Raw genomic sequence first — 51945 nt, 5'->3', positions numbered from 1 at the left:
GCTGGGTCAGGGAGGCGCGAGGCCCCCCTCTCTGCCCTGCCGGCCATCTCCCCCTCAAGGGGGGAGATTGGCAGTTGGGGCGCTGGCTCTTTTCTTTCGGCGTCGGTGGTTGGCGAAGGTCCGCGTGACGATCGATCTCCCCCCTTGAGGGGGAGATGGCCGGCAGGCCAGAGAGGGGGGCCTCGCGCCTCCCTTACCCAGCAACCCTCACTGCGCCGGCACCTTGTCGAGGAAGCCCGTGACGCTCTTCAGGCGGCCATCCTCGATAACGCCGATGTCGGTGCCCTCGATGACGGACTCGACACCTTCGGGTCCGAGGTTCCACGAGAAACGGATCTTGTCGGCGAAGCCGTCCGGCTCACCCTTCAGCGAGAAGCGGAAGCCGGCGAAACGCTGCTGGACGCCTTCGATAAGTGCTGCGACGCCGGCATGGCCGTCGCCCTGCATGACCGGGTCGCGATAGCTGACGTCGCTGGTAAAGGCCGCTTCGAGCAGGGACTTGCGGCGAGCCGCATCGCTCTCGTTCCAGGCGGCGATGTAGTTGCGGGCGATGGTGTTGAGGTCGGTCATTGTCATGTTCCTTCGTTGGATCGTTTCGACATGACTGTTTTGATCGCGCAAAAGAGCGAAACCAATTACGCCTGAGGTAATCGGGCGAATGCACTCGGAGAGGAAGAAAACCATGAGCAGCGGATTTTTCGGCGACATCAAGACGATCAAATATGAGGGGCCGGATTCGACCAATCCGCTGGCCTACCGCTTCTACAATCCCGACGAGGTCGTGGCCGGCAAGCGGTTGGAAGACCATCTGCGCTTCGCCGTCGCCTATTGGCATTCCTTCGCATGGCCGGGCGGCGACCCGTTCGGCGGCCAGACCTTCGATCGGCCGTGGTTCGCCAAGCCGGGCGGCGTCGACACGATGGAACTGGCCAGGCTCAAGGCCGACGTCGCCTTCGAGATGTTCTCGCTGCTCGGCGCGCCCTATTTCTGCTTCCACGACGCCGATGTGCGTCCGGAGGGCAAGGATTTCTCGGAGAGCGCCGCGCGCCTCGACGAGATCACTGACTATTTCGCCGACAAGATGAAAAAGACCGGCGTCAAGCTGCTCTGGGGAACAGCGAACCTGTTCTCGCACCGCCGCTTCATGTCGGGCGCCGCAACCAACCCCGATCCGGACGTGTTCGCCTATGCGGCGGCGACAGTGAAGAAGTGCATCGACGTCACCAAGAAGCTGAAGGGCGAGAATTATGTGCTGTGGGGCGGGCGCGAGGGCTACGAGACGCTGCTCAACACCGACCTCGCCCGCGAGCAGGAGCAGGCCGGCCGCTTCCTCAACCTCGTCGTCGACTACAAGCACAGAATAGGCTTCAAGGGCACGATCCTGATCGAGCCGAAGCCACAGGAGCCGACCAAGCACCAGTACGACTACGACGTCGCCACGGTGTACGGCTTCCTCAAGCGCTTCGGGCTGGAGAACGAAGTAAAACTTAACATCGAGCAGGGCCACGCGATCCTGGCCGGCCATTCCTTCGAGCACGAGTTGGCCCTGGCCAACGCGCTGGGCGTCTTCGGCTCGATCGACATGAACCGCAACGACTACCAGTCCGGCTGGGACACCGACCAGTTCCCCAACAACGTGCCGGAAATGGCGCTGGCCTATTACCAGGTCCTGCAGGGCGGTGGCTTCAAGACCGGCGGCACCAATTTCGACGCCAAGCTCAGGCGCCAGTCACTCGACCCGGACGATCTCCTGATCGGCCATATCGGCGGCATGGACGCCTGCGCTCGCGGCCTGAAGGCCGCGGCCAAGATGATCGAGGACAAGGCGCTGTCCGGTCCGCTCGCCGAACGCTATGCCGGCTGGAACACGGCCGAAGGCAAGGCGATGCTGTCGGGCAAGCGCTCGCTGGAGGAGATCGCCGAGCGCGTGGTCAAGAAGAAGATCGAGCCGCAGCCGCGTTCCGGCCGCCAGGAGTTGCTGGAAAACATCGTAAACCGCTACGTTTAGAGCGGGTCCGGCCCTGCATTCGCCGCGCGTGGCCGCATAGCCACCGCGGCCCGCCTCTGCTGGTCGGCGTTGCGCAGGTGAGCCGAGACGATGATGGAAGCAAGCGAGAATCGGCTTGCCGCAGATCAACCTTGGCTGACAAAACTTTGCCCCGCGATGCCCCTCAATGACCTCGTTCTTGCCTTCAAACAGCCGTCACGGAACTCGTATAAACGAGGCTCCTGTGGCGGGTGAAGAAGAAGGAGGCGAACCGATATGCAGCACGAACGCGAAATCGACGCCCTGCTCTCGTCCGGCGAAGCCGGATCGATCATCGACCGGTTGATGGCGTTGCCGCGGCCGACCGACGACGTGAAGACCGAATGGGACCGCGCCGTCAGCAACCGCTTTGAAATCCGTCTGGCGAGACAGATGCGCTCGCAGATGGGCAGCGCCGGCGAGCGCAAGAGCGCAGCCTGACCCTACCCCCGGCGAAGCCTGACCGGCGCCTCGCCGAACGCTCTTGAAAATGCCCTGGAAAATGCCGCGGCGGACGAAAAGCCTGTCCGCCCGGCAATATCCGCCATGGCGATGCGCGTGTCGACCACCAGGCGGCGGGCGGCGCTGAGGCGCAGCCTTAGATAATAGGCGCCGGGCGTCTCGCCGATCGATTTGCGAAAAATGCTTTCCAGCGTCCTTGCCGTGACACCGGCGCGTTTTGCCACGGCGTCGATGGTGAGCGGCTGGTCGACATGCGCTTCCATCAGCCGGATCGCCTGGGCAAGCCTTGGATCGTAGCCGTCGAGGCGGCCGAGCGAGACCAGCGGCTGCGCGTCGGTCGCCGCACGGGCCTGGTCGTAGATGAAGACGCTCGCCACATCGAGCGCCGCCGCCATGCCGAGCCTGGTGCGGACGAGATGCAGCATCAAGTCGAAGGTCGGCGAGGCGCCGCCCGAGGTGAAGACCGGCCCGTCGATGACATAGCGGTCCGGCCGCACGTCGACGCCGGGAAAGGCGGTCGAGAAATCCTCCATGTCTTCCCAATGCGTTGTGGCGCTGCGGCCTTCGAGCAGGCCGGCGCGCGCCACCAGCCAGGTGCCAGCCTCGACCCCGCCGCAGGCGCGGGCCGCACGCGCCGCGCGGCGAAGGCCGGCAAGCAGCGCCGACGTGGCGTAGTTCTGCGTGCCGAAGCCGGCGACGACGACCAGCATGTCGGTCGGCTCACCGGCATCGAAGCGGCCGCTGACCGCCACCGGCAAGCCGCAGGTGGTGACCGGCGCCTCGCCGGTGACCGAGACCAGCTTGAAGTCGAACGATGTCTCGCCGGAAATGCGGTTGGCCGCGCGCAGAGGATCGACAGCGGAGGCGACGCACATGATCGACGAGCCCGAGAACACCAGGAACGTCACCTTGAGTGTTTCATGTTCGGATCGAAAGATCGTCGGTTTTTCGCTTTTGATCATGAGGTCTTCGTAAAACGCAAAACAGTTTCCGGCAAGTCGGGCATTCTTGATGAATTCCCCGTGCATGCCGTGCCGTTGTCGGCTCCCGCTTATGGGTGGCATGCGTGGCTGATCGAATCTGGGAGGATCAAGATGCCGCTTGCGATGAACCGCGAGGTTTTCATTACCTGTGCCGTGACCGGTTCCGGCGGCACGCAGGACCGCAGCCCGCATGTGCCGCGCTCGCCCAAGCAGATCGCCGATTCGGCGATCGACGCCGCCAAGGCGGGCGCGGCGATCGTCCACTGCCATGTGCGCGACCCCGAGACCGGCAAGCCGCGACGCGACGTGCACCTCTACCGCGAGGTGACCGAGCGCATCCGCGACGCGAACGTCGACGTCGTGCTCAACCTCACCGCCGGCATGGGCGGCGACATGGTGTTCGGCTCGACCGAGGCACCGCTGCCGCTCAATGAAAAAGGCACCGACATGGGCGGCGCGACCAACCGCATGGAGCATGTGCGCCAGTGCCTGCCGGAGATATGCACGCTGGACTGCGGCACGATGAACTTCAACGAGGCCGATTACGTGATGACCAACACGCCCGGCATGCTGCGCGCCATGGGCGGCATGATGACGGCGCTGGGCGTCAAGCCCGAGATCGAAGCCTTCGACACCGGTCATCTGTGGTTCGCCAAGCAACTCGTCGAGGAAAAGGTGCTCAACGCCGACGCGCTGGTGCAGCTCTGCATGGGCGTGCCGTGGGGCGCGCCGGACGACCTCAACACCTTCATGGCGATGGTCAACAACGTGCCCTCGACCTGGAACTGGTCGGCCTTCGCCATCGGCCGCAACCAGATGGCCTATGCCGCGGCGGCGGTGCTTGCCGGCGGCAATGTCCGCGTCGGCCTGGAAGACAATCTGTGGCTCGACAAGGGCGTGCTGGCGACCAATGCGCAGCTCGTCGAACGCGCTGCGAGCATCGTCACCAATCTCGGCGCCAGGATCCTCGGGCCGGAGGAAGTGCGCAAGAAGCTCAACCTCACCAAGCGGGCGCCGATCGCAGCGGCGGCGTAAGGCGGGCGTTGGTCATGGCTGATACCGTCAAGTTCACCGCGATGAAGGACGGCGACAGGGAAGACTACGAATTCCTGACCGCCCATGAGATCGACTATGCCGCCAAGACCGGCGACCGGCTGCTCGATGCGCTCGTGCAGCTTGACGAGGGTCTTTCCGGCTACAAGATCACCCGGCTCGGCCATTCGCTGCAGGCGGCGACGCGCGCCTGGCGCGATGGTGCCGACACCGATTGGATCGTCTGCGCCCTGCTGCACGACATCGGCGACATTTACGCGCCCTACAATCACGACGAATATGCGGCTGCGATCCTGAAGCCTTTCGTGCGCCAGCAATGCACCTGGGTGGTGGAAAAGCACGGCGACTTCCAGCGCCTCTATTACGCGCATCACGTTGGTGGCAACCGGCATGCGCGCGAGCGCTTTGCCGGCCACCTCTATTTCGACGATTGCGACCAGTTCTGCGAGCGCTGGGACCAGTCGAGCTTCGATCCCGACTACGAGACGCGGCCGGTCGAGTTCTTCCGGCCCTTCGTGCTCGAAGTCTTCGCCCGCAAGGCCTATGACCCGGCGGTGATCCGCGCCGGCGAGCGCGTGGCCCTCACCAACCCCGATACAGCCAAGACGAGAACCGGAGCCTGACAAGCATGAGCATCATCAACAAGGCGGCCGCCATCGGCGGCGGTGTCATCGGCGCCGGCTGGGTGGCGCGGCTGCTGCTCAACGGCATCGACGTCTCGATCTTCGATCCCGATCCCGAGGCCTCCCGCAAGGTCGGCGAAGTGATGAAGGGCGCGCGCCGCGCCTATAAGCAGATGCTGCCCGGCGGCCTGCCCAAGGAAGGCAAGCTCACCTTCGCCAAGACCATCGCCGAGGCGGTAGCGGACGCCGATTTCATCCAGGAAAGCGTGCCGGAGCGGCTCGACCTCAAGCACAAGGTGCTGGCCGAGATCGACGCGCATGCGCCGGCCAACGCCATCGTCGGCTCGTCGACCTCCGGCATCAAGCCGACCGACATGCAGGTGGCGATGAAGAAGCACCCGGAGCGGCTGGTGGTCGGCCATCCGTTCAACCCGGTCTACCTCCTGCCGCTGGTCGAGATCGTCGGCGGCCAGCAGACTTTCCCCGAGGCTATCGAGGTGGCCAAGGAGCTCTACGCCTCGATCGGCATGAAGCCGGTGGTGGTGCGCAAGGAGATCGAGGCCTTCGTCGGCGACCGCCTGCTCGAAGCCGCGTGGCGCGAGGCGCTGTGGCTGGTCAAGGACGGCATCTGCACCGTCGAGGAACTCGACGACATCATGCGCTATTCCTTCGGCCTGCGCTGGGCGCAGATGGGCATGTTCCAGGTCTACCGCGTCGCTGGCGGCGAGGCCGGCATGCGTCACTTCATGGCGCAGTTCGGGCCGTGCCTGAAATGGCCATGGACCAAGCTGATGGACGTGCCGGAGTTCAACGACGAGCTGGTCGATCTCATCGCCACCCAGTCGGACGAGCAGGCGCACGGCCTGTCGATCCGCGAGCTGGAGAAGATCCGCGACGACAATCTGGTCGCGATCATGGAAGCGCTGTCGAAGCAGAACAAGGGCAAGGGCTGGGGCGCCGGCGCGCTGCACAAGGATTATACCAAGCAGCTCGCCAAGCTGGCGGCGAAGCCGGCCGCCAAGGCAGACGGCAAGGCCAAGGCCGCCAAGCCGGCGAAGAAGGCCGCAACGCCGGCAAAGGTTGAAAAGCCAGTAAAAGCTGGCAAGGCCGACAAGGCGAAAAAGAGCAAGAAGAAGGGCTGAGGCGATGGATTTCGGGCTTTCGGAAGAGCAGAAGCTGATCGTCGAGACGACGCGCGCCTTCGTCGAGAACGAGCTTTATCCGCATGAGCGCGAGGTGGAGCGCACCGGCGAGCTGCGCCGCGAACTGATCGACGAATTGAAGGCCAAGGCGATCGGGGCAGGCCTCTACGCGGCCAACATGCCGGCCGATGTCGGCGGCGCGGGTCTCGATACGGTGAGCTGGCTGCTCTACGAGAAGGAGCTTGGCCGCGCCAATTACGCGCTGCACTGGACCTGCGTGGCGCGCCCGTCCAACATCCTGCTCGCCGGCACGCCGGAGCAGCGCGAGAAATACCTGTTCCCCTGCATCCGCGGCGAGAAGTGGGACTGCCTGGCGATGACCGAGCCGGGCGCCGGTTCCGACCTGCGCGGCATGAAGGCGACCGCCGTGCAGGACGGCTCGAACTGGGTGCTCAACGGCACCAAGCATTTCATCTCCCATGCCGACATCGCCGACTTCGCCATCGTCTTCATGGCCTCGGGCGAAGAGGATTCGCCGCGCGGCAAGCGCAAGAAGATCACCGCCTTCTTCGTCGACAAGGGCACCAAGGGTTTTTCGGTGCGCGATGGCTACCGCAACGTCTCGCATCGCGGCTACACCAATTCGATCCTGGAATTCGACGACTGCCGGCTGCCGGCCTCCCAGGTGCTCGGCGAAGTGCACAAGGGTTTTGATGTCGCCAATTCCTGGCTCGGCGCCACGCGGCTGCAGGTCGGCGCAACCTGCCTCGGCCGTGCCGAGCGCGCGTTGTCGCACGCCATCGAATATGCCGCGCAGCGCCAGCAGTTCGGCCAGCAGATCGGCAAGTTCCAGGGCGTCTCCTTCAAGCTCGCCGACATGGCGACGGAGCTGAAGGCCGCCGACCTGATGGTGTTCGAAGCCGGCTGGAAGTACGATCAGGGCACCGTCACCGACCAGGACATGGCGATGGCCAAGCTGAAGGCCACCGAGATGCTGGCCTTCGTCGCCGACGAAGCCATCCAGATCCATGGCGGCATGGGGCTGATGGACGACCTGCCGCTGGAGCGCATCTGGCGCGATGCCCGCGTCGAGCGCATCTGGGAAGGCACGTCGGAGATTCAGCGACATATTATTTCGCGGGCGCTGCTGCGTCCGTTCGGAGCTTAGAGCATGATGCGCCAAAGCCAGGATCCGGCTTTGGACAGGATCGTGCTCAAACGAAAAGATGGCCATGCATAAACTCGAACGTCTCCTGCGCCCGAAATCGATCGCCGTGTTCGGCGGGGCGCAGGCCGCCGCCGTCGTCGCGCAATCGATCAAGATGGGCTTTGCCGGCGAAATCTGGCCGGTGCATCCGACCAAGGACGAGGTCGCCGGCCGCAAGGCCTACCGCTCCGTCGCCGACCTGCCTGGCGCGCCGGACGCGGCCTTTGTCGGCGTCAACCGGCATCTCACCATCGAGGTGATCAAGGCGCTGGCCGAGCGCGGCGCTGGCGGCGCCGTCTGCTTTGCCGCGGGCTTCCTGGAAACCGAGGCCTATGACGAGGACGGCGAGCGGCTGCAGGCGGAGCTCGTCACTGCTGCCGGCCAGATGCCGATCATCGGGCCGAACTGCTACGGCCTGATCAACTATGCCGACGGCGCTCTTTTGTGGCCCGACCAGCATGGCGGCATCCGGCTGGCCGAGGGCGGCAGGGGCGTCGCCATCATCACCCAGTCGTCCAACATCGCCATCAACATGACGATGCAGAAGCGCGGCCTGCCGATCGCCTTCCTGATGACGGCGGGCAACCAGGCGCAGACCGGCCTTTCGGAAATGGCGCTCGGCCTGATCGAGGACGAGCGCGTCACCTCGCTTGGCCTGCATATCGAGGCCTTCGATTCGGTAGCCGGCTTCGAGCGACTCGCCGCGCGTGCGCGCGAATTGAAGAAGCCGATCATCGCCATGAAAGTCGGGCGGTCCGAGCAGGCGCGGCAGGCGACCGTGTCGCACACCGCCTCGCTCGCCGGCTCCGACGCCGCCTCCGGCGCGTTCCTGAAGCGGCTCGGCATTGCGCGCGTCGATTCCATTCCCGCCTTCATCGAGGCGCTGAAGCTCCTGCACATCACCGGACCCTTGCCCGGCTACAAGCTCTCGTCGATGAGCTGCTCGGGTGGCGAGGCTTCCGTGATGGCCGACAGCGCCGAAGGGCGCTGGGTGCATTTCCCGTCGCTTACCGATCAGCATCGCGCGCATGTCAAATCGACGCTCGGACCGCTGGTCGCGGTCGCCAACCCGCTCGACTACCACACCTTCATCTGGAACAACGAGCCGGCGATGACCGCCACCTTCACCGCCATGGTGTCGGGCGGCTTCGACCTCAACATGCTGGTGCTCGACTTCCCGCGTCCCGATCGTTGCTCCGACGTCGACTGGTGGGCGACGCTGCGCGCCTTCGAGGCGGCGCTGAAGACCAACAAGGCGCAAGGCGCGATCGTCTCCTCGCTGCCGGAGAACCTGCCGGAGGAATACACCGCCGGCCTGATGGCGCGCGGCATGGTGCCGTTGTTCGGCATCTCGGAGGCCATGGACGCCGCCCAGGCCGCCGCCTTCATCGGCTGGGCTTGGCGCGAGCCGCAGGCACAGCCGGTCGACACCACTGCGGCAGGCGCGTCCGAAGCCAAGCGCGTGACGCCGGACGAAGCCGAGGCCAAGGAAAGGTTGATCAAGGCCGGCCTGCCGGTGCCGAAGGGCGAGCGCGCCTCCAACGCGGTCGAGGCGGTGATCTCGTCGATGACGCTGGGCTTCCCGGTGGCGCTGAAGGCGCTCGGCGTGACGCACAAGTCGGAAGTCGGCGCGGTCAGGCTGAACCTCAAGGACGCCGAATCCGTCAGCGCCGCCGCGCATGATCTTCTGCCGCTCGGCACCGGGCTCTATGCCGAGCGCATGGTCCGCGACGGCGTCGCCGAGCTGATCGTCGGCTTCACCCGCGACCCGATGTTCGGCGTGGTGATGACGCTCGGCACCGGCGGCGTGCTGGTCGAGCTGTTGCGCGACAGCGTCACCCTGATGCTGCCGGCGACGCGCGACGACATCGAGGCGGCGCTGCGTGGATTGAAGCTCTATCCGCTGCTCGAAGGCTATCGCGGCCGGCCCAGGGCCGACGTCGACGCCGCCATCGACGCCATCGCCGGCATTGCCGGCTTCGTGCAGAAGAACGAAGGCGAGATCGAGGAGCTCGACATCAACCCGCTGATCGTCTGCGCCAAAGGCAAGGGCGCCTGGATCGCGGACGCCCTGCTCGTGCTTGGAGAAAAGAAGAATGGCTGACGTCATCACCACCCGCCGCGAAGGCGCTGTCCTCGAAGTCACGCTCGACCGGCCGAAGGCCAATGCCATCGACCTCAAGACATCGCGGCTGATGGGCGAGACCTTCAAGGCGTTCCGCGACGATCCCGAGTTGCGCGTCGCCATCGTCAAGACGGCCGGCGACAAGTTCTTTTCCGCCGGCTGGGACCTGAAGGCGGCGGCGGCCGGCGACGCGGTCGACGGTGACTATGGCGTCGGCGGTTTTGCCGGGCTGCAGGAGCTGCGCGACCTCAACAAGCCGGTGATCGCCTGCGTCAACGGCATGGCGGTGGGCGGCGGCTTCGAGCTGGCGCTGTCCTGCGACCTCATCTACGCGTCGGACCATTCCTCCTTCGCGCTGCCCGAGATCCGCGCCGGCACGCTGGCCGACGCCGCGACGATCAAGCTGCCGAAGCGCATCCCTTACCACATCGCCATGGACCTCCTGTTCACCGGCCGCTGGATGGACGTCGCCGAGGCACATCGCTGGGGCCTGGTCAACGAAGTGCTGCCCAAGGACAAGCTCGAGGAGCGCGTCTGGGAGATCGCAAGATTGCTCGCCAGCGGCCCGCCGCTGGTGTTTGCCTCGATCAAGGAAACGGCGCGGGTTGCCGAGGCGCTGACCTTCCAGGAGGCCATGAACAAGGTGACGCGTCGGCAGCTGCCGACAGTGGATGTTCTCTACGGGTCGGAGGACAATATGGAAGGGTTCCGGGCGTTTGCCGAAAAGCGCGATCCGGTGTGGAAGGGCAAGTGACTCTGCTGAGATGATGGCCACCCATCATGACCGACTACAAAACCCTCATCGACGCCGAAACCTGGGCCTTCATCGAGAAGACCAACTCCTATTATCCGCCCGATACGATCGACTATACGATCGAACAGCAGCGCGCGATCTACGACCGGATGTGCCGCGAGTTCTTTGCCGGCTATCCGGATGGCGTGACGGCAGAGACGACCGCCATAGCCACGCCAACCAACAGCATCCCGATCCGCATCTATCGCAACACCGTCCCGAACAAGGCAGCGATGGTGCTCTACATCCATGGCGGCGGCTTCATCCTGGGCGGGTTGGACAGTCATGACGATGTCTGCGCCGAGCTCTGCGCCCGTACCGGCTTCGAGGTGGTCTCGGTCAACTACCGGCTGGCGCCGGAGCATCTGCATCCGGCCGCCTTCGACGACGCCATGGGCGCCTTCGAGTGGGCCGCCAGGACCTACGACTGCCCAGTCGTTCTGTGCGGCGACAGCGCCGGCGGCAACCTTTGCGCGGCGACAGCGCATGCGACGCGCGGCCATGCCAAGAAGCCGGCCGGCCAGATGCTGATCTATCCCGGCCTCGGCGGCGACCACTCCAAGGGCTCCTACGTTACGCATGCCGAGGCACCGATGCTGACGGTGCGCGACCTCGACTTCTACAAGCATATCCGCACCGGCGGCGTGGACCGGACCGGCGACATCACGCTCTTTCCGCTCGCCGACGCCGATTTCGCCAATTTGCCGCCGACGGTGCTGCTCACCGCGCAATGCGACCCGCTGTCGTCCGACGGCGAAGCCTATCGCGACCGTATCGTCGCGGCCGGCGGACACGCCACCTGGTTCGAGGAGCCGGGGCTGGTGCATGGTTATCTCAGAGCCCGGCACATGGTCGGGCGGGCACGGATCAGCTTCACCCGCATCGTCGAGGCAGTTTCGGTGCTGGGCCGCGGCGACTGGTAACGCCCCTGGCAGCCGAAACCGTTTTCCGCTCCGCGATCCTGACATGAACCTTTCCCTGCCTGACAGCGACTGATGGCCAGGCGCCGCAATGGTGCGGCCCGGAAAGGGAAAGCCCCATGACCAGAAACCCAGAGACTCCGCGGTCTCCGGGAACAACGGGAGTCCAGCGCGATCGCCGCCTTCGGGAAGGGGTGGACGCGCTGGGCTTTCGGCTCGTTCCGTTGACCCTGCCCAGGAGCAGGCGTATCGTCAAAAAGAGGAAAGCAGACAATTCGATCGGGGAAGAACGTGCCGCAACGCCGCGCCTTGCCCTGGTTGGCGCGATAGAACCGGACGTTCCTTCCAGCGGCTTCGGGGGGAGTTCAATGTCTGGCGTTCGCGGCTCGTTCCTGCGTTCCCGTGGCGGCCGTTTGCGCCGCGCAATCGCGACAAATAGCGGAATTCTCGCCCTGGCGCTGTCCGCCGGCCTCTGGTTTGGCGGTGCGGCGCAAGCGCAGGAAACCCAGATCATCTATCCCGGATCGATGGCGGTCACCGGCTTTCCGGGCACCGTGATCCCTAATTTCGATCAGGGCTTGCCGCCCGGCGTCGATCCGGTCGACGAGACGTTCATCGACACGTCCCGCGCATCCTTGCGCGTTTTCGACGTCTCGCATCTCGGCGGCCCGGCCTCGGGCCAGCTCGTCTTCACGCCGCCACCCTTCGAGGTGACGGCCGGTCAGATCGGCGAGGTGTTCGGCCTCACCTATGACGACGGCGTGCGCGATGGCGTGCCGTCGGGCATTCCCAACCTCTACGCGGCCGCGACCTCGCTGCATGGCGTCGAGATCGTCACGCCGGACGCCGACAGCGATGGGCGTCCGGAGCGGCAGCGCCGCGGCGCCGCGGGTGCCATTTTCATGGACGGCCAGTTCGGCACCGAGAATGGCGGCGGTCCGGGCACGATCTGGAAGATCGATGGCATCACGGGCGCCGTCTCGAAATTCGCCGACATCGACACCAACAGCGGACCCGGCATCGGCAATCTTGCCTTCGACCCGATCCATCGCGAGTTCTTCGCGTCCGACCTCGACACCGGGCTGATCCACCGGATCGACGCCAACGGCCATCTGATCGACACGTTCGACCATGGTGTCGCCGGGCGGCCGGCACATGGGCTTAGCCCCGTCGCCGACGACGGCGCAATCATGGACATCCAGGGTGCGGCCTTCGATACGGAAGACCCCGAGACCTGGGGCTATACGCAGGACGAGCGCCGGGTCTGGGCGGTTTCCTATCATGGCGGCCGGCTCTATTATTCGGTCGGCGAAAAATCCGAGATCTGGTCGGTCGGCATTGCGCGCGACGGCACATTCGCCGGCGATCCGCGCTGGGAGCTGACGGTCAAGGCGGACAAGGACTATGCGGTCACCGACATCGCCTTCGACAACAAGGGCTTCATGTATCTCGCCCAGCGCGGCCCGGTCGAAAACCGCTACGATTACAGCCGCTTCGCCGATTCCGGCAAGGGCGAGCTGATCCGTTATTGGCGCGAGGACCCGGATGATCCGTCTACCGAATCCGTTTGGGTCGAGGTGCCGCAGGAATACGCAGTCGGCTTCCCGCAAGGAAACCGCCAGTCGGCCGGCGGCGTCGATCTGCAATATGGCTATGACGCCGATGGCAATCTCGACACTTCCGTCTGCACCGACACCGTCGTCAACACCGGCGACAAGTTGCGCGACAACCCCGAGCTTGCCGAGCGGCTCGCCGCCGGTGGACCGTTTGCCGTGCATGGCGTGCAGCTGACGCCGAGCGCGTTGGTCAAGCCGGCCAACGTGCCGCCTTTCGGCTCCTGGTTCGTCGATTTCGACGGCTATTTCGAAGACCCCGAGGTCGAAGGCCATGTCGGCGACGTCAGGGTCTGGCGCCCCTGCGAGGGCCGCGCCGGCTACTATGAGGAAATCCCCGGCGGCGGCCATCTGCCTCCGTTCTATCCGCCCGACTTCCCGCCGCCCGGCAATCTGCCGCCCTGCGTCGACGTCGAGGACGTGCACTATTACTGCACGCCGCGCGGGCTTCGGGCCGAACTCACTCTCCATGACCATGCCGGCTTCGGCGGCGATTCGATCAAGGCGCAGTCCAGGACGCCCGGCGTCGGGGTGAACACTCCCATGTCGCATGTCCCGGGCAAGCCCTACACGGTCGACATCACTGGCCACAATCCTGGCGACACCGTCAATGTCGGGCTCTGCTTCTTCCGCAAGTCCGACCAGGACAAGGGTGGCTACTACCCTTGCTGCAAGATGACGCTGCCGCTCAGAACGCCAGCCGTCAGCTGCGAACGTTGAGGGAGGGACAGATGACAAATCTCGGCCTTTCCCGCCTCGCTTCGCGCGAAACGAAAACCGTCATGGAGACGATCATGAAACCCCTGTCATACGCCAGGCGCGGCGCGCGCTGGCTGATGGCGGCCGGTATCGCGGTCGCCATGCTGCCGGCCCTGCCGGCGCTCGCCGAAGACACCGCCCCGGCGAAGCTCACCGAAGTCGCCGGACCGGAACCCAGGCTCGACCTGGACAACCCGCGCGTCGTCAACCCCGAACCCGGCCGCATCGTGCCCTTCTTCACCAAGACGGGCGGCCAGCGCGGCTGCGACTATGTCTATTACACGCTGACCTTCGGCCTGCGCGGCAACGAACAAGCCTTCGGCAATCCGGCTTTGGCCAACGCACTCAAGAACGCCAAGATCGAGTTCAAGGACCAGCTTCCGCATGGCCTGAAGATCGTCAGCGTGAATGTGACCGGCGACGGCACGGACGCCGGCGGCGGCCCGCTGCCGGCGGCCACGATCAGCAGCTCGGCCAATCCCGACGATACGGCGACGGTTTCCGACTTCCGGATCTCGGCTTCCGATCTCGACGGTTCGGGCGCGCCGAACGAACGCGTCATCACCTTCCGGATTCTGGGCAAGATCGACCAGGCGGCGTTTCCCGCGCCGGCCAATGTCGACAACCAGGGCCTGATCAAGGTGACGGCCGGAACCGGCACCGGGACGATCATCTCGTCGCAGGATCCGAGCAAGCCGGATGACGGCAACATCCTCACCGGCGAAAAGACGACGGTGCGCATCGACGTCACCAAATGCAACCCGCCGCCTCCGCCTCCCGGCAAGGAATGCTTCAAGGTCGAGCGCGGCACGGTCGACTGCGTGCCCGGCGGCGGCGCCTTCATCTACCACATGCCGGTCGGCCCGGAGATGGGCGGCAAATGGGTGCAGGTGTCGACGACGACGCCCGGTGTCACCATCGTTCCCGACGCGCAGAAGGTGCCGGTCGGCGGCGGCGTGCTGAACTGGAAGATCATCGGCGCTTCGCCCGGCGAGGCCATCCACCTCATCGTCACCGGCATCGAGACCTATGCCGGGCCGAAGGAAGGCTGGGGGCTCTGCTGCACGCAGGTGATCGACATCGTCATCCCGCGTGATTTGAGATGCCCGCCGAAGGACAAGGAGCCGGATCTCAAGGTCGAGAAGCATGCCGACGTGCCGCGTTGCACGATGGCCGGCGGCTGCGACTTCACCATCACCGTCACCAATGTCGGCGACGCGCCCTATAACGGCAAGATCGTGCTCGACGAGGTGACGCTGCCGGCAGGCTCGGTGCTGACCTCAGGGCCGAATGCGCCCTGGGTCTGCGCGCCCGGCACGACGCCGATGACCTGCACCTATCCGCCGACCACGCTCAACCCCGGCGCTTCGGTCAACCTCAAGCTCGGCTTCAAGCCGGCGGGCGGCTGGCAGGGCAGCGTGCTGCGCAACTGCGCCGCCTATGACTACCAGGCCAGCGGCAAGCCGCTGTTCGGCAGCCAGCAGAACGACCGCGGCTGCGCCTCGATCCCGATCTGCCGGCGTGGCGATCGCGATCCGCAGTGCAATCCGCCGGTCGAGAAGAAGGTCGACCTGATCCTGAAGAAGCGTGCCCGCATACCGGTCTGCACGCCGGACGGCGTCTGCTACTTCGTGATCGACATCATCAACAACGGCACCGCCACCTATAACGGGCCGCTGACGGTGACCGACACCTATCCCGGCGGCGCGCCGACCTCCTCGACCTTCGGGCCGAGCCCGCCCTGGACCTGCGGACCGAACGGCCCCGGACAGTTCCGCTGCGACAATGCCGGCATCTCGCTGCCTGCGGGCGCCTCGACGCCGATCGTCGTCAAGGCGGTGATGCCGGCAAACTACCGGCCGGATAGTGTCGAGAACTGCGCCGAGGTGAAAGGCATTCCCGGCGAGGTCGACCTCGCCAACAACAAGGCCTGCGCCACCGAGCGCATCCGCCATCCGAATGGCGGCCAGCCCAGCCTGCGCATCACCAAGACCTGCGGCGGCGATCAACTCGTTGCCGCCGGACGTGTCGCTTGCCGCATCACCGTCACCAATGCCGGCACCGCCGCCCCCACGGGACCGGTGCGGGTCAACGACGCCGCGACGCTGGTGTCGGGGGGCGCGCCGGTGCAGGTCCAGACCGTGGCCCCCGACGGCGCGGAGTGGAGCTGCGGGCCGGTGCCTGCCAACGCGCTGTCGTGCCAGATTCCCGGCGCCGTGATGACGCCCGGAACCTCCAGGCACTTCGACGTGACGGTGAGCGGCAATGGCGCGTTCGAGAACTGCGCGCGCGGCTCCTACGGGCCGGCGCCGGGCGACGACATCGTCTATCCGATCAACCAGGCCTGCGCGAAAGGCGGCGGCACTTCCACCATCCGTGTCGAGAAGACCGGCGACGCCGAGTGCCAGCCCGGCCAGCCCTGCTCGTTCGAGATCACCATCACGAACGATGGCCAGAGCCCCTTCTCCGGTCCGGTCCGCATCGGCGATGCGATCGGCGTGGAAGGTCTCGGCCGGCTGGAAGGCGTCGAGATCACCTCGATCGATCCGCCTTTCGGCTGCTCGCCGGAACCAACGACGCTGCCTCTATCCTGCGTCGCCAACCTGACGCTGGGCGCGGGCGAAAGCCACACCCACCACGTCACCGTGATCCTTCCCGAGGAAGGGCGTCTTGCCGATCTGCAGGGAACGGTCAACGGGCAGAACTGCGTCGGCGTGCTGCCCCCGGACACGCCGGTGCAGGGCGGCGGCGAGGTTCTCAACCGCGACCTGACCAATGTCCAGGGCGATCGCGGCAGGGCCTATGCGTGCCACCCCTTCAGCATCAGGCATGAGGTGAAGAACCAGTGCTCGTTTGGACTGGTGCTGAACTCGGCCGGCCGCTGCGTCTGCCCGGAGGGCACCACCTTCCGCAACGGCCAGTGCACTGGTGGCGGCACCAAGCTTGTACCGCTGCCGGTGCCGCCGCGCTGCGTTTTGCTGCAGGGCCAGATCCGGACGGCGGACGGACGCTGCGTCTGTCCGCGCGGCACGGAGCTGGACAACGGCAAATGCGTGCGGGGCGAAGAGCCGCAGGAGCCGCAATGCACGCTGCGTCCGGGCCAGTATCGCGACCAGGACGGCAACTGCGTGTGCCGCCGCGGCGAGCTGGTGAACGGCGTCTGCCAGGTCATCGGGCCGAAATGCACGATCCGTGGCGCGGTGCCGACTTCGGACGGCAATGGCTGCGCTTGCCCGGACGGTACGCATCTGGACCGCGTGGTCAAAGCCTGCGTGCCGGACAAGCAGCCGCCCGCTCAGTGCCGGATACGGGGCCAGTCCCGCAATGGCGACGGCGATTGCGTCTGCCCGAGCCGGACGGAAGTGCGCGACGGCGCCTGCCGGCCGATCGTGTCGAGGCAATGCCCGATCCGCGGTCAGGTGCGCGACACCAGCGGCAACTGCGCCTGCCCGGACGGCTTGGAAGTGCGGGGCAAGGCCTGCCAGCGGCCGAAGCCTGCGCAGAAGCAGTGCACCATCCGCGGTCAGGTCCGCACCAAGCTGGGTGACTGCGTCTGCCCGCGCGGGACCGAAATCCGCGACGGCGCCTGCCGCAAGCCGCAGCAAGAATGCGCGCCGGGCTCGCGCTTCATCGAGGGCCAGTGCCAGCCGATACTGACCAAACGGCGCTGCCCTGTCGGCACGACCGGACGGTTCCCGGACTGCACGCCGATCCGCAGGCGGCCGGGGGTCGAGATCAACCCGGGCATGCTGCTCAACCCGAACGTGCTGCAGCAACTGGTGCCGCAGCGCCAGCCGCGGCGCGTGCTGCAGGATCCGGCAGGCGCCAACATCCAGAACTACAAGCCGTAATGTTATACGGATAAAGACGACGACCCGCCGGAGCGATCCGGCGGGTTTTTCTTGTCCGCTTGGCTGCAAAATGCTCTAGGCAGTCCTGACATTCGCGTCTGAGATAAGGCCAGCCGACCCATGACCAAAAAAACCCTGATCGCGCCATCGGTGCTGGCGTCGGATTTTTCGAAGCTAGGCGATGAGGTCGAGGCTGTCGCGGCCGCTGGCGCCGACTGGATCCATCTCGACGTGATGGACGGCCATTTCGTGCCCAACATCACCTTCGGGCCGCCGGTGATCAGGGCGATCCGCAACCGCACCAAGGCCTTCTTCGACTGCCATCTGATGATTGCGCCGGCCGATCCTTACCTGGAGGCCTTCGCCGAGGCCGGCTGCGACGGCATGACGGTGCACGCCGAGGCCGGCCCGCATCTCGACCGCTCGCTGCAGACCATCAAGAGCCTCGGCAAGAAGGCCGGCGTCTCGCTTAATCCGGCGACGCCGGAAACGGCGATCGAATATGTGCTCGACCGGCTGGACCTCATCCTGATCATGACCGTCAATCCGGGCTTCGGCGGCCAGGCCTTCATCCCGGCGATCGTCGACAAGGTGAAGCGGGTCAAGGCGCTGATCGGCAGCCGGCCGATCCACATCGCGATCGATGGCGGCGTTTCGGCCGAAACGGCGCCGCTGGTGACCACGGCCGGCGCCAATGTGCTGGTGGCGGGCGCCGCCGTCTTCAAGGGCGGCAGCGTCGAAGCCTATAGGGCAAATATCGAAGCAATTCGCACCGCTGCCGACAGGGTCGCCAATTAAACGTATACCTGCCTCGTCTCTCGCAAGAGTTGCACAATCGCGGCGACAATTGAACGGCTGTTCAATATATGAAGCAGCGCGGGAATATCGGCTTTTCCCTAGATTCTACTTTGTTCGATAAATAGACGGTTCACCTTGTCTTAAAGTCGAATATCGTCATCTTCCGCTTGAGGCGCCGTTGCCCGGCTGTATGATACATGTACGGGAATTGCTTCGCCAAGGGGCCCTGGCAAACCAGGGGCAAAGCAACAGGAGTTCGATTGACAAACGGAAACACCGAGCCGGGCGAAAGCAAGGGCGGCAAAAGCACGCTTGCCAGTTCGGTCTACCAGCAGCTCCGTGACGACCTGCTGCGCGGCGCCCTGGAGTCCGAGACGAAACTGCGTGTCGAATGGGTTGTTTCCCGCTATGGCGCCGGCGCCTCGCCCGTGCGCGAGGCGCTCAACCGTCTGGCCGCCGAGGGCCTGCTCGGCCGTCACGACCAGCGCGGCTTCTTCCTGATGCCCGTCAGCGGCGCGGAACTGGAGGAATTGACGCGCACATGCTGCTGGCTGGAAGAGCGGGCGCTGCGCGAATCCATTGCGCACCGCACCGCCGAATGGGAAGAGCAGCTGGTGCTGGCCCTGCACCGTCTCGCGCGCGCCGAGCGCCGCCTGCCGGAGGATCCGGCAACCAACAATCCGGAGTGGGAGAAGCTGCACCGTGCCTTCCATCGCGCGCTGATCGCGGCATGCCGGTCGCACTGGCTGATCGGCTTTTGCGATCAGCTTTCCGATCAGGCCTCGCGCTACCGCCTGATCTCGCAAAACGCGCCGGGAATGGGACGCGACGATCTCGGCGAGCATCGCATGATTGCCGAGCGCACGCTGGATGGCGACGCCGACGGCGCGGTCGAGGCGCTTCTCAGTCATTACCGTCTCACCGCGGCGATGTGCATGGAACGCTTCGCCCAGGGCTATGACCCCAGGGCCGGCGCCGGCAAGGCGCGTCGCCGATAGCGACGGAAACCGCCACGCAGTTTTTGCTCCGGCCGCCAAATCTGGTATTCGCTCAAGCGGGCGCAACGCATGGGCCATTCGGCATGCGCCTAGAGCGTTTCACCGTTTCACGAAAACGGCGAACCGCTCTATCTCCTTGTTTTGACGCAATTCCGGACGGAAAACCGCATACACTTTTCCTCGAATTGCTCTAGAGGACATTCATGACCAACCATCTGTTCGATGCTTTCCGTTCCCGCATGCCGACGCCTGGCCGGCTGCTGATGGAGACGGATGACGGCCGCTCGATCAGCTATGGCGACATGATGGCGAAATCGGCGCAACTGGCGCATGCGCTGGCGCGGGCCGGCGTCGAGCCCGGCGACCGCGTCGCCGTCCAGGTCGAGAAGAGCCCGGAGGCGGCGCTGCTCTATCTCGCCTCGTTACGCGCGGGGGCGGTCTTCCTGCCGCTCAACACCGCCTACACGCTGCCCGAGCTCGACTATTTCTTCCGCGACGCCGAGCCGAGGCTGATCGTGTGCGATCCGGACCGTCTTTCGGGTGTCGAGCCGCTTGCCGCGTCGATCGGCGCCACGGTGCTGACGCTCGGCCGCGACGGGCAGGGAACGCTGGCCAGCCAGGCTTCGCGGCAGGCGACGGAGTTCAGCGATGTCGCGTGCGGGCCGGACGATCTTGCCGCCATCCTCTACACCTCCGGCACGACCGGCCGCTCCAAGGGCGCGATGCTCAGCCATGAGAACCTCGCCTCCAATGCCCGTGTACTGGTCGAGCAGTGGCGCTTCGGCGCCGACGACGTGCTGATCCACGCGCTGCCCATCTTCCACACGCATGGCCTATTCGTTGCCACCAACGTCATCTTGATGGCCGGCGCGACAATGTTCTTCGAGCAGAAATTCGATCCCGCGCGCATCCTGTCGCTGATGCCGCGCGCGACGGCCTTGATGGGCGTGCCGACCTTCTATGTCCGGCTGTTGCAGCAGGACGGCCTGACGCGCGAGGCGGCGAAGGCCGTCCGGGTCTTCATCTCCGGCTCGGCGCCGCTGCTCACCGAGACGCACAAGGCCTGGCGCGAAAGGACCGGCCACGCCATCCTCGAGCGCTACGGCATGACCGAGACCAACATGAACACGTCCAATCCCTATGACGGCGAGCGGCGCGCCGGCTCGGTCGGTTTCCCCTTGCCTGGCGTTTCGTTGCGCATCACCGATCCCGAGACGGCCAAGCCGCTGGCCCAGGGCGAGATCGGCATGATCGAGGTCAAGGGTCCGAACGTCTTTGGCGGCTATTGGCGCATGCCCGAGAAGACCAGGGCCGAGTTCCGCGACGACGGCTTCTTCATCACCGGCGACCTCGGACTGATCGATGCCGACGGCTATGTCCACATCGTCGGGCGCGGCAAGGACCTGATCATCTCGGGCGGCTTCAATGTCTATCCGAAGGAGATCGAGAGCGAGATCGACGCACTCGACGGCGTCAGCGAAAGCGCGGTGATCGGTGTCGCTCACCCGGATTTCGGCGAAGGCGTCACCGCGGTCGTGGTGCGCAAGCCGGGCTCCACGGTAGATGCGGCCGGTATTAGCGCCGCCATCGCCGGCCGGCTGGCGAAGTATAAGCATCCCAAGCAGGTGATCTTCGTCGACGAACTGCCGCGCAACACGATGGGCAAAGTGCAGAAGAACGTGCTGCGCGAGGCGTATAAGGATATCTACGACAAAGCCGGCTAAGGAATGATCGGTTGGCCGAACCTCGATTGGCGTTCGTGCAGATCGCGAACCTTGGCATTAGCCAAATTCTATCGTGCGTTCGTCATCCTAGGGCGGAGCAAGGAGCGAAGCGACGCGCGCAGACCCTAGGATCCATTCCGTGACGCCAAAGCGTTGCAACGGTTACAGAATTCTGCACCGTTGCACTTTGCATCATAGGTCGCGGAATGGATCCTCGGGTCAAGCCCGAGGATGACGACGCGCGAGAGTATCCGGCCAACTGCGAAGGTTTGCGTTGGTTTCCGAATTGGATGGTGGGATCGAGCGGCCTACGCCCCAAACACCTTCTCACCGCCGATCCAGACGCTCCTGACATCCAGCCCCTCCGACAGGCCGACGATGTCGGCGGCAGTGCCGTTGGCGAAGCGACCGAGGCGATGGGCCTGGCCGATAGCCTCGGCCGGATAGAGCGAGGCCATGCGCAGAGCCTCGTCGAGGTCGAGCCCGACGACGCGGTGGACGTAGCGAACGGCCGAAATCATGTCGAGATCGGCGCCGGCCAGCGTGCCGTCGGCAAGCCGGAGACTGCCGCCCTTGCGGTAGATGGTGCGGCCGTTCAGCGTGAACGACGTCATGTCGGTGCCGATCGTGGCCATGGCGTCGGTGACGAGCACGATCTTGCCCGGCCCCTGCTTGCCGCGCAGCGCAAGGATCATCGTTGCCGGATGGACATGGATGCCGTCGGCGATGATGCCGGCGTAGAGGCCGCCGGTGTCGATCGCCGCGCCCGCCAAGCCCGGCTCACGGTTGCCGATCTGGCTCATGGCGTTGAACAGATGCGTGACCACCGTGGCGCCGGCCGCGGCAAAGGCGCTGGCCGTCGCATAATCGGTATCGCTATGGCCGAGGCTGACGACGACGCCGGCCTTGGCCAGCGCCGTGACGCGATCCGGCTGGACCGATTCCGGCGCGATCGTGGTGAGCAGGACGGGAAGCTCCCTGCGCGCCGCGATCAGGGCCGCCTGGTCGGCATCGGTCATCGGCCGGATGAGCGCCGGATCATGCGCGCCCTTGCGGGCTATGGAGAGATGCGGCCCTTCCAGATGCAGGCCGAGGAAGCCCGGCACCTTTTCCCGGGTGGCCTCCGCGCCGGCGGCGACGGCGGCGGCGGTGATCGCCGGCGTGTCGGTGATCAGCGTCACCAGCAGAGCCGTGGTGCCGAAGGGTGCATGCGCCCGGCAGATGGTCTCGAGCGAGGCGACATCGGGATGGTCGTTGAGCATCACGCCGCCGCCGCCATTGACCTGGATGTCGACGAAGCCAGGCACCAGCAGGCCATCGGTCTCGACCGCCGGAACGCCGGACGGAATGGCGCCTGCCGGCAGGATGGCCTCGACAACGTCGCCATTGACGACGAGGGCGGCATCATCATGCCAGTCGGCGCCGTCGAAGATGCGGGCGCCGGTGAGTGCGAAACGGTCGCTCATACGGTTTCCGTTACCTTGCGCAAATTGCGCGGCGTGTCGGGGTCGAGGCCGCGATGGCGGGCGAAGGCCTCGACGAAGCCGTAGAAGGACACGATCAGCGGCAACGGATCGGTCAGCGGATGGCCGGTGGCGACATACGGCAGAAGCCTTGCGGCCTTCGCCTTGTCGGAGGTGATGAAGGCGACGGCGCCCTTGGCCGTCAACCCGTCGGCGGCCTCGGCGACCGAGGGTTCGGACGCATCGCGCGCGGCGAGCGCCAGCACCGGGAAACCCGGCCCGACCAGCGCCAGCGGCCCATGCATGACCTCGGCGGCGCTATAGGCCTCGGCGTGCATGGCGCAGGTTTCCTTGAACTTCAGCGCCGCCTCGCTGGCGATGGCGAAGGACGGGCCGCGACCGAGGATGAACAGCGACTGCGGGTTCTCCAGCGCGCCGGCGAGCGCCATCCAGTCGCAGGCGATCGCCTTTTCGAAATGGCCGGGCAGGCCGGCGAGCGCCTTAAGCAAGGGCTGGTCATCGGTGGCGTGCGCCATCAACGCCAAGCCGGCGACGGCCGAATTGACGAAGGTCTTGGTGGCGGCGACGGAGCGTTCCGGCCCCGCCAGGATGTCGATGGCATAGTCGGAGGCGCGCGCCAGCGGCGAGTCGGCCGTGTTGGTGATTGCGACGGTCAGCGCGCCGCCGGCCCTTGCCGTTTCGGCCATGGCGACGATGTCGGGGCTCTTGCCCGACTGCGACACCGCCAGGCAGGCTGAGCCGCGCAGCCTGAGCTTGGCGCCGTAGATGGACGCGATCGACGGCCCGACCGAGGCGACGGCAAGGCCCGCCGTCAGCTCGACGGCGTATTTCATGAAGGTCGCGGCATGGTCGGACGAGCCGCGCGCCACGGTGACGACGAAATGCGGGTCGCGCACGCGCAGGCCTCGACCGGCCTCGGCCAAAGCCGAGGCCGAGCCGTCGAGAAGGCGGGCGGCGGCTTCCGGGATCTCGTCGATCTCGCGTCGCATATGGGTGGTGTTTGCCATCATGGCCGGATCTCCTCTCCCGGCCCGGTCAGCCGGAGTTCCGCGACGAAATCATAGGCGTCGCCCCTGTAGACCGAGCGGGTGAACTCGATCACCTTGCCGCTCGCCAGATAGGAAATGCGCTCGATCTGCAGTCCGGCAACCCCCGGCGGCACCTCCAGGAGGCGCGCGTCGGCATCGCCGAGATTGGTGGCCGAGATGCGCTGCACGGCGCGCACCGGGCGATTGCCGGTCGTGCCAAGCGCCGCATAGAGCGAGGAGCCGATCGCTTCGGGATCGGGCAGGACGCTGGCCGAGAGCGCCGCGCGCTCGATCGCCAGCGGCGTGTCGTTGGCGATGCGCAGGCGCGCGACACGCGCCACCAGCTCGGTCGAGGACAGGCCCAGCACCATCATCTCGTCCGGCGACGGCGCATAGAGGCCGCGATCGAGCCAGACCGAGCGCACGGACATGCCGCGGCGCGCCATGTCCTCGGTGAAGGAGGTGAGCCGCGACAGCGATTGCTCGACGCGCTCCATGCGCGGCGCGACGAAGGTTCCCGAACCATGGCGCTGGACGAGGATGCCGCCCTTGACCAGGTCCTGCACCGCCTTGCGCACGGTGACGCGCGAGATATCGGCCTTGCTGGCGATGTCGCGCTCGGACGGCAAGGCATCGCCGGGGCCGATCAGGCCGCGATTGACCGCTTCCTCGATGCTCTTCCGCAGCTGCAGATAGAGCGGCGCGCCGCTCTGCGAGGATTCTCTCAGCATAGCGAAGATCTGGTCGGCGGCGCTCATCGGCCGGCCTCCGGGCCCCTGGCGAAGATGCGCAGGGCCATCTGCACGGCGCCGCCGAGCGCATCGTCGAGCGGGGCTTTCAGCAGCGCCTGGTAACGCGCCGACAGGCGTGGCGCGTAAAGCGGCGCCAGGCCGCCGAGCAGGCAGAGCGGTGCATCGTCGGCGAGGTCCAGCGCGCCGAGCGAAGCCTCGACGTCGGCAACCGCCTTGCCGAGGATCCAGTTGGCGACGAGGTCGCCCTTTTCGGCATGTTCGAAGACCTTTGGCGCGAAGCCGCCGAAATCGCCCGGCTTGGCGTTGGTGGTGAATTCGACCACGTCTTCGGGATTGTTGCGGAAGACGGCGAGCATGGCGTCCGTCAAGGGCGAGCCCGAACGGATGCCGTCATAGGCAAGCAGCGTCTGCTCGAGCAGGTCGCGGCCGATGCGGGCGCCGCTGCCCTGGTCGCCGACCTGGAAGCCCCAGCCGCCGATGGCGCGCGACTTGCCATTTTTACGCGCCATATAGGCGGTGCCGGTGCCGAGAATAGCCATGGCGCCGTCACCGGAACCGACCGCGCCTTCGAGCGCGATCTCGGCGTCGGTTTCGACGCGGCTTTGGCTGAACGGCAGGATCGCCTCGAGCTGCTGGCGATAGGTGCCGACATTGGCGCCGGCCAGGCCGAGAATGGCCGGCGTGTGCGGGATCAGCTCCGGATCCTTGCCGGCGGCGAGGAATGCCTGCCTGGCCGCTTCGACGATGTTGGCGCGCGCGCCGGTGAGGTCGGTGCGGATGTTGGCGGCGCCGCTTTTGGCGCGGCCGACGACGGCGCCGTCGACGGTCGCAAGGGCCGCCCTGCAGCTGGTACCGCCGCCATCGATGCCAAGCACGAATTCCACGCGATTTTCTCCTCGGCCGGGATAATACCAATAAAATACCAATAGCCAAGAGTTAATTTCGGTTCAAAAAGATTAAGGCGTATTTTATTGAAAATCCACGTCAATTTGCCGGCAAGCGAGTTCCATGGCCTGAAATTCGTTAATGCGTGTGGACAAGTGGTATTTTTTTGGTATTGTCCCATCAGTTGGAGGAAAATGGATGGCCGAGACGCGCACGGAAGCGCTCCACCAGAATGCCGAGGGGCTGGATGTCCAGGCCCCGGAAGCCATCCTGGCGTTCCTGGCCAATGCCCAGATCGAGGCCAGCAAGGCCGTGCATGGCGCCATTCCGGCGATTGCCGTTGCCGCCGAACTCATCGCGAAGCAGTTGAAGGGCGGCGGCAAGCTCGCCTATGCTGCGGCCGGCAGCTCCGGCATGATGGCCGTTGCCGATGCGCTGGAACTGCCCGGCACCTTCGGTATCGCACGCGACCGCATCGCGATCCTGATCGCAGGCGGCGATGAAGCTTTCCGCACGCTGGCCGGCGGCCCGGAGGACGATACGGAGGAAGCAACGGCGGCCGTGGCCGCGGCCGCTATCGGCAAGGGCGACTGCCTGATCGCCATTTCCGCCAGCGGCTCGACCCCTTACGCGGTTCAGGCGCTGCAAGACGCGCAGCGCCGGGGCGCGGCAACCATCGCGATCGCCAACAACAGAGGCGCCGCGCTCTTCAAGCAAGCCGATGTCGCCATCCTGCTCGAGACGCCGCCGGAGTTGATCGCCGGCTCGACGCGCATGGGCGCGGGCACCGCGCAGAAGATCGCGCTCAACATGCTGTCGACGCTGACCGCCATCCATCTCGGCCATGTCCATGACGGCTACATGGTCAACCTCACCGCCGACAACATCAAGCTGCGCGACCGCGCCGTGCGCATGGTCGCCGCCATCAGCGGCAAGAGCCGCGACGACGCCGCCCGCCTGCTCGAGGAAAGCGGTGGCGTCGTCAAAACCGCCATTCTGCTCGCCGCGGGCGCCACCAACGCCGACGCGGCCGAGAAGATACTGGAAGGAGCCGGCCAGAAGCTCAGGCCGGCGCTTTCCGCGATCGAGGGGAGCAAGGGGCGCTGAGCCCCTGTTCTCATCAAAACCGAACCTGAAAAAGGTCAACAGGGAGACTGAAGATGAAGACCAAACTACTGACGGCCCTTCTGCTCGGCACAAGCATCCTCGGCACGACCGGGATGGCGCTTGCCGACGACGTGACGCTCAACATCGAAAGCTGGCGCGGCGACGACCTGACCATCTGGAAGGACAAGCTGATCCCGGCCTTCGAAGCCAAGAACCCCGGCATCAAGGTGGTGTTCGCGCCTTCGGCTCCGACCGAGTATGACGCGGCGCTCGGCGCCAAGCTCACCGCCGGCTCGGCCGGCGACCTGATCACCTGCCGCCCCTTCGACAAGTCGCTCGAGCTGTTCAAGAAGGGCAACCTCGCCGACCTGACCTCGCTGCCGGGCATGGAGAACTTCTCGCCGGTCGCCAAGTCCGCCTGGCAGACCGATGACGGCAAGTCGAGCTTCTGCGTGCCGATGGCCTCGGTCATCCACGGCTTCATCTACAACAAGGACGCGTTCGACAAGCTCGGCCTCAAGGTGCCGACGACCCGCGACGAGTTCTTCGCCGTGCTCGACAAGATCAAGGCCGACGGCACCTACATTCCGATGGCCATGGGCACCAAGGACCTCTGGGAAGCCGCGACCATGGGCTACCAGAACATCGGCCCGAACTACTGGAAGGGCGAGGACGGCCGCGCCGCGCTGATCAAGGGCGACCAGAAGCTGACCGACAAGGACTGGGTCGCTCCCTATGAGGAACTGGCCAAGTGGAAGCCCTATCTCGGCGACGGCTTCGAGGCGCAGACTTATCCGGACAGCCAGAACCTGTTCACGCTCGGCCGCGCCGCCATCTACCCGGCCGGCTCGTGGGAAATCGGCCTGTTCAACACCCAGGCCCAGTTCAAGATGGGCGCCTTCCCGCCGCCGGTCGAGAAGGCCGGCGACACCTGCTACATCTCCGACCATACCGACATTGGCATGGGCCTGAACGCGGCGTCGAAGCATTCGGAAGAAGCCAAGAAGTTCCTCTCCTGGGTCGCCTCGCCTGATTTCGCCACCATCTACGCCAACGCGCTGCCGGGCTTCTTCAGCCTGAACTCCTCGCCGGTGAAGATGGAAGACCCGCTGGCGCAGGAATTCGTCTCCTGGCGCGGCAAGTGCAAGTCGACGATCCGCTCGACCTACCAGATCCTGTCGCGCGGCACGCCGAACCTCGAGAACGAGACCTGGGTCGAATCGGCCAACGTGATCAACGGCACTGACACGCCGGAAGCCGCGGCCAAGAAGCTGCGGACCGGCCTCGACAGCTGGTACAAGCCGGCGAAGTAAGAGCATCGAAAAGCGATGCCGGCCGGGCCCGAGCCCGGCCGGCGTTCAAACAGTTCCAGATAGCGATTGTCGGCGCAGCCTCCCGGTCCTACCCTCGATCTTGCGGGGAAGACGGAGCCGATCTGTCGCTGGCCTTGTCTTCCCCGAAGGGGACAGCCAAGCCGCGCATCGAGGCATCAGCTAGCATCAACCGAACTGGAACCCAGAGACGGCGGGGAACCGAACTCATGGCTACCGAAACTATGGCTGCAGAAAAGCGAGCGAAAAGACCGATCCGCTGGCATGTCGGCGTCTTCCTGGCGCCGGCAGTGCTGGTCTACACCGCATTCATGATCCTGCCGCTGTTCGGGACGCTCCAACTCTCCTTGTTCCGCAACATCGAACAGTCCCAGGTCTTTGTCGGGTTGGGCAATTTCCGCACGCTGTTCGGCGATCCGAACTGGTCGGTGAATTTCTGGAACGCGCTGCGCAACAATCTCTGGTTCTTCATCATCCACATGCTGGTGCAGAACCCGATCGGCATCCTGCTGGCGGCGCTGCTTTCCAGCCCCAGGCTGCGTTTCACCGCCTTCTACCGCACGGCGATCTTCGTGCCGACGATCCTGTCCTTCGTCATCGTCGGCTTCGCCTGGAAGCTGATCCTGTCGCCGATCTGGGGCGTGGCGCCGCATCTTATGGACCTCGTCGGGCTGAAGAGCTTCTTCACGCCGTGGCTCGGCAAGGAGCAGTATGCGCTGACCGCGCTCAGCCTGGTCTCGGTCTGGCAGTTCGTCGGCATTCCGATGATGCTGATCTACGCGGCGCTGCTGTCGATCCCCGACGAGGTGATCGAGGCGGCCGAATGCGACGGCATCACCGGCTTGGCGCAGTTCTGGAAGATCAAGCTGCCGCTGATCCTGCCCTCGATCGGCATCATCTCGATCCTGACCTTCGTCGGCAATTTCAACGCCTTCGACCTGATCTACACCGCGCAAGGGGCGCTCGCCGGGCCGAATTATTCGACCGACATCCTCGGCACCTTCCTCTACCGCGCCTTCTTCGGCTTCCAGCTGCAGGTCGGCGATCCCAATATGGGCGCCGCGATCGCCACGATCATGTTCCTGATCATCCTCGCCGGCGTCTGCGTCTACCTGTTCCTCGTGCAGACGCGCCTGCGTCGCTACCAGTTCTGAGGCGCGCCATGAGCACAGCCACCCGTTCCCTGCCCCGCACCATCGGCGCGCATGCGATCCTTATCACCTACACGGTAATTGCGCTGTTCCCGGTCATCCTGGTGGTGATGAATTCGTTCAAATCCCGCGCGGGCATCTTCGGCGCGCCGCTGACGCCGCCGACGACGAAGACCTTCGACCTGATCGGCTACACCACGGTGTTCGGCCAGGGCGATTTCTTCCACTATTTCCAGAACAGCCTCGTCGTCACCGTCGCCTCGCTGTTCTTCGTGCTTTTGTTCGGCGCTATGGCGGCCTTCGCGCTGTCGGAATACCGCTTCCGCGGCAACACGCTGATGGGGCTTTATTTGGCGCTCGGCATCATGATCCCGATCCGCCTCGGCACCGTCGCCATCCTGCAATTGATGGTGGCGAGCGGGCTGGTCAACACGCTGACGGCGCTGATCCTGGTCTACACGGCGCAGGGCCTGCCGCTGGCGATCTTCATCCTGTCGGAATTCATGAAGCAGGTGTCCAACGACCTGAAGAACGCCGGGCGTATCGACGGGCTCTCGGAATACACGATCTTCTTCCGCCTGGTGCTGCCGCTGGTGCGGCCGGCGATGGCGACGGTCGCCGTCTTCACCATGATCCCGATCTGGAACGATCTGTGGTTCCCGCTGATCCTGGCGCCGTCGGAAGAGACCAAGACGGTGACGCTCGGCGCGCAGCTCTTCCTCGGCCAGTTCGTCACCAACTGGAACGCGATCCTGGCGGCGCTGTCGCTGGCGATCCTGCCGGTGCTCATCCTCTATGTCATCTTCTCGCGGCAGCTGATCCGCGGCATTACGTCGGGAGCCGTCAAGTGAGTTCGGAAAAACCTCTCCGTGTCGTCGTTGCCGGGCTCGGCAATATGGGCCGCAGCCATGCACTGGCCTATCACAACAATCCGGGCTTCGAGATCGCCGCCCTAGTCAGCCGCTCCGACGTGCCCCTGCCGGACGGGCTTACCGGCTACGGCATCAGGCGCTCCTTCGAGGACGCGCTGCGCGACGAGAAGCCGGATGTGGCGGCGGTCGCCACCTATTCCGACAGCCATGCCGACTATGCGGTGCGGGCGTTCGAGGCCGGATGCCATGTCTTCGTCGAAAAGCCGCTGGCAACGACGGTGGCCGACGCCAGGCGCGTCGTCGATGCCGCCAAGGCCAATGGCAAGAAGCTGGTGATCGGCTATATACTGCGCCATCACCCGTCCTGGGTTCGGCTGATCGCCGAGGCGCGCAAGCTAGGCGGCCCTTATGTCTTCCGCATGAACCTCAACCAGCAGTCTTCCGGCCACACCTGGGGGACGCACAAGCAACTTATGCAGACCACCTCGCCGATCGTCGATTGCGGCGTGCATTATCTCGACGTGATGCTGCAGATCACCGATGCGAGGCCCGTCGAAGTGCGCGGCATGGGTGTGCGGTTGACCGACGAGGTGGCGCCGTCCATGTACAATTATGGCCACCTGCAGGTGCTGTTCGAGGACGGCTCGGTCGGCTGGTACGAGGCCGGCTGGGGACCGATGATCTCGGAGACGGCCTTCTTCGTGAAGGACGTGATGTCGCCCAAGGGCTGCGTCTCGATCGTGATGAAGGAGGGCGTCAAGTCCGACGACATCGACACCCACACCAAGACCTCGACCATCCGGCTGCACAGCGCCGAGACCGGGCCGGACGGCAAGTTCGCCAGGGAAGACCAGCTGCTGTCGATGGAAGGCGAGCCGGGCCATCAGGAGCTTTGCGACCTCGAGCAGGCGTTCCTGCTCAAGGCCATCCGCGAAAATATCGACCTCACCCGCCACATGGACGATGCCGTAAAGTCGCTCGCCGTCTGCCTTGCCGCCGACGAGAGCGTGCGCAGCGGCAACGCCGTCAAACTCTAGAACAGGAACGAAGCCGTGGGCTCGCTGAAGATCGAGAATGTCAAAAAGGCTTTCGGGCCGGTGGAAGTGCTGAAGGGCATCGACCTCGAGGTCAATGATGGCGAATTCGTCGTCTTCGTCGGCCCGTCCGGCTGCGGAAAATCGACGCTGCTGCGCGTCATCGCCGGCCTGGAGGATTCGACGTCGGGCCGCGTGCTGATCGACGGCGCCGATGTCTCGATCACGCCGCCGGCGAAACGCGGCATCGCCATGGTGTTCCAGACCTACGCGCTCTATCCGCATCTGACGGTGAGGAACAACATGGCGCTTGGCCTGAAGCAGGCCGGCACGCCGGCGGCCGAGATCGAGCGCCGCATCAAGATCGCCTCCGCCATGCTGTCGCTGGAGCCCTATCTCGAGCGCCGGCCGGCGGAACTGTCCGGCGGCCAGCGCCAGCGCGTCGCCATCGGCCGCGCCGTGGTGCGCGAGCCAAAACTGTTCCTCTTCGACGAGCCGCTGTCGAACCTCGACGCGGCGCTGCGCGTCAACACCCGCCTGGAGATTGCGCAGCTGCACCGGCGGCTGAAGGCGACGATGGTCTACGTCACCCACGACCAGGTCGAGGCGATGACGCTGGCCGACCGGCTCGTGGTGCTCAATGCCGGCCGCATCGAGCAGATCGGCAGCCCGATGGAACTCTATAATGCGCCGGCCAACGAATTCGTCGCCGGCTTCATCGGCTCGCCGAAGATGAATTTCATCGATGGTGCCAAATTGGGCGAGACGGCCAAGACCATCGGCGTGCGGCCGGAGCATCTCACCGTCGACGCGAAGTCCGGCGCCTGGAAAGGCACGGTGGTGCATGCCGAGCATCTCGGCGCCGACACCAACCTTTATCTCGACTGCGAGAAGGCCGGGCTGATCACCGTGCGCATCTTCGGCGTCTACAATGCCGAGCCGGGCTCGGTGCTTTACGCGACGCCGGATGCGGCGAAGACGTACCGGTTTGGGGCCGATGGGAAGGTTTTGAAGTAGCGCCAGCTTCCCCTTCTCCCCTTGCGGGAGAAGGTGGCCGCGAAGCGGCCGGATGAGGGGTGTTGGAAGGATCACGACGCAGCAGAACTAGGCGCCCGGGAACCCTCAATCTTCGAGATTGCACTCCGTTGGAGCACCTCTCATCCGTCTCGGCGCTGCGCGCCGATCCACCTTCTCCCACAGGGGGAGAAGGGGAAGTCGGCGTTACACGTCCGCCCTGAAAGTCTGCTTCTGCTGGCCGAGCCCTTCGATGCCGAGCTCGACGACGTCGCCGGCCTTCAGGAACACCGGCGGCTTCATGCCGAGGCCAACACCGGGCGGGGTGCCGGTGGAGATGATGTCGCCGGGATGCAGCGACATGAACTGGCTGAGATAGGAGACCAGATACTTCACGCCGTAGACCATGGTCTTGGTCGAGCCGTTCTGCATGGTCTTGCCGTTGACGGTCAGCCACATCTTCAGGTTCTGCGGGTCGGCGACCTCGTCCTTGGTGACCAGCCACGGGCCGGTCGGGCCGAAGGTGTCGCAGGACTTGCCCTTGGTCCACTGGCCCTGGCGCTCGGCCTGGAAGGCGCGCTCGGACACGTCATGCGCGACGGCGTAGCCGGCGATATAATCCAGCGCGTCGTCCTCCGAGACATACTTCGCGGTCTTGCCGATGACGACGGCAAGCTCGACCTCCCAGTCGGTCTTTTCAGAGCCGCGCGGGATCAGCACATCGTCATCCGGTCCGACGATCGCCGAGCTTGCCTTCATGAAGATGATCGGCTCCGACGGCACGGTGGCGCCGGTTTCGGCGGCGTGGTCGGAATAGTTGAGGCCGATGCAGATGAATTTGCCGGTACCGGCGACGCAGGCGCCCAGGCGCGGCTTGCCGGAAACCACCGGCAGCGACTTCGAATCGAGTTTCGAGAGCATTTCCAGCGAGGCCGGATGAAGCGTCGTGCCGGCGATATCGGCGACATGAGCGGAAAGGTCGCGGATCGTCCCATCCGCATCGAGCAGGCCAGGCTTTTCGCTGCCAGCTTCGCCATAGCGCAACAACTTCATCTCAACTTCTCCACCTTGCGGCCAATGGCCGTTTTCACAAATTCCGTCAAAGCCAGCGGACCGTAATCGTCGACCCTGCCGGCGGCAAGCGCGCCATTTGTCCGAGCCGGCCAGCCGGGAGGATTTTCAGACGCTTCGATCCTTGTTCGGCAAACGCTATCCGGGATGCGATCTTCCTGTATTCGCTGACGATCTTTCGCGGCGGCGATCAGATCGACCAGCCGCCGTCGATGTTGTAGGCCTGCCCCGACGTGTAGGCGGCGCCGGCCAGATAGACGGCGAGGTCGGCGATTTCCTCCGGCGTGCCGAGCCTGCCCATGGGCTGGCGGGCGATGAAGGCCGCGCGGGCCGCGTCATAGTCGCCCTGGGCATGCATGCGATCCTGCAGCGACGGGCTTTCGACCGTGCCCGGGCAGATGGCGTTGCAGCGAATGCCCTTGGCGACATAATCGGCGGCGACCGCCTTGGTCAGGCCGACCACGGCCGCCTTGGTCAGGCCGTAGACGAAGCGGTTCGGCACGCCCTTCTGCGAGCTTGCCAGCGACGCCATGTTGATGATCGAGCCGTCGCCGCGCTCCAGCATACCCGGAAGCACGGCGCGGATGGTGCGGATCATCGAACGGACGTTGAGGTTGAGCGCGAAGTCGAGATCCTCGTCCTTCATCTCGAGGATCGAGCCGCCATGGACGAAACCGGCGCAGTTGAACAGCACATCGACCCGGCCGATCTCAGCGAAGGCAGAAGCCACGGCCGCGTCGTTCAGCACATCGAGCTTGCGGGTCTTGATGCCGGGCGTCTTGCCCAATTCGGCCAGCAACGGCTCGTTGATATCGGTGGCGTGCACGGTCGCGCCCGCCTTGGCGAAAGCCAGCGCGCTTGCCCGGCCGATGCCTTGAGCCGCCGCGGTTATGACCACGATCTTGCCTGCCAGATCCGCCATGCTTTTTCTCCTCGCCTGATGCATCCGCCTCTATCGATGGCCGGCCCCGGCGTCGTGTGCCAGACAGCCAGCATCGTGCGGTCAGATTTCCGCTTCACATATAAAGATGTTTTTTCTCGTTAAAGAGCAAGGGCACGAGCGTCAAGCCCGAACGCGATCACCTTCGCTGCAGCGGCCGAAATGGCTCCGCCGCGGCGTGCTCCAGGCGAGGCGCCTCAGTCGCCGTAGGGAACCCAGACGTTCTTGACCTCGATGGCGCGGCGCAGCAAGGCCTCGCCGGCGGCCTGTTCCGACGCCCAGTCGAGCGTGCGGCCATTGCCGGTCCAGACGCGCTTGAGGTTGCCGATGGAGTCGGCTTCCGCCTTGGCGCAGGTGTCGGCATTGGCGAACACCCAGAGCCCGTCGACATCGTCGTGCTTGGCCAGCACGCCGCAGAGCTCGGCGCTTCGGCCGGTGACGATGTTGATGGCACCGGCAGGCAAGTCGGAATATTCGATCACCTGGTAGAGGTCGGTGGCCAGAAGCGGGTGGCGTTCGGATGGCACAGCTACCACGGTGTTGCCCATGGCAAGCGCCGGCGCGACCAGCGACACGAAGTTGAGCAGCGGCTGGTTGTCCGGTGCGACGATGCCGACGACGCCCACCGGCTCATGCAGCGCCAGCGTCACGACGCGGGCCGGCGGCTGGTGGACGCGGCCCTCGAACTTGTCGGCGAGGCCGGCATAGAGGAACAACCGCTCGATCGACTGCTCGACCTCCTCGCGCGCGGCCTTCGGCGTCACGCCGGTCAGCTGGACAAGGCGCGCGGCGAACTCGTCGGCGCGGCCCGACAGGTTCTCGGCGAAGTAATAGAGAACCTGGCTGCGGTTATAGGCGGTCGCATCGGGCCAGGCCTTGCAGGCGCGCGCGGCGGCGACCGCGTCGCGGATGTCCTTGCGGCTGCCGAGGCCGACTTCGCCGGCGAGCTTGCCCTTGGCGGTCACGACGCCGAGCGAATAATTGCCGTCCGGCCGCACCTGCTTGCCGCCGATGAACAGCTTTGCCGTGCGGTCGATGGCCAAGCCGTCGGCCTGCTCGACCGGCTGGGCCGAGCCGGCCGCGGCCGGCTTGATGGCAGGGCCGACCGGCAGCTTGGCGGCGAGATATTCGAACATGCCCTCGCGGCCGCCCTCGCGGCCGAAGCCGCTCTCGCGATAACCGCCGAAGCCGCAGGCGGCGTCGAACATGTTGGTGCCGTTGACCCACACCACGCCCGCCTTCAGCTGCGGCGCGACATGCAGGGCCAGGTTGACATTCTCGCTCCACACCGAAGCGGCAAGGCCGTAGCGCGTGTTGTTGGCAAGCTCGATCGCTTCCTCGGTGTTACGGAAGCTCATCGTCGCCAGCACCGGGCCGAAGACTTCTTCCTGCGCCAGAATATTAGCCGGCGAAACAGCTGTTGCGAGCGTCGGGAGGTGATAGTAGCCCGTCGTCGGCAGCGTGGCGTCAGGCTGCCAGCAGACGGCGCCCTGCTTGGCGCCCTCGGCGATGAGACCCTTGACGCGGTCGAGCTGCGTGCGGTCGACCAGCGGGCCGATATCGGTGTTCTTGTCGAGCGGGCTGCCGACACGCAGCCGGCTCATCCTGACCTTGACCTTGGCGATCAAGGCTTCCGCAATGCCTTCCTGCACCAGGAGGCGCGAGCCGGCGCAGCAGACCTGGCCCTGGTTGAACCAGATGCCGTCGACCAGACCTTCGACGGCGCTGTCGAGATCGGCGTCCTCGAAGACGATGAAGGCCGACTTGCCGCCGAGCTCCAGCGACAGCTTCTTGCCTGAGCCGGCCGTTGCCTTGCGGATGATCTTGCCGACTTCCGACGAGCCGGTGAAGGCGATCTTCTGCACACCGGGATGGTTGACGATGGCCGCGCCCGCCTCGGGGCCACCCTGCACGATGTTGACGACGCCCTTCGGCACGCCGGCGCGTTCGCAGATCTCGGCGAACAATATGGCGGTGAGCGGCGTGAATTCGGCCGGCTTCAGCACCACCGTGCAACCGGCGGCAAGCGCCGGCGCGATCTTCCAGGCCAGCATCAGCAGCGGGAAATTCCACGGGATGACCTGGCCGACAACGCCGACCGGCTTGTGATCGGGGAAATCCTTCTCGAGCGTCTGCGCCCAGCCGGCGTGATGGATGAAGTGGCGGATCGCCAGCGGCACGTCGATGTCGCGGCTCTCGCGGATCGGCTTGCCGTTGTCGATCGATTCCAGCACCGCGAACAGGCGCTGGTGGCGCTGCATGGCGCGGCCGATAGCGTAGAGAACTTTTGCGCGGGCGTAGCCTGAGGATGCCGACCATTTGGGCAGCGCCTTGGCGGCCGCGGAGACCGCAGCGTCGATATCGGCGGCACCGGCGTCCGAGATTTTGGCCAGAAGTTTTCCCGAGGACGGTTCGCTGGTGTCGAACGTCTTGCCGCTGGCCGCCGCTTTCCAGGCGCCGTCGATGAACAGCGCTTTTGCGAAGTCGCGCCCGGCGAGCCAGGCATCCGCCTCGTTGCGGGCTTCCGGCGCCGGACCATATTCCATGGCGTGATAGCGTTCGAGGATGTTCATGGATTTGTTCCTTGAAGGTTGGCGCCAAGCCTAGCACCCCTCATCCGACCGAGCTTCGCTCGGCCACCTTCTCCGACAAGGGGAGAAGGGAAGGCGCATGTCTGCGGGCCACTCGGTTGCTCACAATGGTATTCGATTGGCAGACCGGGGCAGGGCCTGTCCTTCTCCCCTTGTGGGAGAAGGTGTCGCCGGAGGCGACGGATGAGGGGTGTTCCAGTCATCGCCGCGCTGACAAACTCACGCCATCGCGTGGCGATGGTTGGCCGAATAGTGGCCGGTCAAATGATGTTCGAGCTGGCGTTCGATGTCGGTGAGCAGGCTGGAGGCGCCGAAGCGGAACAAGGCCGGATCGAGCCAGGGCCGGCCGAGCTCTTCCTTCATCAGGACCAGCCAGTCGAGCGAGACCTTCGCTGTCGAAATGCCGCCGGCCGGCTTGAAGCCGACGAGATAGCCGGTTTCCTCGAAATAGGCGCGGATGGCGCGCACCATCGCAAGCCCGACGGGAAGCGTGGCGTTGACGCTTTCCTTGCCGGTCGAGGTCTTGATGAAGTCCGCCCCCGCCATCATCGCCACCATGGAGGCAAGCATGACGTTGCGCAGCGTTGCCAGGTCGCCGGTGCCGAGGATGACCTTGAGATGCGCATCGCCGCAGGCGGCGCGCATGGCGACGATCTCGTTGAACAGCTCGCGCCATTTTGCGCCGTAGACCAGGCCGCGCGGAATGACGACGTCGATCTCGTCGGCGCCGTCGCGCACCGAAGCCTCGATCTCCTGCAGCCGGGTCGACAGCGGCGCCAAGCCATGCGGGAAGGCGGTCGAGACCGCGGCGACATGGATGCCGGTGCCGCGCACGGCGTCGACCGCGGTGGCGACGAAGGGATGGTAGACGCAGACCGCCGCCGGCCGGATGATTTCGCCGGCAATACCGAGACCCTCGACGATATCCCGGCGCAGCGGGTTGATCGCCTTGGCGCAGAGCCGGCGCACGCGTTCGTCCGTGTCGTTGGAGTTGAGCGTGGTGAGGTCCATGCAGGCGATGGCGCGCAACAGCCAGGCGGCCTGGTTGTCGGCCTTGATCGAGCGCCGCTTGGTCAGCGTCGCGACACGGCGCTCCAGCGCCGAGCGGTTGACGCTGCGCACTGATTCCAGGAAGCCGAGATCGAGCTTCATGCCGGGATTGCGGGCGATGCCGTGTTCCAGCGGCACTGGCGTGTTGGCGGCGGCGCGCGCCGGCAGCGGCATCACCTTGGAAGCTCCGGCACCTGCTTCGCGGATCGTGCTCATCTCCTGCCCTTTCACTCAGCGACCTCAGCCGAAGATAACCCGCGAAGTTGTCCTTCACGAGTCCTTCAGTGGGTCATAGCGGAAAAAGGCGGCGAAAGCAGCCAATTTTTGACCGCATGGTCAAAACTGCAAACTTGACAGGACGGCGATCTGATCAGCCGACGAAGGCACGCTCGACGACGAAGCTGGCCGGATGGCTGAGCGAACCTTCCTGGAAGCCGAGGCTTTCGGCGAGTTCCTTGACGTCCTTCAGCATATGCATCGAGCCGCAGATCATGATGCGGTCGGTCTCGGGATTGAGCTTGTCGATGCCGAGGTCGGAATAGAACTTGCCCGAGCCGATCAGCGCGGTGATGCGGCCCATGCGCGCCGACTCTTCCCGCGTCGTCGAATTGTAGAGCGTCACGCGGCCGCCGGTCAGCTCGCCGATCAGCGGATCGCTTTCGAGCGCGGCGACCAGTTCCTGGCCGTAAATGAGCTCGGCGTTGTCGCGGCAGGTGTGAGTGAGGATGACCTCGTCGAACTTCTCATAAGTGTCGGGGTCGCGCAGCAGGCTGGCGAAGGGCGCGATGCCGGTGCCGGTCGAGACCATGACCACGCGCTTGGCGGGCGTCAGCGCGTCGAGCACCAGCGTGCCGGTCGACTTCTGGCGCATGATGACGGTGTCGCCGACCTCAATCTTCTGCAGCTCGGAGGTCAGCGGGCCGTCCGGCACCTTGATCGAGAAGAATTCGAGCTCGTCGTCCCAGGCGGGGCTGGCGACCGAATAGGCGCGGAAGATCGGCTTCTCGGCATTGGGCAAGCCGATCATGACGAACTCGCCGGAGCGGAAGCGCAGCGACTGCGGCCGGGTGATGCGGAAGGAGAACAGCCGGTCGGTGTAGTGCTTCACCGACACCACGGTCTCGGCATAGACATTGGCCGGGATCGGGAACTGCAGCGGCTTCGAGCCGGCAACGCTCAACGCGGATGTCGTGTTCATTCCAACCCAACTTTCCGGCCCAGACGGAACGCGCTGGCGCCAAACTTTCTCCTGCGCGCCCGAACGTTCAGGTTCCGGCGCGCTCTCTGCACACTGCCAAGCGGTAAGCTCTTGTGTCCGGAATTTATTAGTATACAAATGATATTCAGGTCAAGATGGCAGCGTAAAACGCCTTTCCAAACCGAGGCATATCCGTAGTCCTGGCATTTCGAGTTTCGGCAATGAATGAGAAATTTTCGGCGTCGGCGGGAAGCGTCGTTGCCGGCATCGATGTCGGCGGAACCTTCACCGATCTGTTGCTGATCGACGGCAAGGCGGGCGGCAAGGTCCATATCGCCAAGACGCCGACGACGGTGGAAAACCAGGCTTTCGGCGTGGTCGCCGCGCTTGGCGCGACCGGTTTTCCGATCGACGGCATCGACCTTATCGTGCACGGCACGACGACCACCACCAACGCCGTGCTGGAGCGCCGGCTGGCGCGGACCGGCATGATCACCACGCGCGGCTTTCGCGACGTGATCGAGCTTGGCCGCCGCACAAGGCCGCAGGCCTATGGCATGACGGGCACTTTCGTCCCGGTCATTCCCCGCGACCTTCGGCTGGAAGTGTCGGAACGGGTCGGGGCTTCGGGCGCCGTGCGCATTCAACTCGACGAAGCCGAGATGCGCGATGCGGTGAAAAAGCTGCTCGAAGCCGGCTGCGAGTCGCTCGTCATCCATTTCCTGCACTCTTACGCCAACCCGTCGCATGAGCGGCGCGCCGCCGAGATCGCGGCGGAGCTTTGGCCGAACGGGCATATCACCACCGGACATGCACTGCTTTCGGAAGCGCGCGAATTCGAGCGCGGCGTGACGGCGGCGGTCAACGCTTCGGTGCAGCCGATCCTCGAGCGCTATGTCGAGCGGCTGCGCAAGGAACTTGCCAGCAAGGGTTACGCCCGCGACTTCCTGATCATGAACGGCAATGGCGGCATGATCTCGGCCCGCTTCGTCACGCTGGAATCTGCCAAGACCGTGATGTCTGGCCCGGCGTCGGGCGTGATCGCCGCCGCCTATACGGGCAAGCGCGCCGGCTTCGGCAATCTCGTCACCTATGACATGGGTGGCACATCGACCGACGTGGCGCTGATCCGCAACGCCGAGCCCGCCGTCTCGAACGAGATCGAGATCGAATATGCGATGCCGATCCATGTGCCGATGGTGGCGGTGCACACGGTCGGCGCCGGCGGCGGTTCGATCGCCCGCGTCGATGCGGCCGGGCTGATCCAGATCGGCCCGGAAAGTGCTGGCGCCAATCCCGGCCCGATCTGCTACGGGCGCGGCGGCACCGAGCCGACCATCACCGACGCCAATCTGGTGCTGGGCCGCCTGGCGCCGAGGAAGCTGCTCGCGGTCGACAATCCAGTCACCGTCGAGCGCGTGACCGGCATTTTCGAGGACAAGATCGGCAAGCGCACCGGCCTGTCCGGCGTCGAGGCGGCAGGCGCGGTGCTGCGGCTCGGCAACATGAAGATGGCCGGCGCCATCCGCATGGTTTCGGTGTCGCGCGGCCACGACCCGCGCGATTTCGCGCTGTTCGCCTTTGGCGGCGCCGGACCGCTGCATGCGACCGCGCTCGCCCGCGAACTCGGCCTGCCCAGGGTGCTGGTGCCGGCGCGCCCGGGCATCACCAATGCGCTTGGCTGCGTCGTCGCCGACATGCGGCATGACTTCGTCAACACAATCAACATGCCCGTTGCGAGCGTCGATGAAGCCAAGCTTCGCGAGGTGCTGGAACGGCACCGGGACGAAGGCGAGGCGTTGATCGCCAAGGAAGCCGTCAAGCCCGACGCGATCCGCGTCGCGCATACCGCCGACATGCAGTTCGTCGGCCAGACCCACATCATCAACGTGCCGCTGCCCTCGTCTTCCGTCTCACGGGAAACATTGCAGCTTCTGTTCGAAAAAGCCTATTTCGCCCGCTTCAAGGTCGAGCTGCCGGAGATCCGCGCCAATCTCGTCAACCTCAACACCTCGGTCACCGGCGTACGGCCGCAGATCGACCTGTCGCGGCTGATCGACCCGGCTGGACGGGGGGCAACGCTCGAGGAAGCGCGGCGCGAGATCCGGCCGGTCTGGTATCACGGCATTTGGCACGACACACCGGTCTATGCCCGCGAAAAGCTGCCGCTCGACGCAACAATCGAAGGGCCGGCGATCCTGGAGCAGATGGACGCCACGACCGTGCTCGAACGTGGCGACCGCGCACGCTCGGACGCCGACGGCAACATCATCATCGACATCGGCGAGGCCTAAGATGGCAAAGCTCGACACGATCACGCTTTCGGTGCTGCAGGCGGCGCTGCAGCAGGTCTGCGACGAGATGGACCTGACCTTCTCCCGCGCCGCCTTCTCGCCGGTCATCGCCGAGGCCAATGACCGCTCCGACGGCATCTATTCGGCGGTCGACGGCTCGCTCATCGCGCAAGGCAGCCAGGGCCTGCCGGTGTTCGTCGGCGTGATGCAGTATTCGACCAAGACCGTGATCGAGATGATCGCCGACGGGCGCTGCCTAGCGCCGGAGCCGGGCGACATCTACATCGTCAACGATCCCTATCTCGGCGGCACGCATCTGATGGATGTGCGCTTCGTCATGCCGGCCTACCGGGGTGGCAAGATCTTCTGCTGGCTTTCCAACACCGGCCATTGGCCGGATATCGGCGGCTCGGTGCCGGGCGGGTTTTCGGCCTCGGCCACGGCGGTCGAGCAAGAAGGGCTCAGGCTGCCGCCGGTGAAACTGTTCAAGAAGGGCGTGCTCGATCCGGAGATCTACGCCATCATCTGCTCGAATATCCGGGTCGCCGACCAGCGCATCGGCGACATCCGCGCGCAGGCCGCGGCACTGCTGATCGGCCAGGACAGGCTCAATGAAATCCTGGATCGTTACGGTGACGAAACCGTCGTCGAGGCGATTGCCGAGCTGCGCCGCCGCGCCGCCGAGCAAATGCGCGCCTCGATCGCCGTCATCCCCGACGGTACCTACCGCTCGCAGGCCTTCGTCGATTCCGACGGCGTGGTGAACGAGCCGCTGACCATCAATCTCGCTGTCGCGAAGAAGGGCGATACGCTCACCTTCGATTTTGCCGGCTCATCGAAACCTTGCGCCGGGCCGATGAACAGCGTTCTGGCGACCACGCTATCGTCCGTCTACCTCGCCATGCGCCATATCTTTCCGGAAGTGCCGATCAGCGCCGGCGCCTTCGAGCCGCTGCACGTCAAGCGGCCGGAAGGCACGTTCCTCGACGCCAAATATCCTCGGCCCGTGTCAGGCTGCGCGGCGGAAGTCTCGCAGCGCATCGCCGAAGCCGTGTTCGCGGCGATGGTGCAGGCGCTGCCGGAAAAGGTGACGGCCGCACCCGCCGGCTCCAGCGGCAATTTCGCGCTCGGCGGCAACGACCCGGCGCGCGGCCGCGACTATGTCATGTACCAGATCTCGGGCGGCGGCTACGGCGGCAATGTCGGCCATGACGGACTGAGCAATGGCTGCTCGACCATCGGCATCTCGAAGTCGCCTCCGGTCGAGATCATGGAGCAGGCGTTTCCGGTACTTTACCGGCACTATGCGCTGCGCGAGGGCTCCGGCGGCGCGGGAAAACATCGCGGCGGCTTCGGGCTCGCCTATGAAGTCGAGATCCTGCGCGGTGAAGCCCGCGCTTCCTTCGTCATGGACCATGGCCGCTTTGGGCCACAGGGCGCTCTCGGCGGCAAGGACGGCGCGCCGAACAGCGTGACCGTGTTCAGAAGTGGCGAAGCGCATGTGCCGCCGCATCTTTCCAAGGAACAGGACATCGCGCTCAAAGCCGGGGACCGCGTGCGTGTCGGCACGCCGGGCGGCGGCGGCTATGGCGATCCGCGCGAGCGCGATCCGAAGCAAGTCGCCGAGGATGTCAGGCTTGGCTACTATACGGCCGAGCAGGCCAGGGAGATGTTCGACGCCGGTATTTCGTCACCGCCAACCTCTCAAGTATAGCGTACGTATATTACATATCCCTAATGCTATTGTTTCCGGGCGCTTCAAACACAAAGCAATCGGATAAGGATGTATTAAATAAACAACTATAGATAGACCTCGACGGCGTTTCGGGGGACGTTGATGGTGCTATCCGGCGATTTACTTGAGGATGCAAGCTCGCCAGGCCAGGTGCGATGGCAACTCGGTCGGCTCGCGCGTTACCCCGAATTGGGCAATGTTCCGCAAAAGCTGTTTGGGCTCTGCCTGGTCTATATTGCCGTGGCGGCGCTGATCTGGCCGTCGGCATATTACACGATGGCGCAGATGTATTTGCCGCGGCTCTTCATCCTTGGACCGCTCGGCTTTCTGGCCGTGGCGATCCCGGTGGCGATGGTCTTGTCGCCGAAGGCTCCGCTCACATTCATCGCGATGTCGATCCGTGCCAATGGGTTGCGGGCGGCGATCATCGTGATCGTGTTCATCCTGATGCTCTCCGCGTTCACGACCTACAAGGTGAACATACCCGACATCGTTCCCTTTTACTGTGACGAAGCCCTGGCCGATTTCGGCGAGCTGCTGCACGGCCAGGCGCCATGGCGCATCGTTCACGCATTCGATTCCGACCTTCTGGCGATGGTCGTGTCGGTGACCTATGCCAAACTCTGGTTTCTCGAATGGTTCGGCTTGGTGTTTTTTGCAGCACTGCTCGCCAACCAGCCGGTGCATCTGCGATATCTCACCGCGATGGCCCTTGTGCTTGTAGTGGTCGGAACGGTCATGGCGACGCTGTTTTCCTCCGTCGGCCCGATCTTCTACGATGAGTTGGTGGGTGGCGATCGCTATGCGGAGCTTCTGGAAGTGTTGAAGCAGCGGCCCGGCAACGAGCACGTGCTGTCTTATTCCAGCTACCTTCTTGCCACGTACAGGACCGACATGCTGGCGCTTGGTTCCGGGATTTCCGCCATGCCCAGCATGCATGTGGCGATCGCCACGCTGAACGCGTGCTACCTTGGGCGGCTCAACCGTTGGCTCGGCATTGCGGGCTGGGCATTCGCGATCGCCATCCTGTTCGGTTCGGTGTATTCGGGCTGGCACTATGCTGTTGACGGCTACGTCTCGATGCTGGTCGTGGTCTTGATCTGGCGGCGCACCGCAAGCATCAGCGACGGCAAACCGTATCCTTTCCGCCTGATGCAGGCCGCGCAAACGCTCTAGGGCAATTCCGGGCGGAAGGCTACGGCAAAGCCGCCGAGCCCAACCGCTCACACTTTTCCTGGAATTGCTCTAAGCCAGCTTCGCCAGCAGCCGCAAAAAGGTTGCGGTCTCCTTGGCCGTCAGCGGCGCCAGTGTTTCCTCTGTAATCGTGCGGGCAAGCGGGATCAGCCGCTCGATCGCCGCGCGGCCTTCCGGCGTCAGGTTGACCAGCAGCCGCCTTTTGTCGACCTCGTGCTTGGAGACTTCGACCAAGCCCCGCGCCTTCAGCCGGTCGATGACGCCCTTCACGGTGGCGGCGTCCATCGCGATCAGCGTTCCGAGCTGGTTCTGCGAGGTCTCGCCGATGTCATGAAGCTTGGCCAGAGCAGCGAATTGCGGCGGCGTGAGATCACCAATATGCGAGGCGAAGAGCGCGACATGGCGCTGATGCGCCTTGCGCAGGATGAAGCCGACCTGGTCCTGCAGATGGTAGTTGTTCTCGTCGCCGTCTTCGGCCTCTACGAGCCGCAGCAGATTGTCCTCGCCGCTCATCTCAAACCGTCCCATGCCTTGATGTCCTGCGCCGCCAGGCCGCCCATACGGTTGTGGACGCGCGGACCACAGGTCATGGCGAGGCAGAACAGGATCTCGTCCGGACGCGGGCCATCGCTGATGCCAACCTCCATGGCGTCGAAATGGCTGCGCACATAGGCGGCGTTGATATGGCCGAGCGGCACGTCGAGCTTTGAACCGAAGGCGCCGACCTTCTTGGCCGACGGCACGATGGCCTTGGCGTCGCCGAGGCGCTCGCGCATGGCATAGCCGCCCGGCACGTGCCAGAGCGCGCCGTGCTCCAATTCGCCGGCGGCGCCGACGATGGCGCCCTTGCCGTAACCGTCTATCTTCTTCACGTCGCCGCCGAGCGCCGCGATCAGCCTGTCGGAGAGCAGAAGCCCGAGCGGCTTCAGGTCTTCCATCGCGCCTTGCAGGTCCTCGACATAGCGGCCGGCGAAGGGGTTCTTGACCACGGCGAGAGCCGCCGCGCGAAGGCGAGGTTCTTTCGCCACAGGGCCGCCATCATGGAAAATCTCCTCGGTCAGCACCGCGACCTTGCGGATCGGAAAGTCAGGCATGGGCAGTTTCCTTCGCTTTATGTTTGTTGGGCGCGGCGAGCGACACCGAGCCACTGATGCGGGCCTCGCCCGCGAGAAACAGCGCCGATGCGGCGATCAGGCCGCGCCGGCGAAAATCTTCGGCGACGGCAAGGCCGTTGTCCAGCGCCCGCGCAATCTCGCCGGGCGCGAGCGCGCCGACGCTTTGCGTCACCAGCATCTCGCCGAGATCGCTGTCGGGCGCCAGGTCGCGCGCCGCGGCGCGGGCGATGGCCGGATGTCCAGGCAGGTCGACGGCATTGGCGATCAGCGTCGCCGCCGCGTCGGCCTCGGCGCCAGTCGGCGCGAGAACGGTGACGGCGTCGGCAATACCCAGCGAAAACGACCGGCCGCGCCAGCCGCTGGTGGCAACGCCACGCACGCCATCTTCGGCGCGGATGGTGACACGATCAGCCATGCCATTGCCGGTGCCGGCAATCGCCACCATCATCGACTGGCTGAGGCCAAGATGGAGAGCGCAATCGCCGCCATTGTTGACGTAAGCGCGCTCAAGCCGGCGACCGGCGAGCATTGAGCCAAGAATTTCGTCGGCTACCGAACCGGCAACGGCGGCCATCGGCGTGATGAAGCATTCCGCCAACGGCATGACGGCTGCTTCCATGCGGCGCGCGGTCGGGCCCGCGAAATTGCGTGGCGCCAGGAAGAATGCCGGCAGGCGCAATTCGGGAAGCTCTTCGACCACCTCGATCAGGATCGTCTGAAAGCGAGCGACCGCCTGTTTGTAAGCGGCGCGGCATTCATCCGTTTCGCCGAAGGCCTCGACGATCAGGTCGATCGGCCCATGGTTGAGATGGAGCCGCCTGCCGTCGGCAAGCCAATGCGCCTGCGGGCCGTTCATCAGCCGGCACCATTCGCCGCCGCACGCCGCAGCTGCGCCAGCGGCGGCCAGGGGTTGTTGACCGGAGCCCCGGTGTTGCTGCGCGGATTGAGATACTCGCCGCCCTTGGCGAGGATATCCTCGACGCTGCGTATCTCGTTCTCGTAGCCGCCGAGCCGGACATAGTCGTCGCGGCGCAGCGTGAATTCGATCGGCGCCACAAGGGCCGGCGTCGGCACATAACCAAAAGCGCCTTCCGGCACGCGGGTGACGTCGACCATCAGCGTGATGCCGCCGCCCGGCCAGACATAAACCGGTGCACCGCCGACGGTCACATAAGTCTTCAATCCCTGCACCGAGCGGGTGAGGTTGACAGGGTTTTCGGTGACGCCGGCGCGCAGCGAACCGCCAGCGCCGCCGATGAACAGCACCGTGCACAAAGCCGGCTCGCAATTGTCCTCGATCAGCCCGACGGATTTTTGCAGCCGCTCGGGAAACGGCCTTTGGACCGGCTTCAGCTCATCGTCGAGCTCGTAATAGGCGAACTGCTCGCCGGTGGTCGACACCATCAGCAGCGACAGGCCGGGACGCGCGCCCTTCTTGGCGTTCCAGTCGCCCAGGATCGACAGCGGGTCGGAGATCGTGGTGCCGCCCCAGCCGAGGCCCGGTTCTGAGACCTTGAAGTAGCGGCCAGGGGTCGAACGGCGGCCGATGATCTTGATGCCCGTATCCTCCCAGCCCAGCACCTTGCCGGCCTGGTGCTCGGAGACGACGCCGGTGATGTGGTCGTCGACCACCACCACCTCGTCGACGAGGCCGCGCCATTGCGTGGCGAACATGCCGATGGTGGCCGAGCCGCAGCCGACGCGCATGCGGTGCTCGACCTTGCCGTCGATGACCGGCGCCTTGCCCGCCTCGACGACGACCGTCGCGCCGCCGTCGATGGTGAGCTCGACCGGCTTGCGGTTGCACAGGTTGAGCAGCGCGTCGCAGGTGGCGCGGCCTTCCTGCTTGGAGCCGCCGGTGAGGTGATGGACGCCGCCGAGCGACAGCATCTGCGAGCCGTATTCGCCGGTCGTGACATGGCCGATCGCCTCGCCTTCGACACGCACGATCGCCGTCTCGTCGCCGATATGGCGGTCGGTGTCGATCTTCACCTTGACGCCGCAATAGGAGAAGATGCCTTCGGTGACGACGGTGACGAGATCGACGCCTTCGACCTCCTGGCTGACGATGAAGGGCGCCGGCTTGTAATCCGGATAGGTGGTACCGGCGCCGATGGCAGTGACGAAGCGCCGGCCGGTGTTGACCAGCTCGCCGTTCCAGGCTTCGCCCTCGGCGACGAAGGGCACGACCGCGCCGCCGGCCTCGGCGGCGTGGTCGAGGATGGTCAGCGGATCCATGCGCACAATGCGGCCGCCGACATTGCCGTAGCGGTCGCAGGCGCCGGTACGGCCGTCGGCGATGTAGCACATGACAGGGCAGGCGTCGCAGCGGATCTTTTCCGCCAGCTGCTTCTCGCCCGGATCGTGGGTTTCGAAACGTTCGGCAAGCTCGCTCATCGGCGCGCCTCCTTCTCACGGATCGCCGCCAGGATACGGCTCGGCGTCGCCGGCACCTTGGTGACCAGGACACCGGTGGCATGGCGGATGGCGTTGAGGATCGCCGGCGCCGTCGGGATCAGCACATGCTCGCCCAGGCCCTTGGCGCCGAAGGGTCCTTCCGGGTCCGGAACCTCCACCAGAATGTGCTCGACCGGCGGCACGTCGCCGATGGTGGGGATGAGGTAATCGTGCAAGTTCTCGGTGCGGCCGGGGATATATTCCTCCATCAGCGCCATGCCGATGCCCTGCGCGATGCCGCCCTCGATCTGGCCTTCGACCAGCACCGGATTGATCGCCTTGCCGACGTCATGCGCGGCGGTGATCCTGATCAGCTTCACGGTGCCGAGCTTGAGGTCGACGTCGAGTTCGGCGATCTGCGCGCCATAGCCGTAGACGGCATAGGGCTTGCCCTGGCCCTTGGCGTCGAGCGGCAGCGTCGGCGGGTCGTAGGTTTCCTCGGCGACGAAGACGTAGCCATCGGCATCGGTCTTGAGCGCCGACAGATCGATGCGCCGCGCGGCATCACCTTCGTGGATGGAGATGCTTGCGCCGTCGAGCGCGATCGTCGCTTGCCCGGAGACGTTGGCGAAGCGCAGGATTTTTTCGCGCAGCGCGCGCCCGGCCTTTTCAGCGGCCTTGCCTGTCACAAAAGTCTGGCGCGAGGCGGATGTCTTGCCGGCGTCGGGCGTGATGGCGGTGTCGGCGCTCTTCAGCTTGAACCTGTCCAGCGGCAGGCCGAGCGCGTCGGCGCAAATCTGGGTGATGACGGTGTTGGAGCCCTGGCCGATATCGACCGCGCCCTGGTGCAGCACGACGTCGCCCGAGCCCGAGATGCCGACTTTGATGGTCGAGGGATTGGGCAGCGAGGTGTTGCCGCAGCCATACCAGCAGGAGGCGACGCCGACGCCGCGTTTGCTCGCCGTGTTGGTGGCATTGAAGGTTTCGGCATCGGCCAGCGCGCGCGCCCAATGCGGCTGAAGCTGCTCCAGGCATTCGCCGATGCCGACGCCCGTTTCCAGAAGCTGGCCGGTGACGGTTTCGCAGCCGTCGCGCAGGCAATTCTTCAGGCGGAAATCGAGCCGGTCGATGCCGAGCTTGCCGGCAAGCTCGTCATAGAGCATCTCCTGCATGATGGTGGACTGCGGCACGCCGAAGCCGCGGAAAGCGCCGGCGATCGGGCCGTTGGTGTGGATGGCATAGCCGGTCGCCCGGTAGTTCGGCGTCAGATAGGGGCCGGAGGCATGCACGGGGACGCGATTGGCGACCGTCGGCCCCCAGCTGGCATAGGCGCCGGTGTTGAAATCGCCCTCGAAGACCATGCCGGTGACACGTCCTTCGGCATCGGCGCCGATGGTCGCTTTCATCTCGGCCGGATGGCGCTTGGTGGTCGACATCATGGATTCGTTGCGCGTGTAGGCAAGTGCCGCCGGCCGCCCAGTCTTCATCGCGACAAGGCCGATGAGCGGCTGCAGCGAGACGTCGAGCTTCGAGCCGAAGCCGCCGCCCGTGGCGGTCGGCACGATGCGCACCTTGTCGACGGCAAGGCCCAGCACCTTCGCCGTCTCGTCGCGGTCCATGTAAGGCGCCTGGGTGCAGGCGACGACGACCAGCGTGTCGCCATCCATATAAGCATAGCCGGCTTCCGGCTCGATATAAGCGTGCTCGACGAAGGAGGTCTCGATGGCGCCGGAGACGGTGGCGGCCGCGCCTGCAAGCGCTGCTTCCGGATCGCCGCGCTCGACCAGGCCGGAGGTGAGCAGGTTCGCCGGACGGTGGCTGTGGATTAGCGCGGCACCTTCGGCCTTCGCCTCGCCGGGCTGCAGCATATGCGGCAGCTCGGTCCAGGAAATCGGAAAATCCGTCAGGTCGAGATCGAGGATCGCCTCGCGCTCGCCCGCCACCAGCGCCACCGCCTCGCCGCGCAGCCGAGCAAAACCCTCGGCCAGCGCCGGCTGGTCGGCGAAGGGGCCGATGGCGCCGAAACAGTTCTTGCCTGGAATATCGACGGCGGTGAAGACGCCGGCGATGCTGGGGTGTGCGTCCGCCCATGTCTGCAAATCGCCGAAGCTGAAGCGGGCGTGATAATGCGGTGAGCGAACCACCAGCACCGATAGCGCATCGGCCGGAAAAGAGTCGCCGCCAAACTTCTCGTCGCCCGTGACTTTCGGCACGCCGTCAAGGCGGATCGGCGAGGCGCCAACGGCGTGGCCTGCTTGCGGCAGGCGAAGGTCGACGCCGTTCATATGCCGCGAGGCCTGCATCACCGCCGCAACGATTTTGCGATAGCCGGTGCAGCGGCACAGCACGCCGCCCAGCGCGTCCTGCGTCTCGGCTTCGCTCGGCGTTGGATTGCGCTGCAGCAGCGCGGTGGCCGCGACCAGCAGGCCGGGCGTGCAGATGCCGCATTGCGCGGCGCCGTGTTCGAGGAAGGACGCCTGCAGGGCGGACAGCCTGCCATTGGCAAGGCCCTCGACGGTGGTGACGGAAGCACCTCGCACCGAGGCCGCCGGCATCAGGCAGGCGCAGACCGGATTGCCGTCGACGAGCACCGTGCAGGCGCCGCAATCGCCGGCATCGCAGCCGACCTTGGTGCCGGTCAGCCGCAACTCGTCGCGCAGAACCTGCGACAGGCGCCTGACCGGCGGCACCGAAACGGTGACGGCGGCACCGTTGACCTCGAAAGCAATGTCGGCGCGTTCAATGCCGGATTGGGCGATGCCGGACTGTGCCATGTTCATGCGGCCACCTTGCCTTGGTCGAGCCCGATCGCAGCGCGCACGGCGCGAACGACGATCTCGCGCGCCGCATCCTGCCGGTACTCGGCGCTGCCGCGCACGTCGGCGATCGGTGACAATTCATCCATCGGCGCGGGCAGAACCGCGTCGGCAAGTGCAGGCGTGACCGGCTGGCCGCGCAGGGCGGCCTCCACGCCGGCGAGACGGCGGGCGACCGCCGAGCATGAGCCGACGGCGATCGCCGCTTCGGCAACGACGCCATTCTCGACCACGAGCCGCGCCGCCGCCATGGCGATCGAGATGACGAGATAGCGCCGCGCGCCAAGCTTGACGAAGGCCGAATTGCCAGCCGTGGAGCGCTTCGGCACGCGGATGGCGGTGACCATCTCGCCGGCCTGCAGCGCCGTGCGCCGATTGCCCAGGATGAATGCGCCGAGCGGCAGATGGCGGATGGCTTTCGCCGAGCGCAGCTCGACATCGGCGTCGAGGGCCAAAAGCGCCGGCACGCCGTCGGCAGCGGGCGAGGCGTTGCAAAGATTGCCGGCAACCGAGGCGACATTCTGGATCTGGACCGAGCCGACTTCGCGCGCCGATGCCTTCAGCGCATCGAATGCGGCTGGCAGGGAGTGGCGGACGACGTCGGTCCAGGTCGTGCGGGCGCCGATCCGCCAATGCTCGTCCGTCTCGGCGATGCCGCGCAATCCGGCGAGACCGTTGATGTCGAGGATGTTGTCACGGAAGGGTTTGGCGCCCTGCGCCGGATAGAAATCCGTGCCGCCGGCCAGAATGCGCCAACGATCCTCGCCAAGCAAAGCGAGCGCCTCGTCGACCGTGGTGGGTTTCGCGTAACGGATCACGCTTTGCCTTCCCGAAAAGGGCCTTCCCAGAGCTTAGGCCTTCCCGTGGCCTCCCGAAGTGCCGGCTTCGGATCTTCTTGCCGGTCCCCGGACCGGTCAAATTCATTCGTATGCAAATGATATCAGGCCGGTCGGAATTGTCAAAGCCGGAGTTTGCGCCGCCAACACCTGAACGCGATTGTTATGGCGCCGGAGGTTGACGCCGCCGGCCATCTGGTCAAGGTTCCCTCTTCGGTCGCGTCAGCGGCTTTTGGACTGGAGCCCGCAAGCCAGACGAGAGGGCTGAAACGAGAGGGAGCCGCATGGCCGAAGAAGCGCTCATCGTCATCGACCTGCAGAACGATTTTTGCCCCGGCGGCGCGCTGGCGGTTGCCGGCGGCGACGAGATCGTGCCTTTGGTCAACGACCTGATCCGGCGGACCGATCATGTGATCCTGACGCAGGACTGGCACCCCGCCGGACATTCGAGCTTCGCCTCCAGCCATCCCGGCAAGCAGACCTTCGAGACGATCGAGATGCCTTACGGGCCGCAGACGCTGTGGCCGGATCATTGCATCCAGGGCAGCCTCGGTTCCGATTTCCATTCAGGGCTTGCCTGGACCAAGGCGGAACTGGTGATCCGCAAGGGCTTCCGCACGGCGATCGACTCCTATTCGGCCTTCTTCGAGAACGACCATAAGACACCGACCGGCCTTGGCGGCTACCTCAAGGAACGCGGCATCGACACCATCACCCTGGTTGGGCTGGCCACCGATTTCTGCGTCGCCTTCTCGGCGCTCGACGCGGTGAAGCAGGGTTTCAGGACGACCGTGCGGCTCGACGCCTGCCGCGGCATCGACCTCAACGGCTCGGTCGAGACGATGCTGAAGCGCATGGACGAAGCCGGCGTGACGCTCGAAAAACATTCGGCGGACTGACCGGGCTGTGGGGAAGGTTCCCCCTCACCCGGATTGCCAGCCGAATTGCGAAGGGCAATTCGGGGCAATCCGAC

41 protein-coding genes are annotated in these 51945 nt (G+C 65.4%); 24 read left to right on the top strand and 17 right to left on the bottom strand.

Annotation, left to right across the window (positions count from 1 at the left end; all coding sequences use genetic code 11):
* Positions 1–207: 207 nt before the first annotated feature.
* A complete protein-coding gene (locus FJ471_RS16310) occupies positions 208–570 on the bottom strand; it encodes a nuclear transport factor 2 family protein (RefSeq protein WP_140804724.1) in 363 nt (120 codons plus the stop codon).
* 112 nt (positions 571–682) lie between these two features.
* On the opposite strand from FJ471_RS16310, the gene xylA reads away from it, so the two are divergent.
* Positions 683–2008, top strand: coding sequence for a xylose isomerase (gene xylA, locus FJ471_RS16305; protein WP_140804722.1), 1326 nt, complete (start codon positions 683–685; stop codon positions 2006–2008).
* A gap of 255 nt (positions 2009–2263) precedes the next feature.
* The gene (locus FJ471_RS16300; protein WP_140804720.1) at positions 2264–2467 is read left to right on the top strand and encodes a hypothetical protein; all 204 of its coding nucleotides are present in this window, start codon (positions 2264–2266) and stop codon (positions 2465–2467) included.
* 2 nt (positions 2468–2469) lie between these two features.
* Here the strand turns inward: FJ471_RS16300 and FJ471_RS16295 are convergent, their stop codons facing one another.
* Entirely contained in the window at positions 2470–3450 is a 981-nt protein-coding gene (locus FJ471_RS16295; RefSeq protein WP_140804718.1) for a GlxA family transcriptional regulator, read from the bottom strand.
* 132 nt (positions 3451–3582) lie between these two features.
* Here FJ471_RS16295 and FJ471_RS16290 point away from each other — a divergent pair, with 132 nt between their 5' ends.
* From FJ471_RS16290 to FJ471_RS16235, 12 genes are all read left to right on the top strand, one after another.
* Positions 3583–4506 (top strand): 3-keto-5-aminohexanoate cleavage protein, encoded by a 924-nt coding sequence (locus FJ471_RS16290; protein WP_140804716.1) that lies wholly within the window; start codon positions 3583–3585, stop codon positions 4504–4506.
* 14 nt (positions 4507–4520) lie between these two features.
* The gene (locus tag FJ471_RS16285; protein ID WP_140804714.1) at positions 4521–5147 is read left to right on the top strand and encodes an HD domain-containing protein; all 627 of its coding nucleotides are present in this window, start codon (positions 4521–4523) and stop codon (positions 5145–5147) included.
* A 5-nt stretch (positions 5148–5152) separates the two neighbouring features.
* Positions 5153–6289: a carnitine 3-dehydrogenase gene (locus tag FJ471_RS16280; protein WP_140804712.1), complete on the top strand. Its 1137-nt coding sequence runs from the start codon at positions 5153–5155 to the stop codon at positions 6287–6289.
* Between the two features lie 4 nt (positions 6290–6293).
* The gene (locus tag FJ471_RS16275) at positions 6294–7457 is read left to right on the top strand and encodes an acyl-CoA dehydrogenase (RefSeq protein ID WP_140804711.1); all 1164 of its coding nucleotides are present in this window, start codon (positions 6294–6296) and stop codon (positions 7455–7457) included.
* Between the two features lie 64 nt (positions 7458–7521).
* Positions 7522–9600 carry an acetate--CoA ligase family protein gene (locus tag FJ471_RS16270; RefSeq protein ID WP_140804709.1) on the top strand — a complete coding sequence of 693 codons (2079 nt, stop codon included), beginning with the start codon at positions 7522–7524 and terminating at the stop codon, positions 9598–9600.
* Positions 9593–10375, top strand: a complete 783-nt coding sequence (locus FJ471_RS16265) for a carnitinyl-CoA dehydratase (protein WP_140804707.1) — start codon at positions 9593–9595, stop codon at positions 10373–10375. The genes FJ471_RS16270 and FJ471_RS16265 overlap by 8 nt, the downstream gene beginning before the upstream one ends.
* A 26-nt stretch (positions 10376–10401) precedes the next feature.
* Positions 10402–11337 (top strand): alpha/beta hydrolase, encoded by a 936-nt coding sequence (locus FJ471_RS16260; protein ID WP_140804705.1) that lies wholly within the window; start codon positions 10402–10404, stop codon positions 11335–11337.
* Between the two features lie 365 nt (positions 11338–11702).
* The gene (locus FJ471_RS16255) at positions 11703–13667 is read left to right on the top strand and encodes a hypothetical protein (RefSeq protein WP_140804703.1); all 1965 of its coding nucleotides are present in this window, start codon (positions 11703–11705) and stop codon (positions 13665–13667) included.
* Between the two features lie 11 nt (positions 13668–13678).
* Positions 13679–17557 (top strand): hypothetical protein, encoded by a 3879-nt coding sequence (locus tag FJ471_RS16250; protein ID WP_140804701.1) that lies wholly within the window; start codon positions 13679–13681, stop codon positions 17555–17557.
* Between the two features lie 120 nt (positions 17558–17677).
* Positions 17678–18355: a ribulose-phosphate 3-epimerase gene (gene rpe, locus FJ471_RS16245; protein WP_140804699.1), complete on the top strand. Its 678-nt coding sequence runs from the start codon at positions 17678–17680 to the stop codon at positions 18353–18355.
* Between the two features lie 260 nt (positions 18356–18615).
* Positions 18616–19353, top strand: a complete 738-nt coding sequence (locus FJ471_RS16240) for a GntR family transcriptional regulator (RefSeq protein ID WP_224669587.1) — start codon at positions 18616–18618, stop codon at positions 19351–19353.
* A gap of 203 nt (positions 19354–19556) precedes the next feature.
* On the top strand, positions 19557–21077 hold the full coding sequence (locus tag FJ471_RS16235; protein ID WP_140804695.1) for a malonyl-CoA synthase: 1521 nt from the start codon (positions 19557–19559) through the stop codon (positions 21075–21077).
* A gap of 308 nt (positions 21078–21385) precedes the next feature.
* Here the strand turns inward: FJ471_RS16235 and nagA are convergent, their stop codons facing one another.
* The 4 genes from nagA to FJ471_RS16215 are packed head-to-tail and all read right to left on the bottom strand — an operon-like array spanning position 21386 to position 25225.
* Positions 21386–22543 (bottom strand): N-acetylglucosamine-6-phosphate deacetylase, encoded by a 1158-nt coding sequence (nagA, locus tag FJ471_RS16230; RefSeq protein WP_140804693.1) that lies wholly within the window; start codon positions 22541–22543, stop codon positions 21386–21388.
* On the bottom strand, positions 22540–23571 hold the full coding sequence (locus FJ471_RS16225) for an SIS domain-containing protein (RefSeq protein WP_140804691.1): 1032 nt from the start codon (positions 23569–23571) through the stop codon (positions 22540–22542). The genes nagA and FJ471_RS16225 overlap by 4 nt, the downstream gene beginning before the upstream one ends.
* The gene (locus tag FJ471_RS16220) at positions 23568–24347 is read right to left on the bottom strand and encodes a GntR family transcriptional regulator (RefSeq protein WP_140804689.1); all 780 of its coding nucleotides are present in this window, start codon (positions 24345–24347) and stop codon (positions 23568–23570) included. Before FJ471_RS16220 ends, FJ471_RS16225 begins: the two co-directional genes overlap by 4 nt.
* A complete protein-coding gene (locus FJ471_RS16215) occupies positions 24344–25225 on the bottom strand; it encodes an N-acetylglucosamine kinase (protein ID WP_140804687.1) in 882 nt (293 codons plus the stop codon). The genes FJ471_RS16220 and FJ471_RS16215 overlap by 4 nt, the downstream gene beginning before the upstream one ends.
* A gap of 199 nt (positions 25226–25424) precedes the next feature.
* On the opposite strand from FJ471_RS16215, the gene FJ471_RS16210 reads away from it, so the two are divergent.
* From FJ471_RS16210 to FJ471_RS16185, 6 genes are all read left to right on the top strand, one after another.
* Positions 25425–26333, top strand: coding sequence for an N-acetylmuramic acid 6-phosphate etherase (locus FJ471_RS16210; protein ID WP_140804685.1), 909 nt, complete (start codon positions 25425–25427; stop codon positions 26331–26333).
* A 53-nt stretch (positions 26334–26386) separates the two neighbouring features.
* Complete coding sequence (locus FJ471_RS16205) at positions 26387–27646, top strand: ABC transporter substrate-binding protein (RefSeq protein ID WP_140804683.1); 1260 nt, start codon at positions 26387–26389, stop codon at positions 27644–27646.
* Positions 27647–27888: 242 nt separating this feature from the next.
* Positions 27889–28818 (top strand): sugar ABC transporter permease, encoded by a 930-nt coding sequence (locus FJ471_RS16200; protein ID WP_140804728.1) that lies wholly within the window; start codon positions 27889–27891, stop codon positions 28816–28818.
* A gap of 8 nt (positions 28819–28826) precedes the next feature.
* On the top strand, positions 28827–29666 hold the full coding sequence (locus tag FJ471_RS16195; protein ID WP_140804682.1) for a carbohydrate ABC transporter permease: 840 nt from the start codon (positions 28827–28829) through the stop codon (positions 29664–29666).
* Complete coding sequence (locus FJ471_RS16190; RefSeq protein WP_140804680.1) at positions 29663–30724, top strand: Gfo/Idh/MocA family oxidoreductase; 1062 nt, start codon at positions 29663–29665, stop codon at positions 30722–30724. The genes FJ471_RS16195 and FJ471_RS16190 overlap by 4 nt, the downstream gene beginning before the upstream one ends.
* Before the next feature lie 15 nt (positions 30725–30739).
* Entirely contained in the window at positions 30740–31738 is a 999-nt protein-coding gene (locus tag FJ471_RS16185) for an ABC transporter ATP-binding protein (protein WP_140804678.1), read from the top strand.
* Between the two features lie 204 nt (positions 31739–31942).
* Here FJ471_RS16185 and FJ471_RS16180 read toward each other — a convergent pair whose 3' ends face one another.
* From FJ471_RS16180 to FJ471_RS16160, 5 genes are all read right to left on the bottom strand, one after another.
* The gene (locus FJ471_RS16180; protein WP_140804677.1) at positions 31943–32788 is read right to left on the bottom strand and encodes a fumarylacetoacetate hydrolase family protein; all 846 of its coding nucleotides are present in this window, start codon (positions 32786–32788) and stop codon (positions 31943–31945) included.
* Between the two features lie 208 nt (positions 32789–32996).
* Complete coding sequence (locus tag FJ471_RS16175; protein ID WP_140804675.1) at positions 32997–33728, bottom strand: SDR family oxidoreductase; 732 nt, start codon at positions 33726–33728, stop codon at positions 32997–32999.
* A gap of 215 nt (positions 33729–33943) precedes the next feature.
* Positions 33944–36319: an aldehyde dehydrogenase family protein gene (locus FJ471_RS16170; protein WP_140804673.1), complete on the bottom strand. Its 2376-nt coding sequence runs from the start codon at positions 36317–36319 to the stop codon at positions 33944–33946.
* A 237-nt stretch (positions 36320–36556) separates the two neighbouring features.
* Positions 36557–37603 (bottom strand): deoxyribose-phosphate aldolase, encoded by a 1047-nt coding sequence (gene deoC / locus FJ471_RS16165; RefSeq protein WP_140804671.1) that lies wholly within the window; start codon positions 37601–37603, stop codon positions 36557–36559.
* Between the two features lie 154 nt (positions 37604–37757).
* Positions 37758–38585, bottom strand: a complete 828-nt coding sequence (locus FJ471_RS16160) for a ferredoxin--NADP reductase (RefSeq protein WP_140804669.1) — start codon at positions 38583–38585, stop codon at positions 37758–37760.
* Between the two features lie 221 nt (positions 38586–38806).
* Here FJ471_RS16160 and FJ471_RS16155 point away from each other — a divergent pair, with 221 nt between their 5' ends.
* The 3 genes from FJ471_RS16155 to FJ471_RS16145 all read left to right on the top strand — a co-directional run bounded on the left by FJ471_RS16155 (position 38807) and on the right by FJ471_RS16145 (position 43790).
* Positions 38807–40879, top strand: coding sequence for a hydantoinase/oxoprolinase family protein (locus FJ471_RS16155; protein WP_140804667.1), 2073 nt, complete (start codon positions 38807–38809; stop codon positions 40877–40879).
* Position 40880: 1 nt separating this feature from the next.
* Positions 40881–42593 (top strand): hydantoinase B/oxoprolinase family protein, encoded by a 1713-nt coding sequence (locus FJ471_RS16150; protein WP_140804665.1) that lies wholly within the window; start codon positions 40881–40883, stop codon positions 42591–42593.
* Between the two features lie 123 nt (positions 42594–42716).
* Positions 42717–43790, top strand: a complete 1074-nt coding sequence (locus tag FJ471_RS16145; RefSeq protein ID WP_140804663.1) for a phosphatase PAP2 family protein — start codon at positions 42717–42719, stop codon at positions 43788–43790.
* 69 nt (positions 43791–43859) lie between these two features.
* On the opposite strand, the gene FJ471_RS16140 is transcribed toward FJ471_RS16145, so the two are convergent.
* The 6 genes from FJ471_RS16140 to FJ471_RS16115 are packed head-to-tail and all read right to left on the bottom strand — an operon-like array spanning position 43860 to position 50954.
* On the bottom strand, positions 43860–44321 hold the full coding sequence (locus FJ471_RS16140; protein WP_140804726.1) for a MarR family transcriptional regulator: 462 nt from the start codon (positions 44319–44321) through the stop codon (positions 43860–43862).
* Entirely contained in the window at positions 44318–44902 is a 585-nt protein-coding gene (locus FJ471_RS16135) for an amino acid synthesis family protein (RefSeq protein WP_140804661.1), read from the bottom strand. The genes FJ471_RS16140 and FJ471_RS16135 overlap by 4 nt, the downstream gene beginning before the upstream one ends.
* Positions 44895–45779 (bottom strand): UPF0280 family protein, encoded by an 885-nt coding sequence (locus FJ471_RS16130; protein WP_140804659.1) that lies wholly within the window; start codon positions 45777–45779, stop codon positions 44895–44897. Before FJ471_RS16130 ends, FJ471_RS16135 begins: the two co-directional genes overlap by 8 nt.
* Complete coding sequence (locus FJ471_RS16125) at positions 45779–47320, bottom strand: 6-hydroxynicotinate reductase (RefSeq protein ID WP_140804657.1); 1542 nt, start codon at positions 47318–47320, stop codon at positions 45779–45781. Before FJ471_RS16125 ends, FJ471_RS16130 begins: the two co-directional genes overlap by 1 nt.
* Complete coding sequence (locus FJ471_RS16120; protein ID WP_140804655.1) at positions 47317–50100, bottom strand: molybdopterin-dependent oxidoreductase; 2784 nt, start codon at positions 50098–50100, stop codon at positions 47317–47319. The genes FJ471_RS16125 and FJ471_RS16120 overlap by 4 nt, the downstream gene beginning before the upstream one ends.
* Positions 50097–50954 carry a xanthine dehydrogenase family protein subunit M gene (locus tag FJ471_RS16115; RefSeq protein WP_140804653.1) on the bottom strand — a complete coding sequence of 286 codons (858 nt, stop codon included), beginning with the start codon at positions 50952–50954 and terminating at the stop codon, positions 50097–50099. The genes FJ471_RS16120 and FJ471_RS16115 overlap by 4 nt, the downstream gene beginning before the upstream one ends.
* A gap of 302 nt (positions 50955–51256) precedes the next feature.
* Here FJ471_RS16115 and pncA point away from each other — a divergent pair, with 302 nt between their 5' ends.
* Positions 51257–51871: a bifunctional nicotinamidase/pyrazinamidase gene (gene pncA, locus FJ471_RS16110; RefSeq protein WP_140804651.1), complete on the top strand. Its 615-nt coding sequence runs from the start codon at positions 51257–51259 to the stop codon at positions 51869–51871.
* The last annotated feature ends 74 nt before the right edge of the window (positions 51872–51945 follow it).

This window comes from Mesorhizobium sp. B2-7-1 (genome assembly GCF_006440735.1).
Lineage (GTDB): Bacteria > Pseudomonadota > Alphaproteobacteria > Rhizobiales > Rhizobiaceae > Mesorhizobium.
Note: the sequence above shows the minus strand (reverse complement) of the source record. Positions and strands in the feature narration are given on the sequence as shown.

Excerpts from the sequence above, each read along its gene's own strand:
- FJ471_RS16155 (WP_140804667.1), top strand. The coding sequence starts at position 38,807 with ATGAATGAGAAATTTTCGGCGTCGGCGGGAAGCGTCGTTGCCGGCATC.
- FJ471_RS16145 (WP_140804663.1), top strand. The coding sequence starts at position 42,717 with ATGGTGCTATCCGGCGATTTACTTGAGGATGCAAGCTCGCCAGGCCAG.
- nagA (WP_140804693.1), bottom strand. The coding sequence starts at position 22,543 with ATGAGCGACCGTTTCGCACTCACCGGCGCCCGCATCTTCGACGGCGCC.
- FJ471_RS16160 (WP_140804669.1), bottom strand. The coding sequence starts at position 38,585 with ATGAACACGACATCCGCGTTGAGCGTTGCCGGCTCGAAGCCGCTGCAG.
- FJ471_RS16260 (WP_140804705.1), top strand. The coding sequence starts at position 10,402 with ATGACCGACTACAAAACCCTCATCGACGCCGAAACCTGGGCCTTCATC.
- FJ471_RS16120 (WP_140804655.1), bottom strand. The coding sequence starts at position 50,100 with ATGAACATGGCACAGTCCGGCATCGCCCAATCCGGCATTGAACGCGCC.
- FJ471_RS16285 (WP_140804714.1), top strand. The coding sequence starts at position 4,521 with ATGGCTGATACCGTCAAGTTCACCGCGATGAAGGACGGCGACAGGGAA.
- FJ471_RS16235 (WP_140804695.1), top strand. The coding sequence starts at position 19,557 with ATGACCAACCATCTGTTCGATGCTTTCCGTTCCCGCATGCCGACGCCT.
- FJ471_RS16270 (WP_140804709.1), top strand. The coding sequence starts at position 7,522 with ATGCATAAACTCGAACGTCTCCTGCGCCCGAAATCGATCGCCGTGTTC.
- FJ471_RS16140 (WP_140804726.1), bottom strand. The coding sequence starts at position 44,321 with ATGAGCGGCGAGGACAATCTGCTGCGGCTCGTAGAGGCCGAAGACGGC.
- FJ471_RS16180 (WP_140804677.1), bottom strand. The coding sequence starts at position 32,788 with ATGAAGTTGTTGCGCTATGGCGAAGCTGGCAGCGAAAAGCCTGGCCTG.
- FJ471_RS16210 (WP_140804685.1), top strand. The coding sequence starts at position 25,425 with ATGGCCGAGACGCGCACGGAAGCGCTCCACCAGAATGCCGAGGGGCTG.
- FJ471_RS16200 (WP_140804728.1), top strand. The coding sequence starts at position 27,889 with ATGGCTGCAGAAAAGCGAGCGAAAAGACCGATCCGCTGGCATGTCGGC.
- FJ471_RS16195 (WP_140804682.1), top strand. The coding sequence starts at position 28,827 with ATGAGCACAGCCACCCGTTCCCTGCCCCGCACCATCGGCGCGCATGCG.
- FJ471_RS16265 (WP_140804707.1), top strand. The coding sequence starts at position 9,593 with ATGGCTGACGTCATCACCACCCGCCGCGAAGGCGCTGTCCTCGAAGTC.
- FJ471_RS16310 (WP_140804724.1), bottom strand. The coding sequence starts at position 570 with ATGACCGACCTCAACACCATCGCCCGCAACTACATCGCCGCCTGGAAC.
- xylA (WP_140804722.1), top strand. The coding sequence starts at position 683 with ATGAGCAGCGGATTTTTCGGCGACATCAAGACGATCAAATATGAGGGG.
- FJ471_RS16250 (WP_140804701.1), top strand. The coding sequence starts at position 13,679 with ATGACAAATCTCGGCCTTTCCCGCCTCGCTTCGCGCGAAACGAAAACC.
- FJ471_RS16295 (WP_140804718.1), bottom strand. The coding sequence starts at position 3,450 with ATGATCAAAAGCGAAAAACCGACGATCTTTCGATCCGAACATGAAACA.
- FJ471_RS16220 (WP_140804689.1), bottom strand. The coding sequence starts at position 24,347 with ATGAGCGCCGCCGACCAGATCTTCGCTATGCTGAGAGAATCCTCGCAG.
- deoC (WP_140804671.1), bottom strand. The coding sequence starts at position 37,603 with ATGAGCACGATCCGCGAAGCAGGTGCCGGAGCTTCCAAGGTGATGCCG.
- FJ471_RS16275 (WP_140804711.1), top strand. The coding sequence starts at position 6,294 with ATGGATTTCGGGCTTTCGGAAGAGCAGAAGCTGATCGTCGAGACGACG.
- FJ471_RS16135 (WP_140804661.1), bottom strand. The coding sequence starts at position 44,902 with ATGCCTGACTTTCCGATCCGCAAGGTCGCGGTGCTGACCGAGGAGATT.
- FJ471_RS16290 (WP_140804716.1), top strand. The coding sequence starts at position 3,583 with ATGCCGCTTGCGATGAACCGCGAGGTTTTCATTACCTGTGCCGTGACC.
- FJ471_RS16280 (WP_140804712.1), top strand. The coding sequence starts at position 5,153 with ATGAGCATCATCAACAAGGCGGCCGCCATCGGCGGCGGTGTCATCGGC.
- rpe (WP_140804699.1), top strand. The coding sequence starts at position 17,678 with ATGACCAAAAAAACCCTGATCGCGCCATCGGTGCTGGCGTCGGATTTT.
- FJ471_RS16175 (WP_140804675.1), bottom strand. The coding sequence starts at position 33,728 with ATGGCGGATCTGGCAGGCAAGATCGTGGTCATAACCGCGGCGGCTCAA.
- FJ471_RS16170 (WP_140804673.1), bottom strand. The coding sequence starts at position 36,319 with ATGAACATCCTCGAACGCTATCACGCCATGGAATATGGTCCGGCGCCG.
- FJ471_RS16130 (WP_140804659.1), bottom strand. The coding sequence starts at position 45,779 with ATGAACGGCCCGCAGGCGCATTGGCTTGCCGACGGCAGGCGGCTCCAT.
- FJ471_RS16300 (WP_140804720.1), top strand. The coding sequence starts at position 2,264 with ATGCAGCACGAACGCGAAATCGACGCCCTGCTCTCGTCCGGCGAAGCC.
- FJ471_RS16150 (WP_140804665.1), top strand. The coding sequence starts at position 40,881 with ATGGCAAAGCTCGACACGATCACGCTTTCGGTGCTGCAGGCGGCGCTG.
- FJ471_RS16225 (WP_140804691.1), bottom strand. The coding sequence starts at position 23,571 with ATGATGGCAAACACCACCCATATGCGACGCGAGATCGACGAGATCCCG.
- FJ471_RS16125 (WP_140804657.1), bottom strand. The coding sequence starts at position 47,320 with ATGAGCGAGCTTGCCGAACGTTTCGAAACCCACGATCCGGGCGAGAAG.
- pncA (WP_140804651.1), top strand. The coding sequence starts at position 51,257 with ATGGCCGAAGAAGCGCTCATCGTCATCGACCTGCAGAACGATTTTTGC.
- FJ471_RS16255 (WP_140804703.1), top strand. The coding sequence starts at position 11,703 with ATGTCTGGCGTTCGCGGCTCGTTCCTGCGTTCCCGTGGCGGCCGTTTG.
- FJ471_RS16205 (WP_140804683.1), top strand. The coding sequence starts at position 26,387 with ATGAAGACCAAACTACTGACGGCCCTTCTGCTCGGCACAAGCATCCTC.